Below are 49,332 nucleotides of genomic sequence, written 5' to 3'. Positions count from 1 at the left end.
ATAGGCGGCCAACGCCGCCATCATGACAAGGACCGCCGGCCCTATGATGTGCAGATGCTTAGCGAGGAAGGTGGCAACGCCCCACCGGATGGGACGTCGACGCGCATCATCAAGAGCGTTTTGAAGGCTTCTGCAGCGATTCTCCAGCGTGCTGACCTCGTGGCAGAGACCACGCACGTGGCTGTCTTGGTGCTTGAGATAGTCGCCCATTCCCAGTTCTTGAATGTTCCGTTTCCAGGTCTCGACAAGGATTAGGTCACCGGCGCGCGCCGGTCGCGATCTTCCGTTCTCATGTTCCCCATCGTAATAGTCGAACTGGAGACCGATCTGCTCGTAGAACCGGTTTCTGCGCAAGCGATTGGATTTGTACGCTTGGGCATCGCTCAACCTGATGGGATTGACCTGTGCATCTGGAAATTGGTGAAGGAACTGCACCACCCGCCACATGAGATAGGTGCCCAACCGGTGCCCTTGTAGGGCATCAGGCGTAACCGTGATGAAGCCACGGTTAAAGCCGTCGCTGGCACCGATCGACGCCGTGTTCATGTTCCTGTTCACACCTGTAGCCAGGCTCCCCTTACCTGTTGAGGCATGGCTGCGGCCTGAGGTTGTGTACTCGATTGTGAAAAACGCCTCGTGCGGGGTGATCACTTCAGTACAGGACAAGAAGACCTTTGCGACCTCACACTCCGGCGCATCTCTGCTGCCGATGACCAAGACAGTGGAACTGACACGCGGGTGACGGCTGACTGCCGGCCATGAGTTGCTTGCTTGCTCCAGCACGGGTGCATGGTTCCCTAGGTTGTGGGGGGACGGATCTACACAGAGGGTGATTCTGGCACGCAGAGACGCCATTGAGGATAGAGATGCCATAAACCACAAAGGCATCTCACATGGAAACGACCATCAACAACCTCAAGGTCATCTCTACCGCCCGCATACGGCTGAAGGACCTGCACACTCACGAAGACGGTGACGGCGAAAATCTGGCCTGGTCCTGCATCGTATTCCTCAAGGGTAAGCGGTTGGGGAGCGTTCAGGACCCGGGCGAAGAAAAGCCCCTGTCGATCGAGATCGACTCCATCCAGCAAGTAGCAATGGTACAGGCGCTGAAGGAGCACGGGTATCAGCTCAACCTCGAGGCTGCTTCTCAGATCGACGCCAGCGATACCCACGAATACCTGGAGCAGGCTCTACCGCAAATGGCTGACGAGGTGGAGTGGTTCAACAAGGCTAAGCCGCTCTTGAAGTCCAACACCTTGTTCCGCATTCGAGGTGACGAGGAAGGTACGTTCCGTCTGATCCTCGCGTTGTACAACGAGAAGACGGAGCACGCCCTCCAATCGAGGTTTGGCGATCAGCTTGAGGCTGTCCTGAACAATCAGTTGAAGGGGATCACTCTGTAGTGAGGGCTGGGCGGGCCTCCAATACGATTGTTGGGCACCGAAGACCAGTATTGGCGACCCGTCTGGCCCAGATACTCGCAATGCCCGGCTTCTGGCACCCTCCGCCAGACATGAACATGGACTCCATCGACACAGACGCGGAGTACACCATGACGCAACAGCCCCACATCACGCATCCGATACCCGAACAGTGGTGCCTGGTGTTTGCAGACTATCCACTGGGTGAGCCCGCCATGGACGCAATCCAGGGGCCGCTCTTCTTCAGCAGCAAACGAGAAGCGCTGATCGAATACCTGAAGTACCTATCCCCACGACTGGAGCAGGAAGGTGGCCTAGGAGAGTTCCTGGATGCCTTGAGCGATCTGGGCATGGCGCCCAAAACCCTGGTCGCCGACACCAGCGCGGCGTTACTCAGTCTTGCAGAGACGATCGAACTGGAGATCCTGGAGGGAATCTGCGCCGGCTACAGCCAGAACGCGACGTCCGAAGGTCGCGAGGTTATTTTCCTGCTCGAGGCTGTTCCACCCGCAAGGCAGCCCACATTCCCACCGGTGAGTGCCCCAACCCCAGAGTGCCGCGCCACCGATACCACCCCAACAGAGGGAACCCGGGTTTACGCAACTTTTCACCCTCAAGCCTGGCAGAACGACAACGCGGTAGGCGTAGACCCTGGCCCTACGCAGATTGACGTGACGCCCGAGGTCCTTGCGATGGACCGGTCCTATGTATTGGCGATCAGGGACAACACCCAAGAGTCAGACAATTTCATCCACGCTCGGCTCGCACCTGAGTGGGTACGCGACTGGCAAGGCCCCTTCTACATCGAGTGCCAGGACTCTATCCAGGCTTTCTTCGCCGGCACCGCAATCGTGGATAACTCCGCGGTGATTTGCTAATCCCGCGCCAGCGGTGGATTACAGCCCACCACTTTGGCTCTGACTGACACCGGCCCCCCGGTAGTATCCGGGGCTCCGGCCTTCCTATCGTGAGGAACTCTATGCGCCCATTAGACGTAATTCTCTGCCTCGCGTTGGCAGCCACTTACCATCGGACCGACGCTGCCGTCGTGGCAACGGCGAAACGTTTACTCAAGCGAGTAGAGCGCCGGGACAGGCAATCGCTCTTTGATGTGATCAACCACAAGACGCCGTGCCGTTACATCATCCACCACTTGGTGAACCTTCCCGATGAGGTCATCTGTATGGATCTTCCGGCTGAGCGCGTAGCACCACACATCAAGCTGTCGATGGCCAAGGCTCAAGCAGCTAGTGCTAAGCAGACACCTTCCTCTGCCGCCTAACGGCGGAATCAACTCGCAAAAGGAGCGACGGATGAGCCAACAGAACGCTCGTTGCCCGTACTGCAAGACCATCAACTTGCTCGCCGAACAGAGTCTGGCTGGCCATTTCATCCAGTGCCAGTGCTGTGGAGCGCGCGGCCCAATCAAGGACGCCGAGGCAGAAGCCTTTGCCGCCTGGAATGGGGTAGACGAATCGCGCTCGAACTCAACGGGTGACCTGCAGGTACTCGGCTTCCTCAGCACCGAGGCAGTAGAGGCACTCCTAACCGATGCCGATGTAGCTGTCACCTGTTTCAACAAAGCTAGGATGATCCCTACCGGCGCGATCGCCGTTGTCCGCTATGACCATGCTCTGGCGCAGGTTGAACTCGCAGAGACTGGGCAGTCACTGCTGACGCTTTCACTTGAAGGAGAGCCTCAGTCTCCATCCAATACCTGGGCCCCGCCCTTGAGATCGACTAGCGTTGTGCATGAGGAAGCCCCCGCGTATGAGCCATGATGTGATTGATTGTGAGGATATCGTGATGCCACCGCGCTTTGTGGATGCGTGGGGCAAGCCCAGAAGGAGCAGGAACAAAGACGATAAAGTGATGGTGACGTTCCAGATGACGACTATCGATGAGCGTCAGATGCTGTTTCCATCACCGCGCCCGGACGACGAGCCCATGTCGATCAAAGACTTCGCGGACGTACCCTGCTACGAGCTCCACGTAAACGGTGCCTTGAAGGGGTTAGCGTCAATCGAACACAGGGTATCAATCGTTGAGCGCGAGTTGATCATCCAGGTCGAGTTAGTTGCTATTCATCTTGATCGCGAACTCCGAAAGCAAGGTTTTGGACGGGCTTTTCTGGAGTGCATAGGTCGCGAGGCCGGCATCGAGGCCATGACTCACATTTGGCGCGAAAGGTCCGCCGCCACAGCAGATAGGTTTACTGTGAATTTATCGTCTGACCCTATAACTGAGGAGGGAGCGATCGCCACCGAAATACTCTTGGGGATTGTGGAGGATTTGATTCTTAAAGTCTGCGCCAATTGGACGATCCGCCCCCAGGTCCGAGATGACAGCTAGCCGAACATAGGAGGCCAAATGGAATTTTTCGACGGTAAAGGAGATGGCGATTTCATTACGCTTCGGCTGATCGTTGATGGCCGTCCTTTCCAAGACACCTGTGGTATTCGCATCCTCGGTCTGCCAGAGGTTGACGCAGCGATACGGGAGCTTTGCGCCCATCTTCGCGTGCCCCCCGAAGCGGTGCAAACCCGCAGCCAGTTCATACTTGCAATGGAGCATTTCATGGCTTCGGATCTGCCAGAAGCCCAGAAGGTCGTCCTGGTGCAGCGTCTGACCCAAGCGATTTTCAAGCGCTCCGCCGAGCAACTGGAGGATTCAACCGACATGGCTGGCATGGTCGGCCATCGCCTGATGGCAAGAGCTGCCGCCGGCGGGCGCGTCACCCTGGCTGAGTTCGAGCAGGTGGCGAGGTTGGAGCATCATCGCGATCAGGTAGCGGGCACACCCCTGGCATCCCAAGCGCCAGCCTGACAACAGCTGGTGGCACAGCCCGGGGGTTGGGAGAATGCGAGGCTCAAGAGCAAAAGCAGGCCTTTCAAGAACGAGGTGATTGGCTTGCTGCCCCCCAAACTCCGGAGCAGCCTTCATGTTCGATCTCAACACCGCCGGTGCACGTCAGGCTCTGCGCATGCAGCAACCTGATGAGGAAATGGAAGTTCGGGTGCGATATCAAGGCCGAATCTTCGACATCACGTTCCTCCCTGACGAGGATGGCACCCAACCCACCGACCCCAACGATCACCCGGTAACCGACGAGCAGGCGAAAGGATGGCTGCGCGGAGAGTGGTGGTATCACCACATCATGGTTCATATCCGCAACCATGACGGCTCGGAGATCGACGATGTGAAGGCCACCTGTGACAGCTACAGCCGGCTGCCCAGCTTCGCCGAACCCTACGACATCATCGTTCGCCTCTGTGATGAGCTCCTGAAAGACCACCCCTTCTGATCTCACCACACTCATCCCCGAATCTCGGGGATGGACACTTCGCTGGCCCCCTGCCCCCTGATACCCTGCAGAAATTGAACCTCATTCCTCGGCGCCGGGGCTTTTGCAGCCGGACCAGAAGAAGACTCCGAACGATGCTGAACCTCTACGACCCGGCCGCCCGCCAGGCGCTGCGCATGCCGCGTCAGGACCAGGTACATACTGTCGAACTCCGACATCGCGGCGAAGGCTGGTGGGTGGACTTCAGAGTCACCTTCATCCCCGAAGACTCGAATCAATGCGTTCAGCCCGAAACATTGGAAACCAATGCGTTGGTGCAGCCCGCCGCGGGGGAAAACGTAGAGTGGTGGTACCACCGCATGGTCGTAACCTTCCTGAACCAAACGGAGGAGCCGAACGAGAGAGATCCACTCTCGATTATTCGACATGAACGACTGATTTCTTCCGATGATCACTACGACCTGGTGCTCGAGGACTGCCGGCAACTGATGAAGGAAAACCCGTTCTAGGTTCCGCCGGCGGCAGAAATGTGCGGAGGTGGTCCGCATACATTCGAAGTTGCTCCGAATATTTCGCGGGGTCCTGCGCATATTTGGGGTGCAGCTCCGCATATTGCTCCACGACGCAGATCGCGCCTGCCTGGTATGCCGATTGGCTACCAATCTTCGGTTCTGACTGATTCCGGGGTGATCGCCTTGCCCGGCATCGGCCAACATCCGCAGGAGGTTCTGGCACAGCCAGTCAGGTCCGAAGATGGCTCCATCTGACCTAGCCCAGTCACGGAGCCCCCTCATGAACCCCGCATTCGCACAAGCCCTAGCCGCCCGCTCACTGTGGATCAACGTAGCTGTCTTCTCCACCATCGAAGGGTGTGATTCCCAGGCCGAGGAGGCGTTGCAGGCGGCATATGACGCCGTCCACCAGCTGGCGAGCGATGACGTACTGATTCACCGCCACTACGGCCCCCGGGCCCCGCTGCTCCTTCTGGACGTGCCTGAGTTGGCTGATCAGTACAACCTGGCACACGAGCTGTACACGGAGCTGTACTACGAGAACTACCGCAACGGCTCGGTAGGTCAGCTCTCGGCTGGGTGGCTGAAACCGGCCTCGCCCCTAGATCAGCCGTACACGAAATGGCTGGTGGCGGTGGACAAGCAGGTAGCGGCCTTGATGGAGATTTCCTACTCGCAAGTAGCTCAGGCTACCCAGGGGCAAGCCAAGACCTTATTGCTGGCCTGGAGCCGGGGGATGGATGCAGACGAGGCTGCGGAGGCCGTAGTTCATGCGCACATCGAACGTGAGTACGAGAGGGAGTTAGCGGAGGAGGAAGAGCGCCAGGCGCAATGGGAAGACCTCCAGGACACATACGCCTACATCGAGGCTGACCTCTGGGCGGGCTGGCGCGAAGAGTGCGCGGAATTAGGCCTGATTGACTAGCGGAATTAGCAACTAAAGCAAAACACGCAGTTCCCTCCCGCGCCAGGCCTGCAGGTCGATGAAAAGATAACCGGTGCCGTCGGCGACAAAACCTTCATGCTCGATCCCCCATCGGAATATCTGCTAGGTTACCGAGCCTACGGCATCCCGGATAAATCCAAGGAGACTTGAAATGAAATACCCAGGGCGGTTATCGGGAGGGAAGTTTGAGGCTTTCATGGCCCGTCATTTCCCAGCCTTTATCGGCGGCAGCCTGCTCTGCATGCTGGCCTCGGGCAGTGGCATCGCACTCTGGCAATCCGGCTACCTAGGCGGTGTGCCGAAAAGCGAGAATTACGTATTGGCCGCATTCTTGGTGCTGGTGCTGCTTGTCTGCGCCGGCCAATTCGCCATGTTGAGAGGGTACCGTCTTGGTATCTGGCTGGTACTGCCCAGCCTGATGGGCCCTGCTTTGGTGGCGGCCGGCCTGTTTGGCACCCGCCATGCCGGCCCTGCGCAGATCACCGTCCTGCTGTTGTCGCTAGCAGGGTTGTTGGTGATCAACAGTAAACGTCATCGTGCTATGCGCGAGCGCCTTGTCGAAATGCGCCTGCAACGTACCGGGGTACTGCCACCCACCCGGGCTGATGAGTTCCCGGATGGCTCCCCACCTGCAAAGTCCTGGTTTGCCAATTACGTGCTTGGTTTGATGGTGATCATGCTGCTGTGCAAACTCTATCTGTTCTTCTGGGGCTAACGCCAAGACAGACGCATGCTAGACAAAAGCTCAGTCGTTACTTTCTAGGGGTGCCCCCTGGTTGAATCCAGAACTTGTCTTGGTTCCCGAAGTAGCTTCCTACCAAGTCACAATCCCGGCCCCCAACGCCTCTTGTCGCATGGAGAACTAATGCCCTGGTGAGTATGGGGGACCAGCCATTGAAAGCCGTGTGGGCCAGCGGTTCTGGCACAACGAGTCTGTGGTGAACATAGCCTCATCACTACACGAGGCTTATCCATGCAATGCAACCATCCCATCACTCAACACACCCTGAACTTCTCAATGCAAGCTGGCCCTGCCCTTCCCCTCTGCCCTGTGGGCCTTTTACCGGACGCGGTAGTCGCCCTGGATGATCCTTTACTTTTGATCAGTGATCTGGGCATCCGTGAACGCATGCGCGCTAGCTTCAATTTTGACGAGATGCTTGATGAGATGAGAGCCATCAGCGACCTGGCGGAAAAGCGCCAGCAGTATGGCTCTAGGACTGAGATGGGTCTTGGAGGGCCTCGCAGTTACCAGGATGTCGGAACGGCACAGACCCTCATGGATTGGATGCATGAACACGAACTTCGTCGGATGAATCAGATCAAGCTTTCGCTGCCCAGCCCTGGAGAGGAAGCAGAAGCTGCCCGAGAGCGCATCCAGAAACGGATCGCAGCGCGCAGGTCCGGCAGAGTGCGGGCTGCCGCGTAATTCACTCCCGATTATAGGAAACGTAACATGGCACCAGTTCTATCCAGCACCAGCGAACCGCGCCTGAATCTCGGCCCGCACTTCTTCAACGCCCTTTCTTGGGTTCGTCAGACGACCTTTCCTGCCGATCTCGAGTGTAGTTTGGTTGCCCTCGGCACCGCACCGGCCCTCGCCCAGGAGATTGCCGTGACCTATAGCCACTCGATGTACAGAGATATCGTGCGCTTCTACGAGGAATACGCTTACTCGGTCAGTAGTGAGGAGTGGCAGCAGCCGCTGGCGGCCTACATCTCGGCCCGCTTGGCCGACTACGACCGGTATGGCAAGCACGAATTACCGATGGCCAAGTACCTGCAGACGCAACTGGATACCCGGCAACGAAAGGCCTGAGACAAGAACAGATCAAGATCGTGAATCGGTCGGAAATCGATCCCAACGCCCAGCACTCCGAGGGCATGGACAGGTGGGAGGCTGTAGGCGCTGATGTTCGATCCGTAATATCGGCGCCGACGGCAAAGGAGACCAGCAGGGTCATTGCCTGGTGGAATAATGATTGGAGCACTGTTGCAAATACCCTGCTCAAGGCAGCGCAACACATCAGATCCTCGGCCCTGAAATTTGCGGCCTAACTTTGGATGGCATTGCGCCAGCCTGTTGGATACCTTGCCTTGGCCTCGTTATGTCGGAGATTAATCCCTTGTCCAGGTTACTCATGGCCTTCGCTTGGCCAATGCTGGTCATCTGGGCCGCGTTACAGGTCGGTCACTCTCTCCAGGTGATCGATACTGCCAAGGTCATCGTGCGCGACAAGGCGGCCTGCCAAGCCTTGCAGATTCCCTATGACACCAGTTGCCGTGTGGTTGGTCGTATGGAGGCGAAATTCGACGGGAGCTGGTGGCTTCAGCCGAAGGATGCGGGCGGTATATACATCCGCCTGCCTGAAGGATCGTTACCCTATTCCTACAGTCCTGATGATTACCACATCCGCGGCGGCAAGCCGCTCTCCATTGCCTTGGTTGTGGTGACAGCACTGCTTACGCTCCTCGGCCCGCTGACCAGCTGGCGTATTCAAGCACGCCGAGCAAAACGTGCAGCGGGGCGCGGGGAGGCGAACGAATAGGGCACTCTGTCCGGGCTGGTGGCACATCCCCTGGCATGGAGAATTCGCATGTACTGCCACCACTGGAGCCCTCCCCATGATGAATAACGATCGCCGGTTGGCCTGGCTTGATCTTGAGTCAACCGGATTCACTGAACTGCATAAGCAGATGGTGTACCGGCACCGAATCTTGGAAGTCGGGGTCCTGGTAACCGACGCCCAGTTCAATGTCCTTGCCCAACACGTCGTGGTCATTCATCACGACCAGTCTGACGTCCTTCCTTTGTGCGACGACATCGTTCGGAGCATGCACACTCGCAATGGCCTTTTCGACGATGTGTCGGCCTCCACAACCGACTTGGCCAGTGCTGAACAGCAAATCATCCAGTTCCTGGTAGAGCATGGCGTACATGCCAAGGCCTCACCGTTGTGCGGAAGTGGTATCCACTTCGACCGGATGTTCATTGAGGCCCAAATGCCAGCGCTTAATGCGCACCTTCACTACCGCAATCTGGATATAAGCGCGGTGAAGGAATTCCTCAAGACGATCAGCTCAGCATTCGAGCCAGTCAAACGCCAGAGCCACCGGGCGCTCGACGACATTCTGGAATCTGTTGAAGAAGCCCGCATGTACCGGGATCTGCTCGCGCCTATCCTCGCAGCCTGAGCTGGTGGCACACCGCGCCAGCGTAGACCATGTGCACATCAGACATTCACCAGAGGACGATACATGGTCATCCCAGAGCTGGAGGCGCTTCTGGCAGCCGAACAGGAAGAAGAGTCAGCACTCCAGGCATGCCTGGCCTTCGCCCGGGGCGTCCTGCCGATAAGTCTCCTCCTACGTTTCCAGTGCTCGGAGGGTGAGAAGGCCCTCCAACAGGTTGCGCGGTCAATTGATCTGCCAGCTCTCCCCGCCGAACAGAGACACCTTGCCCCCATCGCATCTGAGGCGCATGCGCTGCTGAGCGTAGAACCGGGTTTCCCTGCGATTGCCGGCCGCTGGCAACGTGCGTACGACCTTTACGACCTCGCCTTGATTGACTTCATCGTGGCCGAGGAGGAGCGCGCCGCGAACGAGCGCCAGCACGCCCAAGAGCTTGCAGATACCTACGCTTTGATCGAGCAGGAGCTATGGCATGATGTTCAGGTTGAGAACCTGGAGTTGGGGTTGATCAGCTTAAGCCCATCGCATGGCGATGAAACCAAATCTCAACACCACCCCACATGACTGTGTCGCCTTTTCTCCACTTGGTACTGAGTGGCAGGCTCAATTACCTCATCAAGGAACGCTTATGGCTAAAAAATGGATTGAACTGGAACTTCTCGCAGACTCGGACGCCCGGCTGCCGCTTGTCGAAGGCGTCAGGATCACCGTCGCCGAGGCCAGCATTCGCAGCGTCACCGGCTACTCCGACCAGATTCTGGGGGACGGGTGCATCCTCGTCCTGGACACCATTGCGAAGAACGGCGGGAGCCGTCTGATTCGCGTCCGTGACGCCTATAGCGAAATCGAAACCCAACTGTCGGACCTGACCGAGTGGATTGAGGTGGACATCGTCAACGACTCTCTGGCCAAACTCAGTAGCCTCCAAACCGTAGGACTGCTGCGACGGGAAGGGATCAAAGCTCTGAATGAGGTCAAGGACTCGCTCACCGGCGCGCGCAGCCAACTCACTCTGGATACCGTTGGCGATAACGGAGTTGCCCGTGCTCTCCTCCTCAAGCAGTCGTACGAGGATCTCAAACCGGCGCTGCCCGAGTGTAGCGCCGTGGTCAAACATCACCAGGACGCCTAGGAGATACCAGTGGCACGTGCCCGACTCCACCTGATCTGCGGAAATTGCGGGTGCGCCGATATGTGGACGCACCGCATTGAGCCGAAGGGTACCGACATCGACGGCGAAATGTACCCGGCGGTTTACCTCTCCTGCGGCAACTGCGCAACGCTACATGACCTTGCAGATAAGGCTCCCAGCTCGAAACCAACCCAGCGTCTTGAAGAGATCCAGGAGCAACACTAGCCCAACCGAAAAGAGATCGCGCTACACGCCCGTGTTCGCAGTCCTCATCTACGCATTAATCCTTTGCTCCACAGTGCTGGTGGCCGGGTTGACCATCCCATGGGACATCGGCACCTACATCACGCACTGCCACGCTGTTGTCTGGTGCTTGCTGGCATTGCCCGTCATCGCCAAAGGCAGGCAGTTCAAGGAAATCGGTTTGGGAGGTGGCGCATTGCTGGTCGCCGGCCTGGTGATCGGCTTCACTCTTCTCCGGAGTGTGTTCGGGGAGCAGCTGGCCTCAAGGGGGATGTAGCGCTAGCGTTCGACGTTACCTCGCTCAATGACTTCGATGTGAGACTCATCGGCGCTGTGTTGGTCGTTTTCACCTCCCACCTTGTGGCGCAATTCCTGGTCAGGGCATTCTTCTAGCGGGTTAGGCCAGCAGGGCTTGATCAGGAGTCAGCAGTTTCACCGGAGCCCGCCACAGTGCGGGCTTCGTGCTTTCTGGCTTCGATGAAACACCTGGTTCTGGCACACATGAGCTCGGGGGAAGATAGCCATATCGAATCCGAGCCAAGAGACCTCCGCCATGAAACATACTCCCGCACACATCGCCATCCAGGCCCCCGAGTACAAGGCAGTCAAGAAATTTATTGCCGACAACCTGGTGGCTCAGGGCTGGACCGCCGCCAGCCCGCGCGATATGGACATCTGCTGCCTGGTGGCCTCACAAGACTACGAGACCGCTGTTGGCATCAAGACCGCCACGCTCAGCCTCGAGCCGCGATCGGAAGGCTTCCAGCTGGTAAGCAACTACCAGAGTGAGGGCAACAACGTTCTGAGCACCACCTGGCTGAACATCCCCAGCGGCATGACCTCGGAACAGATCGCCGAGAAAGTGCCGGATTTCTTGGAGAAGGTCGACCGCGAGGTCAACCGCAGCTACGCCCGCCGCTTGTTCCTGCTCTGATCGCAGGTGTCTCCACTTCCCAGGGCCTGCCATAGAGCGGGCTCTGCGCATTTTTAGAGTCCGAATATCGGGAGGTGATGTCAGGCGATAGGGGCTCGAAAAAACTTCGAAATTTTCTCGGCGCCGGTTCTGGCACACACGACCTCCCCTGAAGATGGCTCCATCGACCACACAGGAGCACTACCCCATGACCACCGAGACCATCGCCACCAACCTGATCACCGAAACCGCCCAAGCTGCTCTGGCTGGCTGCAACTCCCTGCGCAGCATCCACGACACCGCCAAGAAGCTGATCACCGGCAAACAGCTGGGCTTAGACTTCGATCCGAAGCGCCAGAACGCCTTCGAAATGCCTATTGCCCTCCTCATCTGCAATGTTGAAGAGGCAATCCGCAGCGAATTCGACCAGGATGCCATCCGCGGCTTCGCCGATTCCTACAAGGCCGGCGAACCCGTCGAACCGCTGGGCGTTGTCGCCGAGAATGGCAAACTGCGCGTAGTGACCGGTTTCACCCGCCACGCCGGCCTGATGCTGGCCATCGCCGAAGGCGCCGATATCAAGCGCGTGTGGGTGAGCCAGGTGGAAGGTGGCCGTGCCGTTGAGATCGTGCGTCAGTGCGTGAGCAACCAGCAGGTGCCGGTTTCCCCTCTTGACCTGGCCGAGGCCTACCGCGAGCTGATCGACGACCACAAGTTCACCGTCGCCGGTGTCGCGGCCGCGGTGCACCGTAAGGTCAGCCACGTTCGCAAGATGCTGGCGCTGGTAAACGTGGCCCCTGAAGTCAAGGAGATGGTCGAGAAGGGCCAAGCGTCCGTCTCTACAGCCCTGGCCGCAGACAAGCAGTGCAAGGCCAACGGCGAAGACACTGTGGTGCATATGCAGGAGCAGCTCGCTAAGGCCCAGCGCAACGGCTCCGCGAAGATCACCGCGAAGTCCGTTGGTGCGCCGTCCGCCCTGTACGGTCGCAAGGACCTGGACGTTGCCGCCCCGGTGCTGGTCCAGCTGGCCGACCAACTGGAGAAAGCTCTGCCTTTCATGGCTACCCCGGAGAGTGTGAAGGTCGAACTGACCCTCAGCGGTGCCGACCTGAACCTGCAGGACCTGGCCAAGGCGCTGGCCAACATCCGCGCGGCCGTAAAATCTGCCCAGAGCGGCACCGAGCCGGCGGCGAACGTCGGCTAATCCAAGCCCCCTGCCAACTACCGCCCCCACCCACTGGGGGCTATGGGCGGTCGGGACTTACGGAGAGACAAACGGAATGGCCACATTTGCTTTCTGTGACTTCGAAGACGCGCTAGATGTTTTGAGGTCTGCCATTACGGAAGCATCCATCACCACCCTGATCGACCTGATCGATCAGCAATTCAATGCTGGATATCTGGATGTGAGTCCAGCGCAGTGGGGGCATCTGGCCTCTGAGGTGATGGTCAGGCTAGACCATGTCCGGCAATTAGTCCGTCAGTTTGAGAGAGATACACGATGAGCATTCGCCTGGAACTGCAGTGCATCAACCAGGAAGACCCGAGCACCGACGACTGCTACAGCATGAACGAGCAGGGTGTGTTCGAAACTGCTGACGATACTCAGGCCGATCTGATCCGGGCCTACAAGTACCTTCAGGACCTGGCCACCCGTAAAGGCTGGAAATCCGCACAGCTGGCCCAAGGCAAAAAAGGTATGCTATGCCCTAACTGCGTGCAAATCTACGAAGCACAGACTGGGCATGCTTTGAGCTGAACTCCTCTGAACGAAAGGCGCTGCTAGAGCAAGGCGTAACTCTTCCTATACCGCAGCTTTGCGAACTTACCACACAACAAACTAAGGATTTAAGAGCGAAATGGCAGAGGTTAAATCAAATCGACCAAGAAGCAAACATAGCGACGTGGTTTTTATATTAATTCTATCCCTAACGGCAGCAGTCGCCGCATGGCTCTACATGGCCAACAGATACTTTACAATTACGCATGGTATGGGCCGAACAGCCTACCATGACTTAACGTATGAAATCCCGGCTGCTCTAGTAATACTAGAGGCACGCATAGGCCCCTGCTCGACTACATCCATAAACTCAACTGAACTGGCAAAGCGCGGAGCCCCAACGAAAGCAGCGAATGGCTTGGAATGGACCGCCACTAATACGGCCAACGTTCTAACAGTTCTATACCCTTATAGCGATGATGATGATTCGAGCATGAGCAAGTTAGAATTGCGGCGAGAGTTGATTTCGAGCCCAGTAATCAAAAAAGCTGAAATAATTCCCGAAGGAATTAAGGTAAGTTATCACTGCCAGAAATCCGATTAACTAATCAAGGAATGACAATATGCAACCAGCTACAGAAGCTAAAATTCGAAAAATTGTTGCTGATGTTTCAGCCGCAGACCTGAGACAGGTAACACTCGATTCCTCACTAGAATCATTAGACTGTGAAGACCTACTAGAAGAACTTGCAGAATCCATTCAAGATGAGTTCGACCTTGACAAGATTGATGACGATGTAGCTGAGGGGTGGAAAACGGTCGGAGACATCTGCCGCTACGTATTGAAGAATCCACAATGATCACCAGCTCTTCAGCAGGACAAAGGTCATGACCGTTACCCTGGGACCATTGAGTCCGGAAGAAGAAGCGATGATCCGCCGGCATCGCGACGAGAAGGCCAAGCGTGCCGCGGCACTAGCATTCCGCTTGAAAGCCCTCAAGGTAGCCGCTGAGTACGAAGCCTGGCTGCAACAGGATGAAGAGTGTGGGGATTCATTCTCGACGTTCGTGAACCGATTCGGCTACCAGGACAGCGATTGCCAACCCATGCACGAATACGTCAAGCGAATCCATAAGGCAGCAACTCCTGACTGAAGGTAGGGTTTTGATGGAAGGAAGACAGTTCATCAAGAGCGTGACCGGGAATTACCCCGTTTACCCGGGCCATCCACTGGTACTGGCAACTGCGATCATGGAGTTCTACTCCGACTTTCCGACGGCCAATGCGCCTACAGAACATGGCTGGTGCGCCGCCCTGAGCGATAGCCGCATCCCTGGAGCCGGGGACCACGTCGGTGCTGCGGTGCGCTGCTTGAGTATTGGAGTTGAAGGCGGTTCAGTAGATGAGATGGTGGCCGCCGCATGCAGTTACTGGGAGCGAGGGCAGGCCGGCGGGCACCATGGATATGTCTGTGCCGGCATCGAGCAGGCCAAGGCCGTTGAGCCGAAGTTCCGCGATCTGGCGGAGCGTTGGTTCCCGAACTGACCCACCCTCCCCGATCATGGCCCGCCGATTTGGCGGGCTTCTCGTTCCTGCAGGGAAGGTCGGGTCCTACGGTTGGACCTGACTACGCACTAGCCGTAGTGAGGCTCGGATTCATGCCCGAGGTTCCGAACTCACCGTGCTTCGATGAGGGGTGCGTTCAGGCCGAAATTTCCGGCCCGGGAGCAGCTGGAGCTTGAGGTTCGGTTTAGAGTCCCGAGATCGGTCTCGAAGCTTCCGAAAATGGGGTATCCGAGTATTCCGGGTCATCCATTCTTCAAGCTCGGGCATAAAGCCTTCGCCAAGCACATCGCGAATGCACTTGTAGATTGCGGACTTGAATTGTAGATCAGAGAGTAACTTGACCTCCTTCCGCCGTCGGTCCCACTCGGTTTTCAGTTTCCAACTCCGAGCGCCTTTCCCGTTCTCCTTCAGCTCACGGTTCAGTTCGACCAAAGCGTCATAGGCCCTGAGTTTCGAGCCCTGGATGGCTTGCAAGAGTTGGGTGTCGGTGAAAACGTGCTGCCGGGCCCAGTGCAGAAAATCTTGGCCATATACACCCGCTTCCCAGAACCTCGCCCGGATCACTCCCACCGCGCCCACGATCTCCGGGTACAGCTTCGAGAACTCGGTCAGGTATCGCTCTCGTTGGTGACCGTGCACGCGCGCCAGTGCGTCCTCGCCGGCGAGATGAAGCACGCCACGGGCAAGCGCCTGGTCGGTTCTGATTTCCAGCCGAACATGCATCTCGCTTCGCAATACTTCGATCTGCGTATAGAGGTAACGCTGGCCGTCACGGTCTTTGCGCGCCACCGCGGCTGCCAACCTGCGGTTCAGGAATCCAATCGCGCCAGCGCACAAGGCAACGACGGTGCCGTGCCTATAGCTGCTCCTGATGAACTCCAGGAATCCAGACTCGCTCTTCAGTGCTGACTTCAGATCAATCCACGACATAAGAAATCTCCCCCAATTGATCCCCTGAGGCTACTGCACTCATGAGGAGGTAAATGCTCAAGGGCTACGGCTGATTTCCGGATCGCAGATGGTGGCACGGGAAGACCAGCCCGATTCTGGCCTCAATTGACCAACGAACAGGCACTTGAGGCGATGAGCACGCACAACACACAGATCGAGCTCGGTCAGTACCCAACCCCGGCCTGGGCTGCAGCCGCGATCGTACGAAAGAACTTCAGCCACCTCAGCGCTAAGGATTTCGTCCTCGAGCCAACGTGCGGCCCGGGGCGCTTTCTACAGGCGATCCCCCAGTATGTGCCAGCGCTGGGGATAGAGATCGATCCGCGCCTCGCTCAACAAGCACGTGACCTGACCGGTAGGCCGGTCATTACAGGTGACTTCTTCCAGGTGGAGCTCGAAGAGCGGCCAACCCTGGTCCTCGGTAATCCGCCTTTCGAAACCAAATTCATCGAACGATTGCTGGATCGTGTACACGGCATACTGGTCGACAATGGCCAGGTGGCATTCGTCCTGCCCTGCTACTTCCTCCAGACAGCGGCGAGAGTGTGTCGGTACAACGAACGCTGGGCCATCCAGCAGGAGATGCTGCCCAGAAACCTCTACGCCGGGCTGAAGCATCCCCTGACTTTCGTGACGTTCACCAAAGACCAAGAGCGCCTGATGATCGGCCTCAGCCTTTACCACGAACTGGCGTACATCCAGGGCCTTCCAAAAGATGTGCAGGAGGCCATGAGTCAGGGCCCCGCCTCCTGGCGCGAGGTCGTCGGACAGGCCCTCGATCTGTTCGAGGGAGAGGCCGACCTGAGCCAAATCTACGAATACGTTGCTGATCGCCGGCCGACGGCAAACCCGAACTGGAAGGAGCAGGTCCGTAAGGTCTGCCAGCAGACTGCGCGCCGCGTGGGCCCCGGGCGATATGCGAAGCCGGAGCAACTGGACATGCTGGCCGCATAGCTGATCGAACATCTGGGAGAGACATCGCATGACCACAACCAATCAACAGCAGGCGGTTCAAGGGAAGCAACCTGAGAAGGTCAGCCCCGAAGAACTGCAAGCCATGATCGCCCAGTACCAGGCCGGAGTAGTGATTGCGTCCCGGCTACCCTTCACATTCCCCTCGGGCTTTAAGCTCACTGAGGTGGTCCCCCAATGCAAGCTGTGCGGGAGTGAAATCCGAAAGCAGGATTTCAGGGGGAGCTGGAACCAGGTACTGCCGGATGTCGTGGTGATCGATGGCCACGGTGTGTGCCGGTCTTGCCGTTGCATCACCGCATTCCTCTTCCGAGTCCGAGGGGAAAGCCCTGTGGTCCTGGAATCGATCAGCGATGAAGGCGTTTGGCAGCAATACACCCAGCACCAGACGATGTGGGCGCGGATCAAGCGCCAGCTCCGATTGCTGACTTCCCGCTTCTGACACACTCCGGTTGACCTCAGACTGGTCTCATCGCTAACACGCCATGGAGCCCCATCATGAGCCTCAATCCAATGATCATGGACGAAGCCAAAACCGAAGTTCTGAGCTGCCTCGACAACGCGAGCCGGTCAATCCACGAGTTTCACGACGCAGCGGCGTTCATGACCTGGTGGGAACAGTACGATTCTGGTGATCTCGGCCTGACCCATGACCAGAAAATCGACCTCTACTGCCAGCTTCGGGTTGAGGTATACACCTTCCAGGGCTGCCTCGATGTGTACCGCCGCCTACTGACGGGGAAATCCGGCATGGCACTGCAAATCGGCGATTCCCAGTACGCCTACCTCTGCGCCGGCGGGGAGCTGATCGGCTTGGCGGTGCACCGGAATAGCACCATTGACGAGGCTGAGTCTTACGACTTCGACAGCAGCGCGTTCAATACCTGCATTGGGGGCTGGATGGATGAGGATTTCCGCCAGACGCGCAAATGGATCGCAGAGCCTGTATTCGTCCCTGTGACAGTCGATCCCTCCCCTGAGATGTACACAGAGTTTGATCACGCTGGTCAGCGCTGGTCATTCAACCAAGATGAACTCTCCATGCTTGATAGCGAAGACAGCAGCTTCCACTTTGTGGCGTATCACATGCTGTCCGAACCGACGATTGAGTCTGTGATCGTTTTCATTGAATCGAAGGGGTTGGGTTAAATCTCACCTCCTAACCCACCGGTGAACGAGCATTCCGAGCGAGAGGATTAGGACACTCGCTCCCCCTCAAAACACTCACCAAGCGAATTTCAGGCGGTCGCTTTCGTTGGTAGCCATATCTTGGTCGCGGGACAATCCAGGGACATTCTCTGGAGAAAAACCTTGCACAGACGACACCGAAAACACCTCGCCGTGTTCTTGATCCTGGCGACTGTGGCAGGAGTGATCAGCTTCTGCTGGGGTAGTGGCACACCCCAACCCAACCGATCATCTCCCACACCAAATACCGCCATCGCGCAGAGCGAAACCGAGAAGGGCCTAGACATGACCAGCTCCCTTAACGACTTCTTCCCTGAAGACTCTAAATGGAGCCGGCCCGCGAGCTTCATCAAAGAATCCCGCCCCATCCACCAGGTGAAGAAACTCATCATCAATGGCGCAGTTGATGTCGTGTTCTTTCGAGATCAAACCCCGCGCCTGGTAGTGGCTGGGGAAACGAAAGAAGCCGTGGATCGCGTTCATACCACCCTGTCTGGTGACAAGCTGGTCATCGAGCAGGAGGGCAACGTGATCATCTCAGGAGGTGGGAGCATCAACATTTCCGGCAACGGAAACATTGTGATCAACGGCGTGCAAATGCAGTTCAACGGCCCGGTGGGCTCCAACAACATCAAAGGTGCCCCGATTGGTACCGGCCGGGTTTTGGTTGCCATCAGTCTCCCGATCGCTCCTCGTGTTCAGGTAAACGGTAGCGGAGACATCACTCTCAATGGTCTGCAGCAGGATGCATTCGAGGCGAGTATCCAGGGCTCGGGCGATGTGACTGTGCAAGGCACGGTACGAAGCCTTGAAGTCGAGGTTGCAGGCTCCGGCGACGTCGACGCCCGTCAGCTTACTGCGGCATTGGTGGACTTGAGCATTGCCGGATCGGGTGACATCAGCGCCTATGCCAGTCAGTCCGCTCGCGCTCGGGTGGCGGGTTCCGGCGACATCGTGGTGTACGGCAACCCTGCCCAGCGCGATCACCGTGTCGCCGGCTCCGGCAAGATCAAGTTCAAGTAAATCAGGCACAGAGGAACGAGACATGAGCAATACCCTGACTTTGGCCCGGGACCGAGCCAATGCCTTCGCCCGGCTCCACCTGCAGGAGTGTGCAGCTGAGTTGCTGTCCTGGAAAGAAACCTCACTCCTCCCCACCGATGGCCGTATCCGAGAATTGGCCAAGCTGTGTGCCGAGTTCACCGGGCCGGTCGCATCGCTGGGCGTCGCAGAGGCAACGGTATACAGCATCGCGCTTCAGGCGCTCAGTACGCCAGATTCCCAATTCAACGTGACCAAGATTTCGTCTCTAGATCTGCAGGAGTCCGTTACTTCGCCACAGGTTCCAAAGTCAGCCCTACGCCAAATGGAACTTGAATCACTGGATGACCCCGGCGGTGTGCTTTTCTTGAACTTCAACATGCAAGGACTCTCCGTTCGTTACGCCGGCCAAGGCGAGGTTAAGGTGGACATGTTGGCGGGGATTGCGCCACTCCCGATCAGCAAGCACGACTTCTGGACCAACGTTGCCCGTCATTCCCTGGCCGCAGCGGTTATCGTCCTCAAGCTCCACCACCCACAGTCAAGCAATGTACAACTGAAGGATATCCTGACAATCCTTCGTGACTTGGAACAGATGCTGGCGCTGGTCAACTCGGCTCCGAAGGTGCACGCCGGCTGCGCAAGCTGGACTGACTGGCTCCATTCCTACCTTTGGTACTGGAAAGGGGAAGAACAGGGAGGGTGGGATGCCCGCCGCTTCAAAGCACTGCATCTAGGCCTGGTAATGAAGTTGACCGAGGTCCTCGATTCGGTTGATCAAGAGCCAGAAGTCTGTCGCCAAGCGCAAGACGAAGTTCAGGCCTCACCTTCGGTCGCGAGCCGAGAGCACATCGACGGCGCGCCAGCGGATCAGTCCCAAAGACCTAGGTTGGAGTCAGTCGATGACGGTCCAATTCAGCGAGCGCTGGAGATCATCAACTGGATATCTTGCCGGTCGGACATCACGCCCAAAGATATGACTCGGCTTGAACGCTCAAGCGAAGAACTTACGGCATTGCTTGCCACGCTTTCACAGGCGAAAGCCCAGCCATCCTGAGCAGGGAGCTGGTTCTGGCACACCGCGAGGCCGCCGATGATTGCTTCCGTGAAATCCCATTCCTCCACCTCTTCAGGAACTGCAAGCGATGAGTAACGAAACGGAAAGCACCATACCGGCGACCCTCCCCCAGCAGCCGGAGGTTCTCGCGTACCTCAACTTCCACAAGCAGGACGTCACCGGTCTTTCCTTCTCGCCCCTTTCAGGGCGGTGCAAGCAGCTGATGGCTGTTGAGCAGTACCACCAGAGTGTGGATGCCCTGAAGGCCCAGTTGGACATCGCCTTGCAGGACCTGGCTGTGGCTCAAGCCGAGCTGCAGCGTAACAAGGTCACCATTGCTGGGATGAATGAGGCGCATGCGAAGCTCGCCGAGTTGTATGAGGGGGCGCTCTCGCAGATCAAGACGCTTACTGCTACGCCCACCTTCAACCTCTGCCGTTGCGGCGATCAACGCCTTCCGGCCGTAACCCAGGAACACAACTCCCTGGGGCCGTTTTGGAAAGCGGCATGCCCGGCCTGCAAGCATTCGGTATCGACCTTCACCGAGCCCGGCCTCGTCCAACTGTGGAACGCATTGTCCAAGGTGCCCCGGCCCATTCCTGCGTCCACCGACGTGGAAGGGCATGTCGGTTTGGTCACCTACACCGCCTTCTGGAACACCTACGTGTCCGGCTACGAGGATGGGAAGCAGGACTCAAGGGCCAGCAACTGCGCGAAGTACAACCCAAGCGGGGCAGCTCACAAATCCATCGCCCTGCTCGCCAGCCTGGCCCAACCGGAGCAGAACTCCCATGAGTGAGACCCAACACAACCTGAGCACATCGGCCGGCGGCCGCGGCTACCTGGTGGATTACTTCCAGACCAAACTCGGACGCTACGACTTCACCCGATACATCCGCGATCGTCTGGCTGCTGATTTCGCCTGCATTTTGTCCCAGCACCTGACAAAAGAGCAGGCCGAAACCGACAACATGCGCGCGGAGCTGCAGGCGCTACGCGCGGATCGAACGGCAGGATGGCGTTGTTTCCACTGTGGCGAGCACTTCCTCGACGAGGCCGCTGCCGCCCTTCACTTCGGCACTCATGAGATGCAATCGCCGGCCTGTCTTATCGACGTGGCGGAGTACCGAGCGATGGAAGCACGTATGCGCAGCTACAACGACGAAGATGCAGAGATCCACCGAGCGATGGCGCGCCAGCGAACACAACATCAGCTCGAGCTTCGCCGGGCTGAAGAGCAGGGCTATTCCCGGGGCCTAAAGGACACTGCGGACGGCATGGAGCGCCAGCATCGCTTACATCAACTCGAGCTAAGCCGCGCTGAAAGGCTGGGGTATTCCCGGGGCCTCAAGGAGGCTGTGGGGCTGGTCGTCGACAAGCAGATGCAGGAGGACTAACAGTTGAGCCGAAAACGAACCACTCAAGACAAGATCGCCAAGGTTCTGGACTCCTATCACGCCTACCTGAAGGGGTGGAAGTACGACGAAAAGCAGTCCCTCTTTTCTTCTGGCGGGTGGATGTTCAAGGGCAAGAACCACACCGCCCACGAAATGAACACCAAGATCCTCTCCCGCCGCAATCAGGACGTGCAGAAGATCCTCAAGATCACTTCCGAATCGAACGCCGGCACGGGTGACACCTCGCTCTCTGCACAGTGACAGGCGCGCCAGCTTCTCTTTATTCACAATCTCGTGGAGTCAACATGTCTTTCATCCCTTCTCCGTCGAAATCCGGTGCCCGAACCGAAGCCGAAGTAACCCCGCAAGCCCCGGGCCTTGCGATGAATGGCTATGAGATCCGAAATGCTCTGGAGTTCCTGGCCCCGGAGCGCACTCCTGAGCAGATGTGCCAGCGACTGGTGATCGAACTGCACTCCGAAGCTCAGGAGATCCGCTGTCCTGAGTCTGGCCTTTACGCGCGCCACGAAAGACTCCCAGAGGACATCGCCATCTACCTGGTTGACCATGAGCCCGCCCAGGTGCTGTCCACCCAGGGTATGGCGCCGTACCACAAGGACGATCTCGATGCTGACGATCAACCCCGACATGTGCCCAGCCTCGTGCTGAACGGCTATCAGTTGCTGAGCGCCATCGAGTTCCTGGCCCCGGACAATACTCCTGAGCAGTTCGAGCAGACGCTGGTGATCGAGCTGCATGAGCAAAACGAGGACTTCCCTGTGGCAGGCTTGTACGCCTACCACGAGGAATGCCCTGAGGAAGGGGCAATACTGCTGCTCGACCACCAGGAAGGAGTGCCGGCCGGAGGTGGTCAGGAGGACACCTACGAGACCAAGATTGCGAAAACCATCGAGCTGGTGAAACAGGCTGCAGATGCCATCCAGGTTTTTACCGGGCACGACAGCGGCGCGAATCTGCGGCACCACTATGGCGAGAAATGGTGGGAGAAGTTGGACGACTTGCGCGACAAACTGCGCGCAATCGGGAAGAGCCTCCCGCTCGGCCACTCCGACCAGTTGCTGGCGCTCGACAAGCAGTGCCGGGATGATGTCGGTCGCGCCTTGGGGCTCAGCCCTTCGGAAGATCGTGGTTTTGCTTGGTCCTATCTGCTTGCCGCAATCAAAAAAGTAGTGGGCTCACACGTCCTGTCCTCGATCAAAACGGCAGTTGAGCAAGCTGGCGTGCATGGGGCAGTTCAGGATCAACGCCCTTCTGATTGGTCGCGCTTCGATCCAACCTTCGTCATTGAGTATCTGCGCGAGAGCAGCACCTTTGATGCTGACCTCATCGGGAAAATGTTGGAGTACGCCACTCGCCCTGTCGAAGCCGGACAAGCCTCGCCTACCCCTGTGCTTGGGTGTGACTACCGAGGCAAACATTTCGGAGCCCCGTACCTGGATGCCCAGTGCCAGAACGGCTACCTCTGGGACGAGGATAGCTGCGATGAGCCTGGTGGGCCGCTGCTCAACGGCGGTGATATTCCGTGCCCCAAATGCAATGCCGCGGAGTACGCGGAATACCTGAGCCTGGACGAGGACGAAGATACCAGCCCGGTGCCTGTTGGCGATATCGAGCTGGCACGCAAGCTGTTCGAAGAAATGGCACTCATTGCGGATGACGAGAAATGCATCCACATGCTGGCCGGCGCACTTTCCAAAGCACAGCCCCTGGCACCCCACGACGATATTCTCTCCCGAATGAGCGAACTGGAGTCCGTCGCCAAAGAAGGCAGGCCGAAGAAGATCGTTGTCCGACTGAAGCATCCCGACAGCGAGCCCACCGGTTGCAGCAGCCTGCTCAACTACCACGAACCGACGCGCCAGCAGTTGATTACTGCCGGTATCCCGCTGAGCCGGCACACCCGGAATCCTATCGTCAGTTTCGGGATGATCGGGTGCAACACGACGGCCGATGGCTTTATCGAATACACCTGGGGGGAATCCCAGGAGGTCCTGCTCGACAAATCCATCCCACCTGCAGACATGACACGCCCGGCCTGGCTGATTCCGGAACTCAAACCTGACGTTGTGGGTTCTCTACTGCTGGGAGGAATCAGCGGCTCGGAGTACGGCGACAACGACATTCAGGTTGACTCCAGGGTCGTCGAGCGGCTCCAGGCCGAACGTGTAACCACTGAAGACGATGTAGTTGTCGAGCTGGTAACTGCCGACCAGTACAAGCGCGATGTCGCTGGTCTGCAAGCACGTGTGGATCTCTTCGACCGTCTGGCGGTCGCCAACAAGGCCCTTGCCGACTCGTTCCAAGCTGAACGGGACACTGCCCTGGCCAGCCTGGCGGCTCAAGTCCGCGTGATCCCCGCGAACTGGAAGATCGAACGTACCGGTGAGCGCATCACCGTCCAGCACCAGCACAACGGTGCCGGCTATGCCGCCTCCCGTACGGGTGAATCCGGTATTGCCGAGTCGGTACTGTTCCTCCTCGCTTCCGACCTGGTTGGTGATGGCGTTGTCGCCCAGGAGGACGAGGCATGAAACGCCGTCCAACTGGGTTCGTTGCGACGTGCCAGTGTGGCGTTGCCGTTGGTGCGATGGACATCAATCGCACTGAGCGAGCGGATGCGGGCAGGCTGCTCGGCAAATGGCTGTACGACGGTTGCACCGTCGAACCGTGCTTCGCCGGCACCTGGTCCGCGGAAATCGGTCCGTGTAAGTGCCCCAAGGCACAAGGAGACCAGCATGAATAAGGTGCATCGCTACAGCGTGGATGCCAGGAATCTGCACCCACAAGGCTTCCTGACCGGCCAGGGTATGGGTGAGGTCGTCCACGTCGAAGAGTTCGACAAGGCAGCCGCCGAATCCCAGACAAACGCCATTGCGCTCGCTGGGGCACAGAAAGAGGTTGCAACTCTCCGCGCCATGCTGGGGATGGCACCGGAGTGGATGGCCCTCACTGGCCCCGGGCAGATCAAACAAGGCGACATGCTTCGCTTTAAGGTCGGTGACAGCGAGATCGAAGCGCCAGCACAACTGGTACTTCACGAGGGAACCGGCCGCGAGGAAATCGTCTACAACCGTGGGAAGAACCACTACTTCATCACCGGCATGGCCGCCGATGGCACAAGTTCTCACAAGAGCGTCATGGTGAAGCGCGGCCGGGCCCGGACGGGTAATGAACAGCTTCTCCGTCGACTTGGACAGGTCATCGCCTGGCAATGCTTCGGCGACTGCAGGATGTTCAGCGAAGAAGCGGTGCCGGCCCCTGCGGAGGTCATTGCAGAGCTGAACGCTGTGCTGAAGGGCGCGGAGTCCGGCCATGCCTGAGAAGCTGAAGCCGGTTTGTCATCGTGCGTTCTTCCTGAGCGCTCCCCAGCACTGGGGACCATGCAGCAAGGAGCACCATGACATGGTCAAGGCCAACCCAAAGGAATGGCCTGATTATGAGGTGCAGGAGCTTTACGTCCTTCCTGCGAATCATGTGGTCCTTCCGCGGGATCTGCTGGAGCGCATTGCCCATGACGATGAAGGTATGTCCGACCTAGCCGACTTTGAAGAGTTGAAGCGGCTCCTTCGTCTCCAGCAATCGTAACCCTGGCCTCCAAATCCTCATCCTGGGCGTTATTGTCCAGTCCAGCCCATCAGGAGAAGCACCATGGATCTTGTTCAACTGCTCGAGGCAATCCGCTCTTACTACGGCGATACCAGCCGCACTCGCGAGGCCACACGCGAAGGTCTTGAAGAAGCCCAGAGCGAAATCGAAACCTTGATCGACAGCCTGGCTGACTAGACAAAGGCCTACCGGTGGCTTCTGGCACGCACTGATCAAATAGAAGATGGGCTGAAGTCAAACGCTCTAGGAGAACCCCGACAGTGCATCACGCCCCTGAAACCGCCTCCCTCACGGCCATGACGGAGTACCAAGTGCTGGCATGGATCGACGAGCAGACCTGCTATTCGGACCAGCACAAACCAACCCCGTCGAACTTGCTGTATTTCGCACGCACCAGGGGGAATGCCAACCTGACGGACATTGATGAACGCCGGTGGGTGCTGTCCCATACCCCGGCCGGATATGAGTTGAAGTGCCTGGACTAACGGCTTCCCCGCCTGAGCTTGCCAGGTAAAACAGGCCCGATACCCTTGGCAGTTCGTCACGGCTCTGCCAGGGGGCATCGGAGAGAGAGTTGAATCGGTACCAGCTCGCTCTCCCATGCAGCCCGGAAAATTAGTTCGCCCTGCAGGGCGTAATGGAGCCCCTATGGCATTCGAGTACGTGCGCCAGCATTACCAAGTCCCAGCATGCGTTGGCCGGCGCGTTACGGCTTACGGTGAACCAGGCACGATCATGGCGGACCACGGCCATTACATCGGCGTGGTTTTGGATAGCGACCCGAAGAAGCGGATTCGGAATTACCACCCCACGGACGAGATGGTGTACGGGGAAGTTACGAGTGACCTCCCCCTCCGCCAGTTTGAAGTCCTGATCTGGGGGAGGAATTGGTGGGATTCTGCACGGCAAACCATGCAAGTTTGGGCTGCCAACCACGCCCAGGCCAAATACAAGGCGTACCAGGAACTGGATGACTGTTTCGAGGACGCAACTGCGATGTTCGGCTTCAAAGCCCGCCTGGCCTAATCATGCATGTCAACGAGCGCGAATGCGAGGCTGCAGGGCTTGATCCGAAGGAAGTCCGCAGAATCGCAGCCGGTCTGAGCCGTTATGCCCGCGAGGCTGCAGCCCTGGGGTTGGAGATCTTCGGCGGTTCAGGAACGGGTGACCTTCGTACCGAGGCAGATGCCCGACGCGCAGGACTGATTCTGGCACGCCTGGATGGATCGTTTAATGGTGGTGACGGTGCATCGGATTACGACGAGGACGGACTTCTCCGGGGCGAAAGCTGATTACCGCGCGCCAAACAGAGGACATGTGCATGAGCGATGCAGCAAAGACCTTACTCCACCACGTGACTGGCTGGCGCTTTAACGGGTGCGCCGATGAGGCGATCCGAGGCTATTCATTCCACGCAGCACTTGCGTGGGCACAGGCGATCATCGCCGGAACTGAATAACGAACCGCTCTATAAAGGAGCAACCAGAGAGAGAGAAGCGATATGGAACAGATGACTATCGATGGGAAGCCGGTCGTGAAGGCCATCAACCTTCGTTGCTTCCAGGTTGATGAGCATGACTACTACGCCGCAGCCGACGAGGTAGACGCCCTCCGACTGCATTGCGAACTGACCGGGATTGACCCTGATGAAGTCGACAGTTGCACCGAGGTTGTGGGCGATCTGCTCGATAAACCCTGGCAGGAAGAAGACAAGCCAGGTGTCGCTGTCGGCACGCTTCGTCAATGGCTTGCCGAGGCCAAAGAACCTGCCTGGTTGGCCGGTACCGAGTAAGGAGCCGGTCATGACCACCGAAACCCATCGGGACTATCCCTCACTGGAATGCCCTCTGTGCGAGCGCCTGACCAAGCCGCGCAGCCTGAATAAGAATGGCAGCGTCACCTACAGCTGCCCGCCTGACCATGTGAACCACGGCCAGCGATACACCTGGCGAATCGCAGAAGGCGGTGAACTGGTCGAGAAGCGGTAACGCCCTCCTCTGCCGTGGGCAGAGGAGATTCACCCCGGATGTTTCGGAAAGCACGTTGACCTCCATCGCTAGGCGCGGCGCAAGACAGCGAAACAGCGCGCTTCCCCACACACCCAGAACCTTGAGGCACAGAATGAAGATCGATGATTTCCGTTGCAAAGGCTGCAACCAGTGGAAAGACGTATTCCAGAAAGGCTCCCAGAAGGGTTACTGCATGGTTTGCAAGCCGCGCAAGGAAAGCAAGGCAAACGGTCGATAGGCCGCCCTTTTAGTCTCCCTAGGTTAGGAATCCATGACCAAGCTGTTTAATGCCGAGAAGGTCTTGTGGCTCGCATCTCAAGAAAAGCCGCTGCATGTCTCTCCTAAGGAAGCCGCGTGCTTCAGTGACCTGGACGGAATCGTCGAGGAGCGACTCGCCGCCGGACATCTGGAAAAATGCGGTTCAGACGACTCCGGGGACTACTACCGCTGCACCAAGGCCGGTCTGATCGACCTCTACAAGATGAAGATCGCTTGGCGGAAGAAGAACGGCAAGTCGATCGAAAAGGAAATGGCCAAGCTCAACGAGCTGCTGGCCAGCGCCAGCTGATTCACCTGTTCCATCGCCCGCGCCTGCCGGGTCCCCGCCGCAGGCCCGCTACCCCTTCGGGGGTATCGGAGAGTGCGACAACCAGCGTAAGCCGGCCACTCTCCAATACCCCTCCCCTCAACCAGGCTGTTCAGGAGCAGATCCATGGCTGTACCGATTGACTCTAATTCAGGTTGGCCGCGTCTTCGAATTCCCGGGTGGCGCACGCCGTGTCGTGAAGCTTTCGCCACCGCTCGGTACCGGGTTCAACGTGGAATGGGAGTACGCCGATGGTCAGAAGCGCCAGGGCAAGCACGGCGGTGCCCAGTGGGTGCATTACTTCCGAAAGTCTGCGAAACGGGAACTGGTGGTAGACGGCCCTGGCGGTCAAACCCGTGCACTGCGAACTTCCGAAGTTGTTCCTGTCCTGGACGCACCGATCGACGTCTCCATCCATACGACTTGCCCGAGAAAATGGGCCTTCGTGGACCTGGAGACCGGTGAGGTCTGGAAGCACGACGGACAGACGTTCATCCGCGCTTCCACTGATGAGGTAAAATCGGTGACCCGTGCGCTTGGCAGCTGCTGAAAGCTGCCACGTCAGTTCAAATAATTAGAGACGAATTATGCGCAGCATATTCTCAAACCCAATCTTCGAGCTTTTCATTGCCGGCATCGTTATTGCTGCGCTGGGCTCAGCCAGCATGTACATCTGCGCCAACTTGTTCGAAGAGTTTTATCTCCTCGCCCTCAGAAAGGGAGATACGGCATTGGTAGAACGAATCCAGCTCCAGATGATGTTCGGTGCAATTTTCAATCTGGTCGTTGTCTATTTTCTGCACAAACTCTACTCGGCCCTATTCCTTAGTGGGGCCAAGCTCAACGGGATGCCTGCCGACAGGAAGCCAGCCATCCAGTCAGCTCTCAACAAGGTGATGTTTGCCTCCTGCATCTTTGGCATGGCCTCTGTACTGTCGGTCTTTATTCTGAAGTTCTGGAGGTAAACGCCTTGCGCTGGCAGTTGATTGAAGCAGTAATTTTGGACAAGCCAGCCGAGGGCGATCCGTGCAACGGTTGTGGTCTTTGCTGCATCGCCCAGGTATGTGATCTCGGCCTGACGCTTGGTGATGATCGTAACTGCCGGGCTTTAATCCAGAAAGCTGACAACTCATTTTCCTGCGGTCTGGTGGTCGACCCCTACCGCTACTTGGATGCTGATGCAGTTAAGCCCTGGCGGATCATCGACGAAATGAGCGGGGGTAACGCCGGCGAGGAGGCTCTGAAGAAGATGAACGCCGAGGGCCTCGGCGCTGGGCGAGGCTGCGATTCCGATGATGAAGAGGCAGCGCAGATCCTCGAAGAGGCACATGCAAACTGGCAGTTGAATCTACCTCTGCATTGATGCCCTTGTGGCACCCGCCCTAACCGGTATGGTTGGAATAGGGAGGATTGGAGAGCGGCCTGAACGGAACCCAGTAGCACCGTCCGCGGACACGGCCCCAGGGATGAGGCTGGGATAGCGCAAGATGCGCCCTCGCAGCGGCGGCAGAGAGCGCTGGCAGGTGTCAGCAGGCTGCTCTCCAATCCTCCCCCGACAGCCAGCCCCATCCTGGCGACAGTTCATTTCATGCAATCAGGGCCCAATATATGGCACAGAGCCTCGACGAATTTATCGAAGAGATGAAGAAGGACCTGGAGTCCTTCGCCTCGGAATACCGCAAGTCCCACGCGGAAAACCCGGAGCACTTCCCGCTTGTTCTCGACGACAACAACGACGGGCTATGGCTGGAGTTTCTGGTGGACCATGCCACCAGGGATCGTAGTTAGGCATATTCCGGCAGCTACTGGTGGCACACGACAGCTCCGGTAGGATAGCCCCATCAACTCAACCATTGGATGGAATAGAAAATGATCGTGAAGGTATCCCTCACCGCCGACGAACTCGCTGACATGGACATGACTGAGCAACAGTTTCATGACCACGTAGTGGCAGCCTTGGATGACGCGCAACCCGATCTGCCCGGGTTCAATGTCGAAGTAGAAATTCAGGACTGACCTATGGCCGCCAAGCAGGAGAAGTCGATCGCTTTCGAAGCAGGCCGCAAGGCCTACCACTGCGGGGTTCCGCTTGAGCAGAGCGCACTCCGCAAACTGCGCATCGGCAGTGCCCAGTACGAAGATTATGTAGACGGCTACGATAGCGCGAAGGCAGCGACGTCAAAGCGCCAGCAGTAATTCGTGGCGACCGCTTAGTAAAAGGCCCCTCCAAATTGAGGGGCCTTTGCGTTATGAAACCATGCTCCCCTTCAAATTTCGCATGCGAAACTGCCTTAAGGCTCAGTGACCTCAATTTCCACCCAAAAATCAGGCACAGGGATAGTGGCACTCCCTCTGAGCCAGGACTATGGCAGCATCTTCTGCTATAGAACTCACCACATGAAAACGCTGGATCTTCAAGGCAATCTGCTCAACCTGTACGTGGCCCTGGCAATGGGCGGCTTCGATGAGTCCTCTGGCAGCTGGGCACCATTCGACTATTGGGAAGGCACGATTCGATATCGAGATCAGGAGTTCAGTCCCCTCACTGACATCGCCACAATTTGGCCTGAGGTACTGCGTCTCCGACTTTCGACTCACTGCGACGATGATGGGCTCTGGTCAATATCGTTACCTCCGCAGTCCCCCTCTGATCTCGGGGTAGTTAATCAACCGGCAGGTGAATCCCAAGCATTCCGCGTCGCTGACCCTATTCACGGTTACTGCCTGGCCATCGTTTGGAATCAGTTTGGTCCCGAGGTTCCGGACGTATTTGAGTCGTCATGGGCAGGCTGTGTCCCTCTGGAGCACTACAATGTGCCGCTCGACACCTCGGTGGACTTTGACGGGGTTGTGCAGCCTCTGCAGGTTCAGAAAGCAGCGGAGATACTGCGCACATCGCCCCTAGATGCCAGCCAGGCCGGCCCGCTGATGCAAGCCGCTTTCTTCCTGGGTGTCCAAGTTGTCCAGATCAAACCCCAGGAGCCTGGGCGTCGCTGGTCGATCCAGGTGGGCAACAGGGCTGATAGTCAGATCCTGGCTTCAGCTCTCACCGCTGCTGGTATTGCTGCAGAAGCTGCCTCTCACCACGCCTTCCATGCGGTGTACTTCGAGTACGGGCAAGACTAGGACAACGGTCTCAACTGGGAAGACCTACGCCAGCAAAAAGCCCCTGCTATGCAGGGGCTTTTTCACCGTACTTAGGATTCAAACCAACGGATCTGATGCCGGCGGATCAGCAAACAGAGTGGGCTGCTCTTCAACAGACATGCCTTCCGAAACTTGGAAGTGAATCCCGTCGTAGATCGCCTGAGCCTTCTTCGGACCTATCCCCTTCACCGCACACAACTGCTCCACCGAGGCATTGATCACCGCATGTACGGAACGGAAGTGCTCGAGGAGTTTGCGCGCGGCAACTGGGCCACAGCCATTCAAACCCTCCAGGGTGAATAGAGACTGGCCGACGCCGGCGGGCACCTTCCCCTTTCGAGTGGCAGGTACATAGTCGAGCCCTTCCTGCTCGTGCTTGGCGAGCCGGTAGATCATTCCGGCCGCACGCCTGGGGGCCTTGTACCAGAGCACCGTCTGTTGGAGCACCACTGCCAGGTAACTCAGTGCACCATCCAGTGCATCAGGATGAATCTGGGCCCTGGTGGAATAGACGTCGCCTTCAATCAGCCAGATTCGGCGCTTGAAGTTCATCATCATCTTGCTGGACTGGTTGATGAATCTGCCATCGGTAACGCTCATGCAGAAGTCGATTGCGGTTTTCCGCTCCAGCACTAGATCGGCGCTCAGGACATAGTCCCCAACCTCCAGGTTCACGATTTCAACCTCTGCGCCCATCTCGCGCAGGGCATCGGGAATACGTGAAGGGACTTCCCGGGCGTCCACAAAAATCTTGACCATTGCCATTCCTGACCGTATTCGGGGATCGACCTCAATATAACGGGTGACTGAGTTCTGACCACGTCTAAACACTGCTCTGGAGAGCAGGCCATTCAAGGCGATAAGCAGCTGCATGGCAGGCCCGATATTTCTCGGGGTAAAGGGTGGCGGCACACTCTCAACGCTGTAAAGATCGCTTCATCAACCAAAAACGCGCTTCGGAGAGCCCCATGAACACCCTGCCTTCCCCTGTAGAGCAACTGGCCAATCTCGGCTACGACCTGGTCAATGGTGCCATGCGCTTTGAGGCCGCGATGTCGATGGGCGCCTCGATCATTGTCCGTGACGAAAAAGGCAATGACCTGCAGATCACCAGCAACGAAGGCCAGCTGGTTGTGGGCGCAGCCGCCGGAAAACAAGGGCTGACCCTCCCCGCCATGATGGTACGCCGCAACAATCGGCAACCCTGCAACAGCGAAGGTGCGATGAGCATACCTCCGGCTCATGTCGCCAAGAAGCCGAATGTGCCGGCGGTCATGATGCGCCTGCTGGCACGCAGCCAAAAGTGATCCGGTCTAGAACCGGCCTGCCCAAGCCAGTATTCGGAGACAACGCATGCACATCAGCATTTTCCATTCGGTAAAGGCGCCCCTGGATGGCCACCGATTCGCCTATGGAACCTTGGCAGAGGACTACCAGGGCGACGACGTGATCGCCAAGGTCGTGTTCTTCAACGGTACCGCCCATATTGCTGGCCGGTGCAACGTGAATATCAACAAGGGCCAGATGCCCAGTTCCGAGGATATCGTGAAGGCATACGTTGGCCGGCAATTCACCTTGCTGGACAACCAGGCAATCGTCGACGAGTTGCAGACAGCCCTGAAGGCTGAATCGAAGAAGCGCGCACAGGGTATCGCGCACACCAATCTCGCAGCTCTTGCCGGCGAGGTGCTGCACTGGCGACAGCGCGGTTCCCTTCCTGAGAGCGGTAAATTCCGAGATCTGGCCCGTATCTGCGCGGAATATACCAGTAGTGGCTATGAGTACCAGGAAGCCGAGCGGCTGGTTGAAATCGAAGCCCTAAAGCATGCCCAGTCGGCTCTGTAAATCGTGGAGGACCTCAATGCCCATTGACGATGATGACTTGGCGCTTGACCGGATGGACGACAACCCTTCGGAAATCGACGCTGACGAAGAAGCACTTGATGCCCAGAACGATGAACTGGCATCCACATGGACCGACACCGAGGATTGATTGATGGCTCGGAAGGTAGAGAAAGCGCGCCGGATCGAGGTGTGCGCAGGCTCGGCAGAAATTGTTTGTGTTCCCGCCGACAATTTCGACTTCAACGTAAAGGCCTGCGCAGATGCCCTCGCGGCGTTTAAGAGAATCGATTCCACCCTGGCATTCAAGGATTGGGAGGAAGGTACCACCGGGTACAGCATTGAGCGGGCGCTCGCTGATGCTGCCCGGCGCTGCCGTGTAGTCACGGAGCGTGAAGGAGAAAATAGCACTCGGCGTACCGCGCGCCTGAAAGTATTCCGGCCGGGACAAGAAGACCTGGAGTGTGTAAAAGCCTCGGACTACGACAAGGTGGTAAAGGCTTGTGCCGCGGCGGCAAAGATCCTGGCTCGTCTCGACCCAGACCTGAATTTCAGGGACTGGCAGGACGGTTCTGGCCGCATCATCGAGAAGGTCCTGGCACCTGCCGCGCGAAAATGTAAAGCCGTGGCAGATGCAGAAGCCATCTGATCTCAATTTTGGAAACTGAACTCATGGATGCGAACCTCAATCTCAAAGCGGCCCTGGCGGTCGCCCTCAAGACGGCCGACACCCAGCGCGCCACAGTACCTGCCTTGCCGGAAGGCTGGGTTCGGGCTGCAAGCCAAGCGTTAGCAGCGGATGATTGCCAGGCAATCGAAGCGACAGCCTTGACCATGATCGATGCGCATTTTGGTTACGCTGCCAGCTGGGACTTGCGCCCCTGGCTTGCTGACCTGCGCACCGCGGCGACAGAGCCACTCGCGCGGCGGCTGGCGAAACGCCTGGTTGCCGAGGAAGGCCATGAGCGCGCGCTGCATGCCTACATGCGCCGCACAGGTGCTGATGAGCCTCGAGCTCGCAGCGTACTGGCGAGCTTCTGATCCTCCTACCTGGCGGCACAGTCTGGCCGGCAGTACAAATTCGACAACACAACCGCGGCATAGCTACCTACCAGAACAGAGATCTAACGATGATCAACGAAACCACCTAGACGGGGTGCAGCCTTCAGAATGCGCGCCGCGCCCTCGAGCTTTGACCAAAGGATCAGCTGCATAATGCGTCCTCAACAGAAAACTGTCCTGGGAAGCCACCCGACCAGCCTGCCGCCACCCAGTGATGACGAACTGGCCGACATGAAGTCCAGCGGCTACTTCCTGGACACCAAGAGATTCCCTTGCGGGCGCGTCGCCGGCGTCATCAAGTTCATGTTCACCTACGCAATCGTCGCCGATGTCACCACTTTGGGCTATTCAAGGCGCTGGTGCTATTCCGACCTGATGGCCACCCTGTGCGCTCTGGAGGACTGGGAAGACTATGAAACCAGGCCGGAGGGATGGCACCGGGAGGCTCACTCCGGGGAGCGCCGTAGCGCTGATGGAAAGGTCGAGCTCTACTAGGAGCCGCGATTGTGGCACGGCCCCAGCGGGAAGATCATGTGCACACCCCCTTCCTGAGCAAATGAATCGTAAGGAGAAATACATGGAAACCCGACTTTGGACAGTTGGCCGCTTCCCCGTAGGCTCTTGGACTACAGGCGGTAAGCCGGAAGACTCTGACTATGAATTTTGCGAGGTCTACCAGATCCCAGCTGAAAGCCGAGAGAAGGCCATCAAGAAGGCTCAGGCGGTACGCTCCCGGCTGAAGAAGAAGGGCCTTCCCTTCCCGACCCAAAAACAACCGTACCGCGAAGATTTCAAGTAGCGGCAGACTGCAGGAAGGAGTTGAGCATGATGGAAGAGTTCAACGGTCGGCCATTGACCGAGGAGCTCCGCCGGCTGGCCAGGAAAAGCATCGGCGACTGTCAGACCGTCATGGTCCTGGCCGCCGAGGCAATCCAGAATCGCACGCCGGCAGACTTCAAAGGCAGACCTCTCCACCTGGCCCTCGGCAGCTTGGCCCATCGGAATATGGGGGATGCCAAGACGGCGATGTTGGTCGCGGCCGATGTACTTGAAGCCAGGCTTACCCGGCCATGACATCGTTCATGACCGCCGGCGTACGATAGCCGCTCGCAGTTAGGTAGTGGTGGTCGTATCCTCGATGGCTCCATCCCTCAGGAGCCATCATGGAAAGGGAAGACTTTCTCGCCCAGCCAGATGTCGAACAATTTGTCCGCTGGCTGACCAATCACCTACCCACTCTCCAAGTACACCTCAAGTGCCTTCCCAGTCAGTTTGTGCCCGGGGGGCTAGATGTGCAGGTTCAAGGCATCGAAGCCGTACAGGGCCAATATCAATGGAAGGGTAACTGGGCAACCGTCAAAGCCCGGCTGGATGCTCTTCGGGAAGACCTCAGATCGGCAATTCAGGCCAAAGGCCAGGACGATACGTTCAGCGCCTGTGCCGCCATTCTCGACTGGGGGAATGTGCCGTCTTCGAAGGGCTTTCTCCAGGACCTCAGCCAGAATGGACAATTGGTCAAGTACCTGACCGACCGGCAACCCCTTTTGAGCCCTGCTGGCACTCAGAAGCTTTCCGACCTCACCAAACAACGGTTCAGCAGATTCAACTCGGGCCTGACTAAAGTCCATGCGCTTCTGGATACGGATGGTTCCCCCATCTATGACGGAAGAGTCGGGGCGGCGATCGCTATGCTCTACCACCTGTATAGGGGTTCGTCAGAGGCTCGGGCCGCCGGCCAGGCTTCGCACCGGATGTTCGGCTGGGGACCGGGGCTCGACGGTCCAGAATCTGACAGGATTCGACAGATCCGCAATCCCGCAATGCTCGGGCGCGGTTACAGCGGGACTCCCCAGCTCCTCTACCAAAGCCCCCACATTTGGGCGCAGCGTCAGCTGATCCTGGGCTGGATCATGCGAGCCGTGCTCGAGCGGACTACCTTGTTCAAAGGTGAGGACAGCTCCCTCGCTCACCGGTGCCATGCCTTCGAAGCAGGGCTCTTCATGATGGGCTATGACCTTCGCGCGCTGATCCCTGGGGGGTGGTCGATACCTGACCCGAAAAAGAAGGTCTATCGTCGCCGCAGGGATGCTGGCACACCTCTGGTAGCCTGAGGATATGATTTGTCCGAACTACTAGATCAGGATCATCAAATGGAATTCCACGAAGTTGTCCGTCTCGTCAGCACCGTTTCCACGCATGCAGCCAAGGTGCTGTCGGAGGCACTGGCCAAACCCCGTGCCGGCGATTGGCTGGCGCTGGTAGACGATGAGGCCCTGCAAGCGCACTCCGCGATGGAGCAAGCCCTGCGCGAGGTGCGCGAATTGAAGCGCAAAGTGAGTGAAGACGCTCCGGAAGAGGCTTACGACTTCCTGAGCCGCTGCGACAACACCTTCGAATACTCGCTGGCCACCATCACTCCTCGCCGTGGAGATGAACCGGCGGAGGCTCATGCTGGCCGTGCAGGATCAGCTAACCGGCAGTTGACCTACCTGGTGAAGCTGGCTGGCGTTTACATCACGGCATGGGATGAGAATGACGCACAGATGCGCGACTACTTCGAAAGTGGTTGCCTCTGCATCCTGAAGGACAAGACCCTGCAGAAAGCGCCAGCCGAAATGTCCAACGAAAACGCAGTGAAGCTCTACATGGACAATTGCAAATGCAGCCGGCACCCGGAGCATGGTCTCCGGAAGGGTTAATCCGACTCGCCTTCCCCAACGTTGGCCTCGTTGCGTTGGTCGCCCAGTACCTGCTGGGCGACCTGCTCGATGAACTCGAACACCTCCTCAGGCACCGTGTACTGGAACTGCTTTCGCCGGTTTTTCGAAACGATCCCCTGGTTGGTCAGGCACATCATTACCAGCTGTGCCAACTCACTACCGCGAACATCAAATCGCTCGTCTACGGCCCTATAAACAGCGTCAAAGCACTCCAAGAACGCAGTTTCCTCCCTTAGCTCAACCTCCAATGCATGTCTGGCCATTACCATAGTGAAGGTCACGCAAGGCGTAGCATCCCAGAAGCGGTATACCGCCGGGTGCCCGCGGAACTGGAAGGCTAGTTGGCCATAGTCAATCCACTGCACATCCCAGAAGTCTCGTACCGGGCGCGAGAACGTCTGTAGCGCTTCCAGGTACATGCGCTCTTCTCGCTTCATGGCCACGGACACAGGCAGCAGTAGACCATTCTCCAGCGCGCCGGCACGGCAAAGCGCTTGGTGGATGAGGAAACGAGAAAGCCGGCCATTGCCGTCCATGAATGGATGCAGGAATACGAAACCGAAGGAGATGATTCCCGCGGCAACAAGTGGATCGATCTGCATGGGGGCCTCGTTGGCAAACCCCATCAGGCTCTCCATCAGTTCCCTGCAGAGCTCAGGTGGCGGCGGCACGTATGTCACCCCCGCAGCACCTTGAAGAGCGCCAGCGAGGTGGTTCTGTTCATGCCGGAAGGCAGCGGCAAGATCGTAAGGATTTGCGACTGTCGCGTTTTGGAGCCCAACCAGGTATTCCTCAGTCAGCGGTTGGCGCTCATGGGCCTGGCGCAGCAGTTGGATAAAGCGCCGTGACTTGTCTTCCGTTGGAGCCTCACGCTCGATCGCGAAACTGTCCTTCGTCTCGCTCAGGTAGGCCCAGTTGATGGCGCGATCCATCATTCCCGGCGGAAGAGACTCCATGAAAGCTTTCGCGCGGCCAAGAATATCGTGCTCGACCAGCTCGGTTATGGCAGGCGTCCGCTCCACGGTGGCGCAGTAGGTGAGATCGCCAAGGCCATTGAACTCAACTCGCCACTTCGAGTTCCGATTGCCCGGCCTTGTGATGTAGCGCTCCGGATCGAACAAGTGGACGAAGGGCCCGCGGACGGGGGAATGCTGGGCCAGTTGCTCGCCGGTGAAGGCTTCTCTCAAGAAGCTGGCCTTTCTGATATAGATCCCGTTGGGTGCGGCCTGTAGCGCCCGCTCAAACTCTTCAACCGGAATCCGCGGGAGCGTTTGTGCGAGAATCGAAAGGTTGATGCCCTCATGCTTTAGGGCAAACAGCACATTCCCCAGTATGTCCTCCGGGGCTGGTGCGATGGCAGGCGGTACGGCCAGGGTTTGGCCAATGCGCTCAAGACGAGTCACAGGCTGTACAATGGCTGGAAGACGTAGTGGTACAGCCGAGAGCGCCAGCCGCTCGTGAAGAAGTGCGTATCCTGCTGCCTGCATCCTGGAATTCCTTACATTTCCACCCTGGTTCCCAAGTTTTTCTTCACTCGGCCAAGAAAATCTTTAGTTCTGGGGAGTATGCCGATTTTTTCTTTACTTGCCAGCTTCAATCCGAAACAGGGGTAACGAAAATCTTACCCTCCGTCGCTTCTGCCACATCCCTCACCCGCTGACGATATGCCTCATCAACCACGAATGAGGTTTTCATCATGCAACTGCGCAACACCACCGACCAAGACATCCACCTGTCCGCCGATCAGCTCGAGGAGAAATACAGCCCCGCCGGCGGCGGCCAGCATCCGACCTTCACCCGAGAGGACTGGCGCGTCGCCGTAGAGGCGGACGACACCATCAGTGGCTACTGGTCCTGGGTACATAGCGAGATCCAGTCGCTCCTCGATGATTCCCTGGTCGAGTCCAGTGTCAGCAAAGAGGTTGAAACCCCCATGGGCCTGGTGGCTGACGAGAAAGGCGTCCGCCAGCTGCGCTTCGTAGCAACTATCCATGGCACCGTGGACGTGAATGATGGCGAACCTGGCAGCGGGAGCGTCACCGAGAGCGAACTCGGCCGCCAGATCAGCGATTCCATCAACACCATGATTGGCAATGGTGGCCTGACTGGGGACACTCCGGCCGTCGTCGACAGCAAATCGGTCAGCATCTGCGTCGCCGAGGTGCTCCATACCTCCCAGCAGACCATCTCCATGCTTCGTGAACAGGGCTACGCCGTTGTGCTGTTCAACAAAGACGAACTGGGCAATGCCAGTGCATCTGCACTTGAAAACCGCCTCATCGAATTGGCCTCCGACGAGATCCAGTACCTGCAACCTGCAGAGTGATTTTCAGCGCCCTGACTTGGAGTGAGCCCTGGCAGTCCGGATGGTTTACTCGCTCGACCTTGTGAATTTGCGGAGTTGAATGGATATGACCGAACAAGCCCTCATGGCAACCGAAGCCCTTCCGACCCAGACCTACCGCGATCCCCGCGATGGGAAAGTCATCTGGAGCAACAATGGGGAGGACTGGCACAACGAAACCCTGGCCGAAGTCCTCAAGCGCAACGACCACCTGCTGGTGGGTTCCACCGTCTTCCGCGGCGAAATGCAGTATCCCGATCCTGCAGGCTACATTCCCGAAGTCGATGACGTCCTCATTCACATGCAAGAAGAGGCAGAGGGAAGTGACTGCGGCGAATGGGTGGAGGACTACCCTGAGCCTTCTGATGAAGCGAAAGCCGAGCTTAAGGATCTGCTTGAACCGATCAAAGCTTGGGCGCGCCTGCATTGCCGTCCCGACTTCGGTCTTGTCGAGAACGTCCAGGAGCACGTTCTTACCCAGGAAGACATCGATCAGGCCATGGAGACCAAGGCGTGAACACCTACATTCCCTCCCAGACTACTCCCAACCGGCTTGGTGCTGATTCCCGCGCCTGGTCTGCTCGGGTTCGAGCAGAGATGCAGGAAATGCTTCAGGAATGGTTCAACTCTGCCACTCAGTGCGAGGAAGCCGACGTCGACCACGAGTTCAATCGAGCTCTGGAGCACCTGATGATTTTCGCGGAGCGCCCCCAGGACCTGGTTGCTGAAGACGCCTCCTACGATCTGGCCACACTCTCACGCTTCGACCAGTTTTGCGAAGAAAGTGAAACTGCTCGCTTGTCTGGTGAAGGCGCCTTCATCCGCTATGAACATGCGGCACAACTCGTTCGCGCATTGGAACTCAAGGTCGCCCAGGCTGACTTCAACTACGACAGCGATCGGGCTGCCTGGCAACGTCGGGAAGCCGAACTGCTCGCGCTGCTGGGCTCCCCGACCACTACCCCAATTCACCAGTGTCGAGAGATGCACAACCCGCTTTGGGAAGATTGCACGATTGAAGACGCTGAGAAGGCGCGCGCAGAGGGGCTGGAGGTTCGTACCATGTACTGCCTCCCTGCAGACGCTGTACGGGTGGGGTTGGAGCAGGAGAACCAAGATCTACGTCTGCAGTGTGGTGGCATGGAAATGAGCATCGACGAGCTCCGCAGCTCGCTCAGTCAGCTCCAGCACCAGCTGGCCGAGATCTCGACGGACGCAGTTCAAGGCGTTGAACCGGTTGCGAAGTGCGGCCGCGGCCCGGTGGCCTCTTTCTGCCACCTGACGGACTATGGTCGCCAAGTGCTGCCCGAGGGGCGGCATTCTCTCTACACCGCGGCCCAAGTAAAGAACGGTGTCCTGCTGCTCCCCGACAATCTGCTCAGTCACCGACAAAGCTGGCGTGCAGCATTCGAGCGCCTGATTGAGCTGGAGCCAGAAAGCCATCAACCTGATCATGATGAACGTGGATTCTGGAAGCACGAGCTCAGGGCATTCGACCAAATGTATGCTGACCTGGGCCGGCTTAAGATGGAGTATCGTCAGAAGCAACAAGAACCGTCCTAAAATCATCAAGTGCTAAGAGCCGGATGAACAGGATACGTATCGCGATTTTAACGTGGGCTACGGTTCACAACGACTAACAAGCAAAAGGAAGTTCCGATGGACGCTAAAGAAGCGCGCCAGGATACGAAATCTTCGAGTTTCGAACTTTTTTGGAGAACTGCATCGCTTCTATCGATCATGGTAGGGAGTCTGCTCTTGGGGTCTGGCCTTTTTTTCGACCTTCAGGGCAATCTCTTTGTAGCTTTGACAGCTGGCTCAGCGATATGCCTATCCGCTCTTGGAGGTACTATTGGACTGGTGCTTGTCGGCATGGGATGCATGCTGCTCGGAGCAGTCTTAGGGGATATCGTACCGACTTCGTTGTTTAACCTGTGGCTACCGATTATGGCTCCAGGCTTGGTGTTTCGCATTTTCTGCTCTGATTGACCAGAGCCAGAGGCAGTTCATAGAGTGCGACATGGGCATCGTCTTGAATGCCAGTTGCTGACCCGGGGGGCCCCCCCATTTGTAGAAATGGTCGGCCCCCTGCGCGATCGTCGAATCACATCGCAAGCGCATTCTCTAATACGGCTTTACCAGGTGTGTCTCTGGCTGGAATTGGGCGACGTAGGCAAGCACTGCGGCCACCCGCAGGCCCGTAGCGCTGCCCTTGTCGGTGCATTCACGATAGGCCTGGCCGCTCTGGACGATATCGCCCAGCAGCTCTGCCGCCTTGTCCAGGTGTTGCTCTGTTTCGTTGGTGTGTTCGATGAGCCGCTGACAAGCCTGCATCGACTCGCCATACCGCCGATCCATGGCCTGAACGATTTCCAGCAAGCGCTCGGTACCGATTTCGTCGGTATCACCCAAGCAGAAACGGCCGCCCACATCCTGAGTGCACTGGCAGTCGTCGGTCAGCACTTCCGAGCTACCGACCCAACCGCACATCGTGCACTCTGCCGCGTAGTAGCTCCCCTCCAGTGGCTCTTGGCCGATGTTAAGCGGTATTCGCACTATCTTCTCAGCGTTGCTCATCATAAGTTTTCCGTCAATTCAGAAATGTCCAGCACTCTTGGCTGCAGTCCAGCGCCCACCATTGCACAGTCGAGGCAGCGCAACCGTTATCCTGTTTCACTATCATGGTACTGGGGCCGCTGAAGTACACCCGCTCCTTTAGGTCATGCCCGCAGTCTGGACCGCGATCAGGTGCCGACTCACCGCGGCGCGGCGTAGCGGGAGTTGTCAATGGTACCGGTCGCGTGAGTCGGGCGGCTTGTTCCTGCTCGCCCAGTTGCCTGGCCAGCGCTTCACACGTGCGCACACGTGCGGCGTAGGACAACCGGCCAAGGACGCCGAAATCATCCCAACCCAGCCGCTTCCCAACTTCACAGTACGCTCTGCATCGCCTCACTGAGCTGAGTAGCCATGGCCATTATCAGAGCCCCAGCCAAACACGCTTACCGTCAGCCCAATCGTAGAGTTGCTCAAGCATGTTGTTGAGGTCCTCCAGAGGTGTGAAGTCCGTTTCGGCTTCATAGCTGTCCGGCCTTAGTGTTTCCATTCCCTCTACGACATGGGCCAGATCTTCGTCCAGATCGCTTGATTCCCAATCCAGCCAGGCGGCTGGCACATTGTTGCGAATCAGCGCGCCGATTCGGTTGGCCACCTGGGCAGAATGCTCATTCGAGGTGTTTGACTGGTCTTCGCAGAGGATCTTCTTGATGTCGATGGTACGATCCCAGACTGGTTTACCAGCAGCACGCCGCGCTGCTGCTATTTGATGGTTTTCGACGATGCTTTCGACGGTACGTGGCATCACTGATTCCTTAGTTCTTCGGCTGGTTGGTGTTTCGCATGGCGTCGACAACCTTGTAAGCCCACTTGGCGCCATAGTCAGCGGAGCCCATTGCATAGCGCTCAGCATTCTCGACCTCAATTCGACTGAGGACGCGCAACCCAAGCGCTTGGGACTGGAGAACGGACGCCCGATGTACAGCATCGATTTCTGCGGCAACCCATTCTTCGACACCTCGTCCGTTTCGTTTCTTGGCCTCCTCCTGGAAAGCCGCGTAGATGCTCCGGGCTGGTTCAGTAGTCGGTTGGAATACGTCTCGCACAGTGTTATCCCCTTCGTTTTCAGTGTTTAGATGTGGGTTGGTTTCATCATCCGCGGCCGCAACCTTCGCTGCTGGCGGACAGTAGATTATTCCTGGATTGATTTGGGCAAGCTGATGTTGCCCTCTTGGACGGCTTCGATGCGGATAGAATCACCATCCACAGAAACCGCGATGAAGCTCCCTGATTGTTCCAAGGCTACACATTGATCCTCGAATCGATAGAACCAGTTGTCCGTTTCAATGCGACAGGTCGGAGGTTCCATACCAAACTCTTGAACCCAGTTCTGCACGATGACACCCTCCAAAGTCAGGCTTTGGGAAAGGTTGAAAAGGTCAAATAGGTTAGAAGTCTGCATAGCCGAATTCCTTACTGAATCAGATTGACTGTCACGCCAGCTGCTTTGACAGCTTCGAGCGTGGGGAAAAAGCTGCACTCGTGTACAACGAATCCTTCACTATCAATTACGTCTACGTGGGCAGCCAGCTGATCCACGATGCATTCGAAAAATTCTCCGGGCTGCTCAGTTCGGCGGGTGTCTCCGTTCCAGTCCACAAAAAATCCTGCGATAGCCATGTGGAGTGTCCTCAATATTCGTTATGGGGCGGCGTCTCACGGAATGCCAGTAACGCAATCTCATCATCAGGCCAGCCTTCGCGTGCCACCAGCCAGATTCCCGATTGTTCCTGACTCAATTTTCACCTCGACACTAGTGCTGCCAGATGGGCGAGATTCCCGACGAACAAGGTAGGTTGGTGATGGTAAGTGAGGAAACCTCCCACATTAGCAACCATAAACGCCTCTCTTCGAGGGATTGGTGAACCCGGGCCCATCCATTTCACTTGAACCTGTCAAAGGCAGGTATAACCTCGCTCTTTCCGGATGCTGTTGGCACACGCAGACATGCCTGAGTATGTCGGCTCCAGTGGCCTTATCCGAGGAGGAAAACAGATGAACAAGCAAGAGCGTCTGCAGCACGCCAACCAGCTAATCCAGATCATCGCCCGGCATGGCCGGCGATTTTTCTTCGACGATCGGACCAACACTACTGCCCGGCTGGAACTTGATCACCGCGGCAGGGTGTGGTTTCACGATCACTACTCCAAGGCACGGGTGTATACGCATCCAGCAACATTCGGCAATGAGTGGCACGGCTTCACTCACGGCGGAACTATGCGGAATCTGGTAGAAGCGATGCGTGACTACATTCGTAACGGCCGCCAGATCCCAGTTTTCTGGCTCGGTTTTCAGCGCGATTCCGACAAGACCAACATCTGGGGCTATGAGGACGAGGCAATGTCCGCTGTCAGGCTGGAAGCTAGCGCTATTCCTATCATCCGCGGTAAACCAGAAGAGGTGTTCGGCTGATGGACGCTTTCACCTTCACCGTGCACCTCTACAAGAACTTTGGCATCGCACTTCAGATGTGGGATGAGGAAGGCCTTCCCTACTGCACACTCTCTGTGAACGTGCCGGATGCACTATTGAAAACGGATGAGTTCTGCGTCAACTGGGATGTCGACGAAGACCTCGCACAGCAGCTCCTGGCCACCGGCCGATTCGAGGACACCGGACTCGCCTGTACTGCCGGTCATGCCGTTGCACCGATCTGGCGTTTGGTCTGTCCGGAGCTGCTCGAGCAGGTACGGCAGCAGCGGGATTTCGCGCGGCACCACGTTCAGCAATCCTGACTCGCATCCCCTCAATGTTCCATGCCATCGGGCATGACCCGGGCCTCAAGTACGGACCGAACTTTTGGCCCGATTCATGCCTACCTCTTCTCCATCAAATGGAGTTTCCCCACGAAGGAACGCACTACCCTCATGCAAGACCCTGTTCAAATCGAAAAACTTCTTCGCGCCAGAGAACGCATCCTCGCTTTCATTGAACTTGACCAAAGAGCCCTAGAGCGCACTCCCGGAATTCAAGCGCTGGAGCTATCCCTGACGAGCTGGCGTCTCCAACTCGTGGGCATCGACTCCAAATTCACCGCACTGACAGGGCACACTCCGCAGCAGTACCAGGCGGAAAGCTGATCAGCCCCTCGGATTGCGGGGCTTTGGCGTTATGATGTCGGCCACCTAACTCCCCGATCCGAACCTATGAATGAACTGATCTCAACCATCGACATTACCAGCTTGCCGAAGCGAGAGGCACTGGAGGCGGCTGCCCAGGAAAATGCCTTCCGCATTGCGCGGGACGCTCCCTGGATAGTAAATGCAGGCGAAATGGCGGCTGAAATCGGTGACCAGAAGGGTAGCCTCAAGGCGAAATACATGCGTCTTCGCAAGCTTGGCGATCGGATTGCAGAGGCCATCGCTCCTCATTCGGCCTGCCAGAAGACATGTAGTCACTGCTGCCATATCGCGGTGGCCATCCATGAAGTTGAGGCTGACATCATCGCAGAGGCGACTGGCAGGAAGCGCACCCGGTCTTCCTCTGGAGAGCCGGAAGGTGAACTCGCTAACCGCTACTTCCGGCAACCCTGTCCCTTCCTGAAGCAGAATGCCTGCTCTATCTACAACTCCAGGCCCATGGCGTGCAGGCTTCACTTCTCCATTTCGGGCACCAATGCCATGTGCGATACGCGCATCGCCCCTGTCGACTCGACGGCGATCAATCTGAACCTCAATGACTTTTGGTTCGGATACATGTCCGTGATGCACGTGTCGCCGATGGAAGATGTTCGGCACTACTTCCCCAATCCCCAAACCAGGAAATGAACCACCGTATGGATATTGTTGGCCGTACCCGCTCCCAAACATGCACCAGGAGTCTGGATGAACTGATCGCACGTCGCACCAAAATCGACAGGTATGCCGTTGCGCTGGCCGCAACTGCGATCGCGCTGGGGTTCCTCGGGTACCAGGCTCCCTCCGCTGTTGCTCGCCACCTGGGCTTGGTTGGGATGATCGTGAGTGTCTTTTCGACGACCTACCTGATCGACATGGCCGACGGAATGACGAACACCATCCGCGCGCTGAAGCCGAAAAAGGGCCAGAGCCTCAAGACTGTACCCACCCCTCCCCAACATCAGCTGACCCCAGCTGCGTGAATTCCACAGCCGGTGACTACAGCACCGGCTACGGCTTCTGGCACGCGAGCCCGCCTCCGAGACTGGGCGAAACTCAAACAGTCCAAGAGGTTAACCATGCACAAGTTTCGACGCTCTCTGATGGCTGACGAGATACTCGAAGGTACTGATCTTCGCACCCAATGGGAGCTCCACGCCCCTATCGACAAACGCACATTCTTCGCCCTGGGCGATATCCTGCTCTGCTTTGGTTGGATGACCTGGTGCGTTATCGGTGATGGTCGTCAACTGCTGGAAGCAAGCCTATCCACAGCAGTCGTTTTCTGGATATCGAACACCATTGCAGCGATATGCCTCTTGCTTGCCTTCAACCGGATCGGCAAGGCCATGCAGATAACAAGGGAATATAAGCGCCAGGCCGCCCTCCTCAACAACTGGCTCGCCCTGGGTTCGTATGACCACATCAGCGTCGACCATGGCCTACTGCAGCTGGAAATGCAGACATTCCCGCTCGACAGGCTTCAGATCACGGCTGTTCATGGAGAGCTTGACCCAGACTCCATTCCCTCCCTGACTGTCTATGGTGTGGCCAGGGACAGCCACCAGACGGAGGACCGCCGCGGCAATAGACATTCGCATCACGTTGTAGCAGTGGACTTCCTCATCGGCTGTCAGGAAGCTGGCTGGCGCGTGGCAGAGGCTATGGCATTCGTTGGGAACGAAGCTGTTGGTGCCAGGTTACAGCGGGGGTTCGGTGACGCTGCCGGCGAGCAATTGCTACGGGCCTTGAACGAGAAAGCCAGAGATTTCAGCCCAGTCTAGGAATTTCCGCCCCCCCATTTTCGCTTTTCATGGCGCAGATCAGGGAATGAAATAGAGGCTAGGGCACCTGGCCCTATAAACGTCCGTTTCCTACCGTGCTCCCGAGAGGCAAGCCATGGAAAGCGAGAATCACCGTCAGACGCTAGCACTCCCCGCCGTGACCCTGGACCATGTTCAAGGCTTTGGGGAGCAACTCTGTAGAGCCATTCGTGAGCTACGGTGTGACCCGGAGTTCAGTGCAAAGAATCTTCGCACCGCATATCAGCAGGGCCACAAGGATGCTCTGGAGCAAGCTGAAGACGCCACCCGTGAGGCGCTTGAGCGACTAATGAATGTGCTCACCGGCGGGGATAGTGGCACCGCGCAGAGTGGGTGAGCATGGCTCAAATTCACCATTGAGCTACTGTCATGTCGAACCTTATCCCCGCAGAAACCCTGGCCCCTGAAGTAGGGGCTCTTGTCAATTACGGCACCGACAGTTTCGGCAAGGAACCAGGTCGGTACCGGGTAACCGGCTACATGTGCCGCGTGGAATCGAAACCTGATTTCGGGGACGACTTCCTTGGCGAGATCCTCTTCGACTCTTGCAGGGACTTCCAGGGCGGCAAGATGCGTTACTGCCTTCGCGAGCAGGCAACGCATGTGACCTTGACCGGTATCGCCGGCGCAATCGCCCCCATAGAAGAATGCACCGTCACGGGCATGGTTCCGTGGCCCGACGAATTGCTGAAAGAGGCTCGAGAGAAAGCCCGAAGAAAAGGTGAGCGCGGTGAAATGCTGTTCTGATCATTCGCTGGGCGTCGAACGGTCAGAGACTGAACGTCTGGATTGGGTTCTGAAGTATCGACCTGAGTTCTCTGACGGTTTCCTTCGTGTTCGACTGGAGGCTGCAGCGGCACCTGATGGGCTCTCGGGCATGTTCATGGCTGTTGGCTTAGATGCCAGGGGCTGCATCGATAACGCCCTCGCAGGCTTCCTGGTCCGACTCAGATAGCCCCATCAAAAAGGCCGGCAAAGCCGGCCTTCGTGTCGTTGCCATGATCATCCTTGCGACGGTGGTTGCACCTCCCCTTTCTTGCCCAGCGGTTTGAGTGCTGAACGGAAAATCTGCCACCAACTCATCACGGGCGGTTGTGGATGGCGGTGAATCCCTTCTATTTGCACCTCACCGTCCGCTGGTACCGCCAGGAATCTCCTGATAGAGCACTCGACGCGGGCCGTAAACTGGTTTTGAAAGCCAAAGCGGCACCCCACACCCAGCATGACTAGCGTGGTGCCGCCCGCGATCAAGTATCCGAACGCAGCATATGCCAGAACCAGCTCGTGAGGAGATCGCAGCTGGAAGTCACGATCGAGTTCAACTGGCGAGCTAAGAGCGTCGAACACCATTAGAAGCAACGCAACCGTTGGGGCATACATCACCGCGAGTTTTAGCATCCGAAGCGCTGTTTTCAGGACCTCCATCCCCTGGGAGACGTACACCATCCAGTCCCGTTTCACCGTCGCGGTGATCTGCTCCATCACCTCGTGGGGGACCTGCCCTACTTCCACACCATTCACATAAACCAACCAGTCGATTTCCGGCTCTGCCATTCAGGCCTCCTGTTAGGGATTGGCAAGGCGCGACGACCTTGCATCCATGAGGCTATTCCGCCTGTATAGCTGGCACCAACCAAAGTACCCGTCTCCAATTCACGAACCGCTTCTGGCACACCCCTGACCACCGTGTAATGACCTCATCAACACAACGGCCACAGGTGTCCACCTATGAAGATTACGAACGCATTCACCCGCCAGGTTGGCCAGCTGGAGAACACTGATGATCCAGCCACACCGATCCTGTTCAGGTCGATCCATCCTGCCCAGGACCAAGATCTGCTGAGCAGCATTCGACACGACGTGGGCCTGGCGCCTGGGCTTGCACTGCTCTATGACGACGAGCATGTCCTCATCTATGACCAGGAGGAGGTCAACCTCCTTCCAGGTGAGCACCAGAATTTCTATCGCGCTGCCAGTAGCGTCAGCACCTGGCTTGGGGTTGCCTGGGAGCTCTGCGTAAACACCGACAACCCGGACTCTCCGATCGAGGTACTTTCAAGCGGCTGCCAAGAGCACATCGAGCGTCTAGCAAAAGCCCTCAATGATTCGATCCAGCCCTCCACTCCGGCACTCGTCCCTCTGCGCAGTGTCGTTCATGAGGTGGACCCGAATGGCAGCCTGTATGCCGTGACCTGCAGACTCGCAGATGATGACGATGACTCTGTCTATCACGTGCGCTGTGCGGATGAGGGAACCGCCCAGGAAGTGGCAATCCGCAACCTCTACGAAGAGGCGGGCTCTAGCCCGGAACCCACTGCTGAAGGTCATCGTCAGCACTACATCATCACCTCCCAACTGGTCGCCACCCCGGTCGCGAGCACCATCTAACCCCTTCGCCCCGGGCTGACCGGGGCTCATCGTCCTGGAGTCTTCCACGTGTCCTACCGCGTAATCCCCAATGAGCATGCTGTTCAGCATTTGGAACTGAAGATCGGTCGCCAAAGCTCGAACTTCGCAAACAACCTGAATTCGGTCATGAATTCGCTGATGGAGGGCAAGTTTTCTGGAGGTCTCTGGGAGCTTCGCGAGTACAACAACGGTGCAGTTGCCATGGTTCTGCCGCAAGCAGACCGTGTGGAGGTCGCATCGCAGGCTTGCCAGCGCAATCTGGAGATGTCCCTGGAGGCCCTGTCCCTCATCGCGAATTCCATGCTTCTCGTAGGCCTTTGCGAACAAGCGGCCTTTCATGGTGATGAGGAAGAAGCACTGCACCTGCGAAATCTCAACGACGTACTGCGCGATGCGGTCGATGGTCTCATGACTTGCGTGCTGAGGGACGGAGAGCTGCAGGAACCCACAGAAGCGGATCGCCTTCTGCCGATGG

86 protein-coding genes (3 of these 86 only partly in view) are annotated in these 49,332 nt (G+C 57.6%); 77 read left to right on the top strand and 9 right to left on the bottom strand.

All coding sequences use genetic code 11. The features are described from left to right. Positions 1-4: the end of a hypothetical protein gene (locus tag R5C80_RS01405; protein ID WP_319049522.1), read on the top strand. 1,112 nt of this gene lie to the left of the window's left edge; the window shows 4 of its 1,116 coding nt (coding positions 1,113-1,116); its start codon lies beyond the left edge, outside the window; its stop codon occupies positions 2-4. On the opposite strand, the gene R5C80_RS01400 is transcribed toward R5C80_RS01405, so the two are convergent. Next, positions 1-783, bottom strand: the 5' portion of a protein-coding gene (locus R5C80_RS01400; RefSeq protein ID WP_209418822.1) for a hypothetical protein. The gene continues 27 nt to the left of window position 1, outside the view; the window shows 783 of its 810 coding nt (coding positions 1-783); it begins with the start codon at positions 781-783; the stop codon falls past the left edge of the window. The genes R5C80_RS01405 and R5C80_RS01400 overlap by 31 nt on opposite strands. A 110-nt stretch (positions 784-893) precedes the next feature. Here R5C80_RS01400 and R5C80_RS01395 point away from each other — a divergent pair, with 110 nt between their 5' ends. The 25 genes from R5C80_RS01395 to R5C80_RS01275 all read left to right on the top strand — a co-directional run bounded on the left by R5C80_RS01395 (position 894) and on the right by R5C80_RS01275 (position 14,932). After that, positions 894-1,406 carry a hypothetical protein gene (locus tag R5C80_RS01395; protein WP_319049521.1) on the top strand — a complete coding sequence of 171 codons (513 nt, stop codon included), beginning with the start codon at positions 894-896 and terminating at the stop codon, positions 1,404-1,406. Between the two features lie 110 nt (positions 1,407-1,516). After that, entirely contained in the window at positions 1,517-2,302 is a 786-nt protein-coding gene (locus tag R5C80_RS01390; protein ID WP_319049520.1) for a hypothetical protein, read from the top strand. Positions 2,303-2,403: 101 nt separating this feature from the next. Continuing rightward, positions 2,404-2,706 carry a hypothetical protein gene (locus R5C80_RS01385; protein ID WP_042853040.1) on the top strand — a complete coding sequence of 101 codons (303 nt, stop codon included), beginning with the start codon at positions 2,404-2,406 and terminating at the stop codon, positions 2,704-2,706. Between the two features lie 31 nt (positions 2,707-2,737). Beyond that, positions 2,738-3,205: a Lar family restriction alleviation protein gene (locus R5C80_RS01380; protein ID WP_319049519.1), complete on the top strand. Its 468-nt coding sequence runs from the start codon at positions 2,738-2,740 to the stop codon at positions 3,203-3,205. Continuing rightward, a complete protein-coding gene (locus R5C80_RS01375) occupies positions 3,195-3,776 on the top strand; it encodes a hypothetical protein (RefSeq protein WP_319049517.1) in 582 nt (193 codons plus the stop codon). Before R5C80_RS01380 ends, R5C80_RS01375 begins: the two co-directional genes overlap by 11 nt. Before the next feature lie 18 nt (positions 3,777-3,794). Continuing rightward, a complete protein-coding gene (locus R5C80_RS01370; RefSeq protein WP_319049516.1) occupies positions 3,795-4,250 on the top strand; it encodes a hypothetical protein in 456 nt (151 codons plus the stop codon). 115 nt (positions 4,251-4,365) lie between these two features. After that, positions 4,366-4,728, top strand: a complete 363-nt coding sequence (locus R5C80_RS01365) for a hypothetical protein (RefSeq protein ID WP_319049515.1) — start codon at positions 4,366-4,368, stop codon at positions 4,726-4,728. Between the two features lie 134 nt (positions 4,729-4,862). Continuing rightward, positions 4,863-5,237: a hypothetical protein gene (locus R5C80_RS01360; protein ID WP_319049514.1), complete on the top strand. Its 375-nt coding sequence runs from the start codon at positions 4,863-4,865 to the stop codon at positions 5,235-5,237. A gap of 283 nt (positions 5,238-5,520) precedes the next feature. Continuing rightward, positions 5,521-6,165 (top strand): hypothetical protein, encoded by a 645-nt coding sequence (locus R5C80_RS01355; RefSeq protein WP_319049513.1) that lies wholly within the window; start codon positions 5,521-5,523, stop codon positions 6,163-6,165. Between the two features lie 172 nt (positions 6,166-6,337). Next, the gene (locus tag R5C80_RS01350) at positions 6,338-6,901 is read left to right on the top strand and encodes a hypothetical protein (protein WP_319049512.1); all 564 of its coding nucleotides are present in this window, start codon (positions 6,338-6,340) and stop codon (positions 6,899-6,901) included. Between the two features lie 258 nt (positions 6,902-7,159). Further along, complete coding sequence (locus tag R5C80_RS01345; protein WP_319049511.1) at positions 7,160-7,615, top strand: hypothetical protein; 456 nt, start codon at positions 7,160-7,162, stop codon at positions 7,613-7,615. Between the two features lie 27 nt (positions 7,616-7,642). Beyond that, on the top strand, positions 7,643-8,005 hold the full coding sequence (locus R5C80_RS01340; protein WP_128683705.1) for a hypothetical protein: 363 nt from the start codon (positions 7,643-7,645) through the stop codon (positions 8,003-8,005). A 322-nt stretch (positions 8,006-8,327) separates the two neighbouring features. After that, entirely contained in the window at positions 8,328-8,735 is a 408-nt protein-coding gene (locus tag R5C80_RS01335; protein WP_171886922.1) for a hypothetical protein, read from the top strand. Between the two features lie 76 nt (positions 8,736-8,811). Then, positions 8,812-9,381 (top strand): oligoribonuclease, encoded by a 570-nt coding sequence (orn, locus tag R5C80_RS01330; protein WP_319049509.1) that lies wholly within the window; start codon positions 8,812-8,814, stop codon positions 9,379-9,381. A 63-nt stretch (positions 9,382-9,444) separates the two neighbouring features. Beyond that, positions 9,445-9,942, top strand: a complete 498-nt coding sequence (locus R5C80_RS01325; protein ID WP_319049506.1) for a hypothetical protein — start codon at positions 9,445-9,447, stop codon at positions 9,940-9,942. A gap of 64 nt (positions 9,943-10,006) precedes the next feature. Next, positions 10,007-10,510, top strand: coding sequence for a hypothetical protein (locus tag R5C80_RS01320; RefSeq protein ID WP_319049504.1), 504 nt, complete (start codon positions 10,007-10,009; stop codon positions 10,508-10,510). Between the two features lie 9 nt (positions 10,511-10,519). Further along, positions 10,520-10,735, top strand: coding sequence for a hypothetical protein (locus R5C80_RS01315; protein WP_319049502.1), 216 nt, complete (start codon positions 10,520-10,522; stop codon positions 10,733-10,735). A gap of 31 nt (positions 10,736-10,766) precedes the next feature. Continuing rightward, complete coding sequence (locus R5C80_RS01310; protein ID WP_319049501.1) at positions 10,767-11,030, top strand: hypothetical protein; 264 nt, start codon at positions 10,767-10,769, stop codon at positions 11,028-11,030. A gap of 276 nt (positions 11,031-11,306) precedes the next feature. After that, positions 11,307-11,687 (top strand): hypothetical protein, encoded by a 381-nt coding sequence (locus R5C80_RS01305; RefSeq protein ID WP_319049499.1) that lies wholly within the window; start codon positions 11,307-11,309, stop codon positions 11,685-11,687. Between the two features lie 187 nt (positions 11,688-11,874). Next, positions 11,875-12,870, top strand: a complete 996-nt coding sequence (locus R5C80_RS01300) for a ParB/RepB/Spo0J family partition protein (RefSeq protein ID WP_272837617.1) — start codon at positions 11,875-11,877, stop codon at positions 12,868-12,870. A 76-nt stretch (positions 12,871-12,946) separates the two neighbouring features. Continuing rightward, on the top strand, positions 12,947-13,171 hold the full coding sequence (locus R5C80_RS01295) for a hypothetical protein (protein ID WP_319049498.1): 225 nt from the start codon (positions 12,947-12,949) through the stop codon (positions 13,169-13,171). Next, on the top strand, positions 13,168-13,425 hold the full coding sequence (locus R5C80_RS01290) for a hypothetical protein (protein ID WP_209418851.1): 258 nt from the start codon (positions 13,168-13,170) through the stop codon (positions 13,423-13,425). Before R5C80_RS01295 ends, R5C80_RS01290 begins: the two co-directional genes overlap by 4 nt. Positions 13,426-14,009: 584 nt before the next feature. Then, entirely contained in the window at positions 14,010-14,246 is a 237-nt protein-coding gene (locus tag R5C80_RS01285; RefSeq protein ID WP_319049496.1) for a hypothetical protein, read from the top strand. A 28-nt stretch (positions 14,247-14,274) separates the two neighbouring features. After that, positions 14,275-14,541 (top strand): hypothetical protein, encoded by a 267-nt coding sequence (locus R5C80_RS01280; protein WP_319049495.1) that lies wholly within the window; start codon positions 14,275-14,277, stop codon positions 14,539-14,541. A gap of 13 nt (positions 14,542-14,554) precedes the next feature. Beyond that, a complete protein-coding gene (locus tag R5C80_RS01275; protein ID WP_319049494.1) occupies positions 14,555-14,932 on the top strand; it encodes a hypothetical protein in 378 nt (125 codons plus the stop codon). Between the two features lie 111 nt (positions 14,933-15,043). On the opposite strand, the gene R5C80_RS01270 is transcribed toward R5C80_RS01275, so the two are convergent. Beyond that, entirely contained in the window at positions 15,044-15,883 is an 840-nt protein-coding gene (locus R5C80_RS01270; protein ID WP_319049493.1) for a hypothetical protein, read from the bottom strand. Positions 15,884-16,036: 153 nt separating this feature from the next. On the opposite strand from R5C80_RS01270, the gene R5C80_RS01265 reads away from it, so the two are divergent. From R5C80_RS01265 to R5C80_RS01140, 26 genes are all read left to right on the top strand, one after another. Then, positions 16,037-16,858 (top strand): class I SAM-dependent methyltransferase, encoded by an 822-nt coding sequence (locus R5C80_RS01265; RefSeq protein ID WP_319049492.1) that lies wholly within the window; start codon positions 16,037-16,039, stop codon positions 16,856-16,858. A 28-nt stretch (positions 16,859-16,886) separates the two neighbouring features. Next, entirely contained in the window at positions 16,887-17,318 is a 432-nt protein-coding gene (locus tag R5C80_RS01260; protein ID WP_319049491.1) for a hypothetical protein, read from the top strand. Positions 17,319-17,374: 56 nt separating this feature from the next. After that, entirely contained in the window at positions 17,375-18,025 is a 651-nt protein-coding gene (locus R5C80_RS01255) for a hypothetical protein (protein ID WP_319049490.1), read from the top strand. Between the two features lie 324 nt (positions 18,026-18,349). Then, positions 18,350-19,087, top strand: coding sequence for a head GIN domain-containing protein (locus tag R5C80_RS01250; RefSeq protein WP_282853740.1), 738 nt, complete (start codon positions 18,350-18,352; stop codon positions 19,085-19,087). Between the two features lie 22 nt (positions 19,088-19,109). Continuing rightward, on the top strand, positions 19,110-20,162 hold the full coding sequence (locus R5C80_RS01245; RefSeq protein WP_209418857.1) for a hypothetical protein: 1,053 nt from the start codon (positions 19,110-19,112) through the stop codon (positions 20,160-20,162). 88 nt (positions 20,163-20,250) lie between these two features. After that, positions 20,251-20,961 (top strand): hypothetical protein, encoded by a 711-nt coding sequence (locus tag R5C80_RS01240; RefSeq protein WP_319049489.1) that lies wholly within the window; start codon positions 20,251-20,253, stop codon positions 20,959-20,961. Then, positions 20,954-21,559, top strand: coding sequence for a hypothetical protein (locus tag R5C80_RS01235; RefSeq protein ID WP_209418861.1), 606 nt, complete (start codon positions 20,954-20,956; stop codon positions 21,557-21,559). The genes R5C80_RS01240 and R5C80_RS01235 overlap by 8 nt, the downstream gene beginning before the upstream one ends. A 3-nt stretch (positions 21,560-21,562) precedes the next feature. Beyond that, positions 21,563-21,820, top strand: a complete 258-nt coding sequence (locus tag R5C80_RS01230; RefSeq protein WP_282853738.1) for a hypothetical protein — start codon at positions 21,563-21,565, stop codon at positions 21,818-21,820. A 44-nt stretch (positions 21,821-21,864) separates the two neighbouring features. Then, positions 21,865-24,111 carry a hypothetical protein gene (locus tag R5C80_RS01225; RefSeq protein ID WP_319049488.1) on the top strand — a complete coding sequence of 749 codons (2,247 nt, stop codon included), beginning with the start codon at positions 21,865-21,867 and terminating at the stop codon, positions 24,109-24,111. A gap of 204 nt (positions 24,112-24,315) precedes the next feature. Continuing rightward, positions 24,316-24,900 carry a hypothetical protein gene (locus R5C80_RS01220; RefSeq protein WP_319049487.1) on the top strand — a complete coding sequence of 195 codons (585 nt, stop codon included), beginning with the start codon at positions 24,316-24,318 and terminating at the stop codon, positions 24,898-24,900. Further along, positions 24,893-25,165 carry a hypothetical protein gene (locus tag R5C80_RS01215; protein WP_319049486.1) on the top strand — a complete coding sequence of 91 codons (273 nt, stop codon included), beginning with the start codon at positions 24,893-24,895 and terminating at the stop codon, positions 25,163-25,165. The genes R5C80_RS01220 and R5C80_RS01215 overlap by 8 nt, the downstream gene beginning before the upstream one ends. Before the next feature lie 63 nt (positions 25,166-25,228). Next, positions 25,229-25,363, top strand: coding sequence for a hypothetical protein (locus R5C80_RS01210; RefSeq protein WP_319049485.1), 135 nt, complete (start codon positions 25,229-25,231; stop codon positions 25,361-25,363). Between the two features lie 119 nt (positions 25,364-25,482). Beyond that, positions 25,483-25,671, top strand: coding sequence for a hypothetical protein (locus R5C80_RS01205; protein WP_319049484.1), 189 nt, complete (start codon positions 25,483-25,485; stop codon positions 25,669-25,671). Between the two features lie 163 nt (positions 25,672-25,834). Further along, a complete protein-coding gene (locus R5C80_RS01200; protein ID WP_010794365.1) occupies positions 25,835-26,212 on the top strand; it encodes a hypothetical protein in 378 nt (125 codons plus the stop codon). 2 nt (positions 26,213-26,214) lie between these two features. After that, the gene (locus R5C80_RS01195; protein WP_319049483.1) at positions 26,215-26,478 is read left to right on the top strand and encodes a hypothetical protein; all 264 of its coding nucleotides are present in this window, start codon (positions 26,215-26,217) and stop codon (positions 26,476-26,478) included. A gap of 29 nt (positions 26,479-26,507) precedes the next feature. Next, positions 26,508-26,645: a hypothetical protein gene (locus R5C80_RS01190; RefSeq protein ID WP_319049482.1), complete on the top strand. Its 138-nt coding sequence runs from the start codon at positions 26,508-26,510 to the stop codon at positions 26,643-26,645. Between the two features lie 42 nt (positions 26,646-26,687). After that, positions 26,688-26,978 (top strand): hypothetical protein, encoded by a 291-nt coding sequence (locus tag R5C80_RS01185; protein ID WP_282853735.1) that lies wholly within the window; start codon positions 26,688-26,690, stop codon positions 26,976-26,978. 10 nt (positions 26,979-26,988) lie between these two features. Next, positions 26,989-27,174 carry a hypothetical protein gene (locus R5C80_RS01180; RefSeq protein ID WP_282853734.1) on the top strand — a complete coding sequence of 62 codons (186 nt, stop codon included), beginning with the start codon at positions 26,989-26,991 and terminating at the stop codon, positions 27,172-27,174. 292 nt (positions 27,175-27,466) lie between these two features. Beyond that, positions 27,467-27,763 carry a hypothetical protein gene (locus R5C80_RS01175; RefSeq protein WP_319049481.1) on the top strand — a complete coding sequence of 99 codons (297 nt, stop codon included), beginning with the start codon at positions 27,467-27,469 and terminating at the stop codon, positions 27,761-27,763. 157 nt (positions 27,764-27,920) lie between these two features. Further along, a complete protein-coding gene (locus tag R5C80_RS01170; RefSeq protein WP_319049480.1) occupies positions 27,921-28,331 on the top strand; it encodes a hypothetical protein in 411 nt (136 codons plus the stop codon). A gap of 37 nt (positions 28,332-28,368) precedes the next feature. After that, positions 28,369-28,746 carry a hypothetical protein gene (locus R5C80_RS01165; RefSeq protein WP_319049479.1) on the top strand — a complete coding sequence of 126 codons (378 nt, stop codon included), beginning with the start codon at positions 28,369-28,371 and terminating at the stop codon, positions 28,744-28,746. Positions 28,747-28,763: 17 nt separating this feature from the next. Then, positions 28,764-29,144: a hypothetical protein gene (locus R5C80_RS01160; protein WP_319049478.1), complete on the top strand. Its 381-nt coding sequence runs from the start codon at positions 28,764-28,766 to the stop codon at positions 29,142-29,144. Between the two features lie 245 nt (positions 29,145-29,389). After that, positions 29,390-29,569: a hypothetical protein gene (locus R5C80_RS01155; protein ID WP_019484784.1), complete on the top strand. Its 180-nt coding sequence runs from the start codon at positions 29,390-29,392 to the stop codon at positions 29,567-29,569. Between the two features lie 81 nt (positions 29,570-29,650). Further along, entirely contained in the window at positions 29,651-29,797 is a 147-nt protein-coding gene (locus R5C80_RS01150; RefSeq protein WP_010792826.1) for a hypothetical protein, read from the top strand. A 3-nt stretch (positions 29,798-29,800) separates the two neighbouring features. After that, positions 29,801-29,977 (top strand): hypothetical protein, encoded by a 177-nt coding sequence (locus R5C80_RS01145; RefSeq protein ID WP_319049477.1) that lies wholly within the window; start codon positions 29,801-29,803, stop codon positions 29,975-29,977. Positions 29,978-30,178: 201 nt separating this feature from the next. Beyond that, complete coding sequence (locus R5C80_RS01140) at positions 30,179-30,907, top strand: hypothetical protein (protein WP_319049742.1); 729 nt, start codon at positions 30,179-30,181, stop codon at positions 30,905-30,907. 78 nt (positions 30,908-30,985) lie between these two features. On the opposite strand, the gene R5C80_RS01135 is transcribed toward R5C80_RS01140, so the two are convergent. After that, positions 30,986-31,801, bottom strand: coding sequence for an ERCC4 domain-containing protein (locus tag R5C80_RS01135; protein WP_319049741.1), 816 nt, complete (start codon positions 31,799-31,801; stop codon positions 30,986-30,988). 95 nt (positions 31,802-31,896) lie between these two features. Here R5C80_RS01135 and R5C80_RS01130 point away from each other — a divergent pair, with 95 nt between their 5' ends. From R5C80_RS01130 to R5C80_RS01085, 10 genes are all read left to right on the top strand, one after another. Next, a complete protein-coding gene (locus tag R5C80_RS01130) occupies positions 31,897-32,235 on the top strand; it encodes a hypothetical protein (protein WP_319049740.1) in 339 nt (112 codons plus the stop codon). Between the two features lie 46 nt (positions 32,236-32,281). Further along, positions 32,282-32,773: a hypothetical protein gene (locus tag R5C80_RS01125; protein ID WP_319049739.1), complete on the top strand. Its 492-nt coding sequence runs from the start codon at positions 32,282-32,284 to the stop codon at positions 32,771-32,773. Positions 32,774-32,789: 16 nt separating this feature from the next. After that, a complete protein-coding gene (locus R5C80_RS01120) occupies positions 32,790-32,921 on the top strand; it encodes a hypothetical protein (protein ID WP_319049738.1) in 132 nt (43 codons plus the stop codon). A 3-nt stretch (positions 32,922-32,924) separates the two neighbouring features. After that, positions 32,925-33,419 carry a hypothetical protein gene (locus R5C80_RS01115; protein ID WP_319049737.1) on the top strand — a complete coding sequence of 165 codons (495 nt, stop codon included), beginning with the start codon at positions 32,925-32,927 and terminating at the stop codon, positions 33,417-33,419. A gap of 23 nt (positions 33,420-33,442) precedes the next feature. Continuing rightward, positions 33,443-33,811: a hypothetical protein gene (locus tag R5C80_RS01110; protein ID WP_319049736.1), complete on the top strand. Its 369-nt coding sequence runs from the start codon at positions 33,443-33,445 to the stop codon at positions 33,809-33,811. 174 nt (positions 33,812-33,985) lie between these two features. Continuing rightward, positions 33,986-34,327, top strand: coding sequence for a hypothetical protein (locus R5C80_RS01105; protein ID WP_319049735.1), 342 nt, complete (start codon positions 33,986-33,988; stop codon positions 34,325-34,327). 82 nt (positions 34,328-34,409) lie between these two features. Beyond that, a complete protein-coding gene (locus R5C80_RS01100) occupies positions 34,410-34,631 on the top strand; it encodes a hypothetical protein (RefSeq protein WP_272837639.1) in 222 nt (73 codons plus the stop codon). A 26-nt stretch (positions 34,632-34,657) separates the two neighbouring features. Continuing rightward, positions 34,658-34,906, top strand: coding sequence for a hypothetical protein (locus R5C80_RS01095; RefSeq protein ID WP_272837640.1), 249 nt, complete (start codon positions 34,658-34,660; stop codon positions 34,904-34,906). 89 nt (positions 34,907-34,995) lie between these two features. Beyond that, positions 34,996-35,943 carry a hypothetical protein gene (locus tag R5C80_RS01090; protein WP_272837641.1) on the top strand — a complete coding sequence of 316 codons (948 nt, stop codon included), beginning with the start codon at positions 34,996-34,998 and terminating at the stop codon, positions 35,941-35,943. A 39-nt stretch (positions 35,944-35,982) separates the two neighbouring features. Beyond that, a complete protein-coding gene (locus R5C80_RS01085; protein ID WP_272837642.1) occupies positions 35,983-36,531 on the top strand; it encodes a hypothetical protein in 549 nt (182 codons plus the stop codon). On the opposite strand, the gene R5C80_RS01080 is transcribed toward R5C80_RS01085, so the two are convergent. Then, positions 36,528-38,039: a Fic family protein gene (locus R5C80_RS01080; protein ID WP_319049734.1), complete on the bottom strand. Its 1,512-nt coding sequence runs from the start codon at positions 38,037-38,039 to the stop codon at positions 36,528-36,530. The genes R5C80_RS01085 and R5C80_RS01080 overlap by 4 nt on opposite strands. Positions 38,040-38,248: 209 nt before the next feature. On the opposite strand from R5C80_RS01080, the gene R5C80_RS01075 reads away from it, so the two are divergent. The 4 genes from R5C80_RS01075 to R5C80_RS01060 all read left to right on the top strand — a co-directional run bounded on the left by R5C80_RS01075 (position 38,249) and on the right by R5C80_RS01060 (position 40,885). Beyond that, the gene (locus tag R5C80_RS01075; RefSeq protein WP_319049733.1) at positions 38,249-38,878 is read left to right on the top strand and encodes a hypothetical protein; all 630 of its coding nucleotides are present in this window, start codon (positions 38,249-38,251) and stop codon (positions 38,876-38,878) included. Between the two features lie 85 nt (positions 38,879-38,963). Further along, entirely contained in the window at positions 38,964-39,413 is a 450-nt protein-coding gene (locus R5C80_RS01070; protein WP_319049732.1) for a hypothetical protein, read from the top strand. Beyond that, on the top strand, positions 39,410-40,459 hold the full coding sequence (locus tag R5C80_RS01065) for a hypothetical protein (RefSeq protein ID WP_319049731.1): 1,050 nt from the start codon (positions 39,410-39,412) through the stop codon (positions 40,457-40,459). Before R5C80_RS01070 ends, R5C80_RS01065 begins: the two co-directional genes overlap by 4 nt. Positions 40,460-40,555: 96 nt before the next feature. After that, on the top strand, positions 40,556-40,885 hold the full coding sequence (locus R5C80_RS01060) for a hypothetical protein (RefSeq protein ID WP_282853715.1): 330 nt from the start codon (positions 40,556-40,558) through the stop codon (positions 40,883-40,885). A gap of 135 nt (positions 40,886-41,020) precedes the next feature. On the opposite strand, the gene R5C80_RS01055 is transcribed toward R5C80_RS01060, so the two are convergent. Together R5C80_RS01055 and R5C80_RS01050 are read right to left on the bottom strand one after the other, a co-directional pair. After that, positions 41,021-41,476: a hypothetical protein gene (locus R5C80_RS01055; protein WP_319049730.1), complete on the bottom strand. Its 456-nt coding sequence runs from the start codon at positions 41,474-41,476 to the stop codon at positions 41,021-41,023. A gap of 397 nt (positions 41,477-41,873) precedes the next feature. Further along, positions 41,874-42,254 carry a hypothetical protein gene (locus tag R5C80_RS01050; RefSeq protein ID WP_282853713.1) on the bottom strand — a complete coding sequence of 127 codons (381 nt, stop codon included), beginning with the start codon at positions 42,252-42,254 and terminating at the stop codon, positions 41,874-41,876. On the opposite strand from R5C80_RS01050, the gene R5C80_RS01045 reads away from it, so the two are divergent. Next, positions 42,232-42,585: a hypothetical protein gene (locus tag R5C80_RS01045; protein ID WP_319049729.1), complete on the top strand. Its 354-nt coding sequence runs from the start codon at positions 42,232-42,234 to the stop codon at positions 42,583-42,585. The two genes, R5C80_RS01050 and R5C80_RS01045, sit on opposite strands and share 23 nt — an antisense overlap. 56 nt (positions 42,586-42,641) lie before the next feature. Here the strand turns inward: R5C80_RS01045 and R5C80_RS01040 are convergent, their stop codons facing one another. Continuing rightward, on the bottom strand, positions 42,642-42,911 hold the full coding sequence (locus R5C80_RS01040) for a hypothetical protein (protein WP_319049728.1): 270 nt from the start codon (positions 42,909-42,911) through the stop codon (positions 42,642-42,644). A gap of 11 nt (positions 42,912-42,922) precedes the next feature. Next, complete coding sequence (locus R5C80_RS01035; RefSeq protein WP_272837650.1) at positions 42,923-43,129, bottom strand: hypothetical protein; 207 nt, start codon at positions 43,127-43,129, stop codon at positions 42,923-42,925. A 375-nt stretch (positions 43,130-43,504) separates the two neighbouring features. Here R5C80_RS01035 and R5C80_RS01030 point away from each other — a divergent pair, with 375 nt between their 5' ends. The 8 genes from R5C80_RS01030 (at position 43,505) to R5C80_RS00995 (ending at position 47,195) form a co-directional block, all read left to right on the top strand. Continuing rightward, positions 43,505-43,921, top strand: a complete 417-nt coding sequence (locus R5C80_RS01030; RefSeq protein ID WP_319049727.1) for a hypothetical protein — start codon at positions 43,505-43,507, stop codon at positions 43,919-43,921. After that, entirely contained in the window at positions 43,921-44,244 is a 324-nt protein-coding gene (locus tag R5C80_RS01025; RefSeq protein ID WP_319049726.1) for a hypothetical protein, read from the top strand. The genes R5C80_RS01030 and R5C80_RS01025 overlap by 1 nt, the downstream gene beginning before the upstream one ends. A gap of 132 nt (positions 44,245-44,376) precedes the next feature. Beyond that, positions 44,377-44,589 carry a hypothetical protein gene (locus R5C80_RS01020; protein ID WP_319049725.1) on the top strand — a complete coding sequence of 71 codons (213 nt, stop codon included), beginning with the start codon at positions 44,377-44,379 and terminating at the stop codon, positions 44,587-44,589. Positions 44,590-44,655: 66 nt separating this feature from the next. Further along, positions 44,656-45,276 (top strand): YkgJ family cysteine cluster protein, encoded by a 621-nt coding sequence (locus R5C80_RS01015; protein ID WP_319049724.1) that lies wholly within the window; start codon positions 44,656-44,658, stop codon positions 45,274-45,276. After that, the gene (locus R5C80_RS01010; RefSeq protein ID WP_319049723.1) at positions 45,273-45,608 is read left to right on the top strand and encodes a hypothetical protein; all 336 of its coding nucleotides are present in this window, start codon (positions 45,273-45,275) and stop codon (positions 45,606-45,608) included. Before R5C80_RS01015 ends, R5C80_RS01010 begins: the two co-directional genes overlap by 4 nt. 96 nt (positions 45,609-45,704) lie before the next feature. Beyond that, entirely contained in the window at positions 45,705-46,409 is a 705-nt protein-coding gene (locus R5C80_RS01005; RefSeq protein WP_319049722.1) for a hypothetical protein, read from the top strand. Positions 46,410-46,524: 115 nt separating this feature from the next. Next, entirely contained in the window at positions 46,525-46,785 is a 261-nt protein-coding gene (locus R5C80_RS01000) for a hypothetical protein (protein WP_319049721.1), read from the top strand. Positions 46,786-46,817: 32 nt separating this feature from the next. Then, positions 46,818-47,195 carry a hypothetical protein gene (locus tag R5C80_RS00995; protein ID WP_319049720.1) on the top strand — a complete coding sequence of 126 codons (378 nt, stop codon included), beginning with the start codon at positions 46,818-46,820 and terminating at the stop codon, positions 47,193-47,195. 255 nt (positions 47,196-47,450) lie between these two features. On the opposite strand, the gene R5C80_RS00990 is transcribed toward R5C80_RS00995, so the two are convergent. Further along, entirely contained in the window at positions 47,451-48,002 is a 552-nt protein-coding gene (locus tag R5C80_RS00990) for a hypothetical protein (RefSeq protein WP_319049719.1), read from the bottom strand. A gap of 174 nt (positions 48,003-48,176) precedes the next feature. Here R5C80_RS00990 and R5C80_RS00985 point away from each other — a divergent pair, with 174 nt between their 5' ends. Continuing rightward, complete coding sequence (locus R5C80_RS00985; RefSeq protein WP_319049718.1) at positions 48,177-48,836, top strand: hypothetical protein; 660 nt, start codon at positions 48,177-48,179, stop codon at positions 48,834-48,836. Positions 48,837-48,884: 48 nt separating this feature from the next. Continuing rightward, a protein-coding gene (locus tag R5C80_RS00980) for a hypothetical protein (RefSeq protein ID WP_209418916.1) crosses the window boundary here: on the top strand, positions 48,885-49,332 show its 5' portion. It continues 44 nt past the right edge of the window; 448 of the gene's 492 nt are visible here — the first part of the coding sequence; its start codon is at positions 48,885-48,887; its stop codon lies off the right edge, out of view.

The organism is Pseudomonas sp. On1, from assembly GCF_033783325.1.
This window is presented reverse-complemented; position numbering and strand designations above follow the sequence as displayed.

What these genes read in the sequence shown, in the direction of transcription:
- R5C80_RS01395 (WP_319049521.1), top strand. Translation starts at nt 894, where the DNA reads ATGGAAACGACCATCAACAACCTCAAGGTCATCTCTACCGCCCGCATA.
- R5C80_RS01390 (WP_319049520.1), top strand. Translation starts at nt 1,517, where the DNA reads ATGAACATGGACTCCATCGACACAGACGCGGAGTACACCATGACGCAA.
- R5C80_RS01385 (WP_042853040.1), top strand. Translation starts at nt 2,404, where the DNA reads ATGCGCCCATTAGACGTAATTCTCTGCCTCGCGTTGGCAGCCACTTAC.
- R5C80_RS01380 (WP_319049519.1), top strand. Translation starts at nt 2,738, where the DNA reads ATGAGCCAACAGAACGCTCGTTGCCCGTACTGCAAGACCATCAACTTG.
- R5C80_RS01375 (WP_319049517.1), top strand. Translation starts at nt 3,195, where the DNA reads ATGAGCCATGATGTGATTGATTGTGAGGATATCGTGATGCCACCGCGC.
- R5C80_RS01370 (WP_319049516.1), top strand. Translation starts at nt 3,795, where the DNA reads ATGGAATTTTTCGACGGTAAAGGAGATGGCGATTTCATTACGCTTCGG.
- R5C80_RS01365 (WP_319049515.1), top strand. Translation starts at nt 4,366, where the DNA reads ATGTTCGATCTCAACACCGCCGGTGCACGTCAGGCTCTGCGCATGCAG.
- R5C80_RS01360 (WP_319049514.1), top strand. Translation starts at nt 4,863, where the DNA reads ATGCTGAACCTCTACGACCCGGCCGCCCGCCAGGCGCTGCGCATGCCG.
- R5C80_RS01355 (WP_319049513.1), top strand. Translation starts at nt 5,521, where the DNA reads ATGAACCCCGCATTCGCACAAGCCCTAGCCGCCCGCTCACTGTGGATC.
- R5C80_RS01350 (WP_319049512.1), top strand. Translation starts at nt 6,338, where the DNA reads ATGAAATACCCAGGGCGGTTATCGGGAGGGAAGTTTGAGGCTTTCATG.
- R5C80_RS01345 (WP_319049511.1), top strand. Translation starts at nt 7,160, where the DNA reads ATGCAATGCAACCATCCCATCACTCAACACACCCTGAACTTCTCAATG.
- R5C80_RS01340 (WP_128683705.1), top strand. Translation starts at nt 7,643, where the DNA reads ATGGCACCAGTTCTATCCAGCACCAGCGAACCGCGCCTGAATCTCGGC.
- R5C80_RS01335 (WP_171886922.1), top strand. Translation starts at nt 8,328, where the DNA reads ATGGCCTTCGCTTGGCCAATGCTGGTCATCTGGGCCGCGTTACAGGTC.
- orn (WP_319049509.1), top strand. Translation starts at nt 8,812, where the DNA reads ATGATGAATAACGATCGCCGGTTGGCCTGGCTTGATCTTGAGTCAACC.
- R5C80_RS01325 (WP_319049506.1), top strand. Translation starts at nt 9,445, where the DNA reads ATGGTCATCCCAGAGCTGGAGGCGCTTCTGGCAGCCGAACAGGAAGAA.
- R5C80_RS01320 (WP_319049504.1), top strand. Translation starts at nt 10,007, where the DNA reads ATGGCTAAAAAATGGATTGAACTGGAACTTCTCGCAGACTCGGACGCC.
- R5C80_RS01305 (WP_319049499.1), top strand. Translation starts at nt 11,307, where the DNA reads ATGAAACATACTCCCGCACACATCGCCATCCAGGCCCCCGAGTACAAG.
- R5C80_RS01300 (WP_272837617.1), top strand. Translation starts at nt 11,875, where the DNA reads ATGACCACCGAGACCATCGCCACCAACCTGATCACCGAAACCGCCCAA.
- R5C80_RS01295 (WP_319049498.1), top strand. Translation starts at nt 12,947, where the DNA reads ATGGCCACATTTGCTTTCTGTGACTTCGAAGACGCGCTAGATGTTTTG.
- R5C80_RS01290 (WP_209418851.1), top strand. Translation starts at nt 13,168, where the DNA reads ATGAGCATTCGCCTGGAACTGCAGTGCATCAACCAGGAAGACCCGAGC.
- R5C80_RS01285 (WP_319049496.1), top strand. Translation starts at nt 14,010, where the DNA reads ATGCAACCAGCTACAGAAGCTAAAATTCGAAAAATTGTTGCTGATGTT.
- R5C80_RS01280 (WP_319049495.1), top strand. Translation starts at nt 14,275, where the DNA reads ATGACCGTTACCCTGGGACCATTGAGTCCGGAAGAAGAAGCGATGATC.
- R5C80_RS01275 (WP_319049494.1), top strand. Translation starts at nt 14,555, where the DNA reads ATGGAAGGAAGACAGTTCATCAAGAGCGTGACCGGGAATTACCCCGTT.
- R5C80_RS01270 (WP_319049493.1), bottom strand. Translation starts at nt 15,883, where the DNA reads ATGTCGTGGATTGATCTGAAGTCAGCACTGAAGAGCGAGTCTGGATTC.
- R5C80_RS01265 (WP_319049492.1), top strand. Translation starts at nt 16,037, where the DNA reads ATGAGCACGCACAACACACAGATCGAGCTCGGTCAGTACCCAACCCCG.
- R5C80_RS01260 (WP_319049491.1), top strand. Translation starts at nt 16,887, where the DNA reads ATGACCACAACCAATCAACAGCAGGCGGTTCAAGGGAAGCAACCTGAG.
- R5C80_RS01255 (WP_319049490.1), top strand. Translation starts at nt 17,375, where the DNA reads ATGAGCCTCAATCCAATGATCATGGACGAAGCCAAAACCGAAGTTCTG.
- R5C80_RS01250 (WP_282853740.1), top strand. Translation starts at nt 18,350, where the DNA reads ATGACCAGCTCCCTTAACGACTTCTTCCCTGAAGACTCTAAATGGAGC.
- R5C80_RS01245 (WP_209418857.1), top strand. Translation starts at nt 19,110, where the DNA reads ATGAGCAATACCCTGACTTTGGCCCGGGACCGAGCCAATGCCTTCGCC.
- R5C80_RS01240 (WP_319049489.1), top strand. Translation starts at nt 20,251, where the DNA reads ATGAGTAACGAAACGGAAAGCACCATACCGGCGACCCTCCCCCAGCAG.
- R5C80_RS01235 (WP_209418861.1), top strand. Translation starts at nt 20,954, where the DNA reads ATGAGTGAGACCCAACACAACCTGAGCACATCGGCCGGCGGCCGCGGC.
- R5C80_RS01225 (WP_319049488.1), top strand. Translation starts at nt 21,865, where the DNA reads ATGTCTTTCATCCCTTCTCCGTCGAAATCCGGTGCCCGAACCGAAGCC.
- R5C80_RS01220 (WP_319049487.1), top strand. Translation starts at nt 24,316, where the DNA reads ATGAATAAGGTGCATCGCTACAGCGTGGATGCCAGGAATCTGCACCCA.
- R5C80_RS01215 (WP_319049486.1), top strand. Translation starts at nt 24,893, where the DNA reads ATGCCTGAGAAGCTGAAGCCGGTTTGTCATCGTGCGTTCTTCCTGAGC.
- R5C80_RS01210 (WP_319049485.1), top strand. Translation starts at nt 25,229, where the DNA reads ATGGATCTTGTTCAACTGCTCGAGGCAATCCGCTCTTACTACGGCGAT.
- R5C80_RS01205 (WP_319049484.1), top strand. Translation starts at nt 25,483, where the DNA reads ATGACGGAGTACCAAGTGCTGGCATGGATCGACGAGCAGACCTGCTAT.
- R5C80_RS01200 (WP_010794365.1), top strand. Translation starts at nt 25,835, where the DNA reads ATGGCATTCGAGTACGTGCGCCAGCATTACCAAGTCCCAGCATGCGTT.
- R5C80_RS01195 (WP_319049483.1), top strand. Translation starts at nt 26,215, where the DNA reads ATGCATGTCAACGAGCGCGAATGCGAGGCTGCAGGGCTTGATCCGAAG.
- R5C80_RS01190 (WP_319049482.1), top strand. Translation starts at nt 26,508, where the DNA reads ATGAGCGATGCAGCAAAGACCTTACTCCACCACGTGACTGGCTGGCGC.
- R5C80_RS01185 (WP_282853735.1), top strand. Translation starts at nt 26,688, where the DNA reads ATGGAACAGATGACTATCGATGGGAAGCCGGTCGTGAAGGCCATCAAC.
- R5C80_RS01180 (WP_282853734.1), top strand. Translation starts at nt 26,989, where the DNA reads ATGACCACCGAAACCCATCGGGACTATCCCTCACTGGAATGCCCTCTG.
- R5C80_RS01175 (WP_319049481.1), top strand. Translation starts at nt 27,467, where the DNA reads ATGACCAAGCTGTTTAATGCCGAGAAGGTCTTGTGGCTCGCATCTCAA.
- R5C80_RS01165 (WP_319049479.1), top strand. Translation starts at nt 28,369, where the DNA reads ATGCGCAGCATATTCTCAAACCCAATCTTCGAGCTTTTCATTGCCGGC.
- R5C80_RS01155 (WP_019484784.1), top strand. Translation starts at nt 29,390, where the DNA reads ATGGCACAGAGCCTCGACGAATTTATCGAAGAGATGAAGAAGGACCTG.
- R5C80_RS01150 (WP_010792826.1), top strand. Translation starts at nt 29,651, where the DNA reads ATGATCGTGAAGGTATCCCTCACCGCCGACGAACTCGCTGACATGGAC.
- R5C80_RS01145 (WP_319049477.1), top strand. Translation starts at nt 29,801, where the DNA reads ATGGCCGCCAAGCAGGAGAAGTCGATCGCTTTCGAAGCAGGCCGCAAG.
- R5C80_RS01140 (WP_319049742.1), top strand. Translation starts at nt 30,179, where the DNA reads ATGAAAACGCTGGATCTTCAAGGCAATCTGCTCAACCTGTACGTGGCC.
- R5C80_RS01135 (WP_319049741.1), bottom strand. Translation starts at nt 31,801, where the DNA reads ATGCAGCTGCTTATCGCCTTGAATGGCCTGCTCTCCAGAGCAGTGTTT.
- R5C80_RS01130 (WP_319049740.1), top strand. Translation starts at nt 31,897, where the DNA reads ATGAACACCCTGCCTTCCCCTGTAGAGCAACTGGCCAATCTCGGCTAC.
- R5C80_RS01125 (WP_319049739.1), top strand. Translation starts at nt 32,282, where the DNA reads ATGCACATCAGCATTTTCCATTCGGTAAAGGCGCCCCTGGATGGCCAC.
- R5C80_RS01120 (WP_319049738.1), top strand. Translation starts at nt 32,790, where the DNA reads ATGCCCATTGACGATGATGACTTGGCGCTTGACCGGATGGACGACAAC.
- R5C80_RS01115 (WP_319049737.1), top strand. Translation starts at nt 32,925, where the DNA reads ATGGCTCGGAAGGTAGAGAAAGCGCGCCGGATCGAGGTGTGCGCAGGC.
- R5C80_RS01110 (WP_319049736.1), top strand. Translation starts at nt 33,443, where the DNA reads ATGGATGCGAACCTCAATCTCAAAGCGGCCCTGGCGGTCGCCCTCAAG.
- R5C80_RS01105 (WP_319049735.1), top strand. Translation starts at nt 33,986, where the DNA reads ATGCGTCCTCAACAGAAAACTGTCCTGGGAAGCCACCCGACCAGCCTG.
- R5C80_RS01100 (WP_272837639.1), top strand. Translation starts at nt 34,410, where the DNA reads ATGGAAACCCGACTTTGGACAGTTGGCCGCTTCCCCGTAGGCTCTTGG.
- R5C80_RS01095 (WP_272837640.1), top strand. Translation starts at nt 34,658, where the DNA reads ATGATGGAAGAGTTCAACGGTCGGCCATTGACCGAGGAGCTCCGCCGG.
- R5C80_RS01090 (WP_272837641.1), top strand. Translation starts at nt 34,996, where the DNA reads ATGGAAAGGGAAGACTTTCTCGCCCAGCCAGATGTCGAACAATTTGTC.
- R5C80_RS01085 (WP_272837642.1), top strand. Translation starts at nt 35,983, where the DNA reads ATGGAATTCCACGAAGTTGTCCGTCTCGTCAGCACCGTTTCCACGCAT.
- R5C80_RS01080 (WP_319049734.1), bottom strand. Translation starts at nt 38,039, where the DNA reads ATGCAGGCAGCAGGATACGCACTTCTTCACGAGCGGCTGGCGCTCTCG.
- R5C80_RS01075 (WP_319049733.1), top strand. Translation starts at nt 38,249, where the DNA reads ATGCAACTGCGCAACACCACCGACCAAGACATCCACCTGTCCGCCGAT.
- R5C80_RS01070 (WP_319049732.1), top strand. Translation starts at nt 38,964, where the DNA reads ATGACCGAACAAGCCCTCATGGCAACCGAAGCCCTTCCGACCCAGACC.
- R5C80_RS01060 (WP_282853715.1), top strand. Translation starts at nt 40,556, where the DNA reads ATGGACGCTAAAGAAGCGCGCCAGGATACGAAATCTTCGAGTTTCGAA.
- R5C80_RS01055 (WP_319049730.1), bottom strand. Translation starts at nt 41,476, where the DNA reads ATGATGAGCAACGCTGAGAAGATAGTGCGAATACCGCTTAACATCGGC.
- R5C80_RS01045 (WP_319049729.1), top strand. Translation starts at nt 42,232, where the DNA reads ATGCTTTCGACGGTACGTGGCATCACTGATTCCTTAGTTCTTCGGCTG.
- R5C80_RS01050 (WP_282853713.1), bottom strand. Translation starts at nt 42,254, where the DNA reads ATGCCACGTACCGTCGAAAGCATCGTCGAAAACCATCAAATAGCAGCA.
- R5C80_RS01040 (WP_319049728.1), bottom strand. Translation starts at nt 42,911, where the DNA reads ATGCAGACTTCTAACCTATTTGACCTTTTCAACCTTTCCCAAAGCCTG.
- R5C80_RS01035 (WP_272837650.1), bottom strand. Translation starts at nt 43,129, where the DNA reads ATGGCTATCGCAGGATTTTTTGTGGACTGGAACGGAGACACCCGCCGA.
- R5C80_RS01030 (WP_319049727.1), top strand. Translation starts at nt 43,505, where the DNA reads ATGAACAAGCAAGAGCGTCTGCAGCACGCCAACCAGCTAATCCAGATC.
- R5C80_RS01025 (WP_319049726.1), top strand. Translation starts at nt 43,921, where the DNA reads ATGGACGCTTTCACCTTCACCGTGCACCTCTACAAGAACTTTGGCATC.
- R5C80_RS01020 (WP_319049725.1), top strand. Translation starts at nt 44,377, where the DNA reads ATGCAAGACCCTGTTCAAATCGAAAAACTTCTTCGCGCCAGAGAACGC.
- R5C80_RS01015 (WP_319049724.1), top strand. Translation starts at nt 44,656, where the DNA reads ATGAATGAACTGATCTCAACCATCGACATTACCAGCTTGCCGAAGCGA.
- R5C80_RS01010 (WP_319049723.1), top strand. Translation starts at nt 45,273, where the DNA reads ATGAACCACCGTATGGATATTGTTGGCCGTACCCGCTCCCAAACATGC.
- R5C80_RS01005 (WP_319049722.1), top strand. Translation starts at nt 45,705, where the DNA reads ATGCACAAGTTTCGACGCTCTCTGATGGCTGACGAGATACTCGAAGGT.
- R5C80_RS01000 (WP_319049721.1), top strand. Translation starts at nt 46,525, where the DNA reads ATGGAAAGCGAGAATCACCGTCAGACGCTAGCACTCCCCGCCGTGACC.
- R5C80_RS00995 (WP_319049720.1), top strand. Translation starts at nt 46,818, where the DNA reads ATGTCGAACCTTATCCCCGCAGAAACCCTGGCCCCTGAAGTAGGGGCT.
- R5C80_RS00990 (WP_319049719.1), bottom strand. Translation starts at nt 48,002, where the DNA reads ATGGCAGAGCCGGAAATCGACTGGTTGGTTTATGTGAATGGTGTGGAA.
- R5C80_RS00985 (WP_319049718.1), top strand. Translation starts at nt 48,177, where the DNA reads ATGAAGATTACGAACGCATTCACCCGCCAGGTTGGCCAGCTGGAGAAC.